Origin of the sequence: Muricomes intestini (assembly GCF_004346165.1) — a bacterium.
Taxonomy (GTDB): domain Bacteria; phylum Bacillota; class Clostridia; order Lachnospirales; family Lachnospiraceae; genus Muricomes; species Muricomes intestini.
The window spans coordinates 1-57,671 of sequence record NZ_SLZZ01000020.1 but is presented as its reverse complement, the minus strand read 5'-3'; the positions used below and the strand labels follow the sequence as shown (position 1 = coordinate 57,671).

The 57,671-nt window shown below is 41.9% G+C and carries 50 protein-coding genes and 1 pseudogene; 44 read left to right on the top strand and 7 right to left on the bottom strand.

The window, feature by feature from the left end:
- Positions 1-54: 54 nt before the first annotated feature.
- Positions 55-212: pseudogene (locus tag EDD59_RS18600) on the bottom strand (helix-turn-helix domain-containing protein); the annotation flags it as partial.
- A gap of 531 nt (positions 213-743) precedes the next feature.
- Between EDD59_RS18600 and EDD59_RS13075 the strand changes: the two are divergent.
- Genes EDD59_RS13075 through EDD59_RS13045 form a run of 7 tightly spaced genes read left to right on the top strand, consistent with a single transcriptional unit; the run spans position 744 to position 9,331 of the window.
- Positions 744-1,739 (top strand): ABC transporter permease, encoded by a 996-nt coding sequence (locus EDD59_RS13075; RefSeq protein WP_132382596.1) that lies wholly within the window; start codon positions 744-746, stop codon positions 1,737-1,739.
- A gap of 35 nt (positions 1,740-1,774) precedes the next feature.
- The gene (locus tag EDD59_RS13070; RefSeq protein WP_165920942.1) at positions 1,775-2,851 is read left to right on the top strand and encodes a sugar ABC transporter substrate-binding protein; all 1,077 of its coding nucleotides are present in this window, start codon (positions 1,775-1,777) and stop codon (positions 2,849-2,851) included.
- 30 nt (positions 2,852-2,881) lie between these two features.
- Positions 2,882-4,405 (top strand): sugar ABC transporter ATP-binding protein, encoded by a 1,524-nt coding sequence (locus EDD59_RS13065; RefSeq protein ID WP_132382592.1) that lies wholly within the window; start codon positions 2,882-2,884, stop codon positions 4,403-4,405.
- Between the two features lie 19 nt (positions 4,406-4,424).
- Positions 4,425-5,192 (top strand): GolD/DthD family dehydrogenase, encoded by a 768-nt coding sequence (locus tag EDD59_RS13060; RefSeq protein WP_132382590.1) that lies wholly within the window; start codon positions 4,425-4,427, stop codon positions 5,190-5,192.
- Positions 5,193-5,227: 35 nt separating this feature from the next.
- A complete protein-coding gene (locus tag EDD59_RS13055; protein ID WP_132382588.1) occupies positions 5,228-7,462 on the top strand; it encodes an extracellular solute-binding protein in 2,235 nt (744 codons plus the stop codon).
- Between the two features lie 40 nt (positions 7,463-7,502).
- Positions 7,503-8,546, top strand: a complete 1,044-nt coding sequence (locus EDD59_RS13050; protein WP_132382586.1) for an aldose 1-epimerase family protein — start codon at positions 7,503-7,505, stop codon at positions 8,544-8,546.
- A gap of 2 nt (positions 8,547-8,548) precedes the next feature.
- Positions 8,549-9,331 (top strand): SDR family NAD(P)-dependent oxidoreductase, encoded by a 783-nt coding sequence (locus EDD59_RS13045; RefSeq protein ID WP_132382584.1) that lies wholly within the window; start codon positions 8,549-8,551, stop codon positions 9,329-9,331.
- Between the two features lie 71 nt (positions 9,332-9,402).
- On the opposite strand, the gene EDD59_RS13040 is transcribed toward EDD59_RS13045, so the two are convergent.
- The 3 genes from EDD59_RS13040 to EDD59_RS13030 are packed head-to-tail and all read right to left on the bottom strand — an operon-like array spanning position 9,403 to position 12,507.
- Positions 9,403-10,386, bottom strand: a complete 984-nt coding sequence (locus tag EDD59_RS13040; protein WP_132382582.1) for a LacI family DNA-binding transcriptional regulator — start codon at positions 10,384-10,386, stop codon at positions 9,403-9,405.
- Positions 10,387-10,419: 33 nt separating this feature from the next.
- Positions 10,420-11,451, bottom strand: a complete 1,032-nt coding sequence (locus EDD59_RS13035; protein WP_132382580.1) for a sugar phosphate isomerase/epimerase family protein — start codon at positions 11,449-11,451, stop codon at positions 10,420-10,422.
- A gap of 12 nt (positions 11,452-11,463) precedes the next feature.
- Positions 11,464-12,507, bottom strand: coding sequence for a Gfo/Idh/MocA family protein (locus tag EDD59_RS13030; RefSeq protein ID WP_132382578.1), 1,044 nt, complete (start codon positions 12,505-12,507; stop codon positions 11,464-11,466).
- A gap of 277 nt (positions 12,508-12,784) precedes the next feature.
- Between EDD59_RS13030 and EDD59_RS13025 the strand changes: the two genes are divergently transcribed.
- The 14 genes from EDD59_RS13025 (at position 12,785) to EDD59_RS12960 (ending at position 30,602) form a co-directional block, all read left to right on the top strand.
- Positions 12,785-14,068: an ABC transporter substrate-binding protein gene (locus tag EDD59_RS13025; RefSeq protein ID WP_132382576.1), complete on the top strand. Its 1,284-nt coding sequence runs from the start codon at positions 12,785-12,787 to the stop codon at positions 14,066-14,068.
- 37 nt (positions 14,069-14,105) lie between these two features.
- On the top strand, positions 14,106-15,011 hold the full coding sequence (locus tag EDD59_RS13020) for a carbohydrate ABC transporter permease (protein WP_132382574.1): 906 nt from the start codon (positions 14,106-14,108) through the stop codon (positions 15,009-15,011).
- Positions 15,008-15,847 (top strand): carbohydrate ABC transporter permease, encoded by an 840-nt coding sequence (locus tag EDD59_RS13015; RefSeq protein ID WP_132382572.1) that lies wholly within the window; start codon positions 15,008-15,010, stop codon positions 15,845-15,847. The genes EDD59_RS13020 and EDD59_RS13015 overlap by 4 nt, the downstream gene beginning before the upstream one ends.
- 9 nt (positions 15,848-15,856) lie before the next feature.
- A complete protein-coding gene (locus tag EDD59_RS13010; RefSeq protein ID WP_132382570.1) occupies positions 15,857-16,930 on the top strand; it encodes an aldo/keto reductase in 1,074 nt (357 codons plus the stop codon).
- A 15-nt stretch (positions 16,931-16,945) separates the two neighbouring features.
- On the top strand, positions 16,946-18,016 hold the full coding sequence (locus tag EDD59_RS13005; RefSeq protein WP_132382568.1) for a Gfo/Idh/MocA family protein: 1,071 nt from the start codon (positions 16,946-16,948) through the stop codon (positions 18,014-18,016).
- 4 nt (positions 18,017-18,020) lie between these two features.
- Positions 18,021-18,752 carry a ThuA domain-containing protein gene (locus EDD59_RS13000; protein WP_132382566.1) on the top strand — a complete coding sequence of 244 codons (732 nt, stop codon included), beginning with the start codon at positions 18,021-18,023 and terminating at the stop codon, positions 18,750-18,752.
- Between the two features lie 54 nt (positions 18,753-18,806).
- Entirely contained in the window at positions 18,807-19,874 is a 1,068-nt protein-coding gene (locus EDD59_RS12995) for a hypothetical protein (protein ID WP_132382564.1), read from the top strand.
- Between the two features lie 476 nt (positions 19,875-20,350).
- The gene (locus EDD59_RS12990) at positions 20,351-22,393 is read left to right on the top strand and encodes a hypothetical protein (RefSeq protein ID WP_132382562.1); all 2,043 of its coding nucleotides are present in this window, start codon (positions 20,351-20,353) and stop codon (positions 22,391-22,393) included.
- A gap of 30 nt (positions 22,394-22,423) precedes the next feature.
- Positions 22,424-23,710 carry an ABC transporter substrate-binding protein gene (locus EDD59_RS12985; RefSeq protein WP_132382560.1) on the top strand — a complete coding sequence of 429 codons (1,287 nt, stop codon included), beginning with the start codon at positions 22,424-22,426 and terminating at the stop codon, positions 23,708-23,710.
- A gap of 20 nt (positions 23,711-23,730) precedes the next feature.
- On the top strand, positions 23,731-24,600 hold the full coding sequence (locus EDD59_RS12980; RefSeq protein ID WP_132382558.1) for a carbohydrate ABC transporter permease: 870 nt from the start codon (positions 23,731-23,733) through the stop codon (positions 24,598-24,600).
- Positions 24,590-25,420 carry a carbohydrate ABC transporter permease gene (locus tag EDD59_RS12975; protein WP_132382556.1) on the top strand — a complete coding sequence of 277 codons (831 nt, stop codon included), beginning with the start codon at positions 24,590-24,592 and terminating at the stop codon, positions 25,418-25,420. Before EDD59_RS12980 ends, EDD59_RS12975 begins: the two co-directional genes overlap by 11 nt.
- Positions 25,421-25,439: 19 nt before the next feature.
- Positions 25,440-26,984, top strand: coding sequence for a response regulator transcription factor (locus tag EDD59_RS12970; protein ID WP_132382554.1), 1,545 nt, complete (start codon positions 25,440-25,442; stop codon positions 26,982-26,984).
- Between the two features lie 44 nt (positions 26,985-27,028).
- Positions 27,029-28,708, top strand: a complete 1,680-nt coding sequence (locus tag EDD59_RS12965; protein ID WP_165920941.1) for a sensor histidine kinase — start codon at positions 27,029-27,031, stop codon at positions 28,706-28,708.
- Positions 28,665-30,602 carry a glycoside hydrolase family 127 protein gene (locus tag EDD59_RS12960; RefSeq protein WP_132382550.1) on the top strand — a complete coding sequence of 646 codons (1,938 nt, stop codon included), beginning with the start codon at positions 28,665-28,667 and terminating at the stop codon, positions 30,600-30,602. Before EDD59_RS12965 ends, EDD59_RS12960 begins: the two co-directional genes overlap by 44 nt.
- 49 nt (positions 30,603-30,651) lie before the next feature.
- Here the strand turns inward: EDD59_RS12960 and EDD59_RS12955 are convergent, their stop codons facing one another.
- Positions 30,652-31,908 carry an APC family permease gene (locus EDD59_RS12955; protein WP_279233363.1) on the bottom strand — a complete coding sequence of 419 codons (1,257 nt, stop codon included), beginning with the start codon at positions 31,906-31,908 and terminating at the stop codon, positions 30,652-30,654.
- Positions 31,909-31,994: 86 nt separating this feature from the next.
- On the opposite strand from EDD59_RS12955, the gene EDD59_RS12950 reads away from it, so the two are divergent.
- The 4 genes from EDD59_RS12950 to EDD59_RS12935 all read left to right on the top strand — a co-directional run bounded on the left by EDD59_RS12950 (position 31,995) and on the right by EDD59_RS12935 (position 38,741).
- Complete coding sequence (locus tag EDD59_RS12950) at positions 31,995-32,999, top strand: hypothetical protein (protein ID WP_132382546.1); 1,005 nt, start codon at positions 31,995-31,997, stop codon at positions 32,997-32,999.
- Between the two features lie 378 nt (positions 33,000-33,377).
- Positions 33,378-35,726 (top strand): ferrous iron transport protein B, encoded by a 2,349-nt coding sequence (gene feoB, locus EDD59_RS12945; protein WP_132382544.1) that lies wholly within the window; start codon positions 33,378-33,380, stop codon positions 35,724-35,726.
- Between the two features lie 85 nt (positions 35,727-35,811).
- The gene (locus EDD59_RS12940; RefSeq protein WP_132382542.1) at positions 35,812-36,843 is read left to right on the top strand and encodes a LacI family DNA-binding transcriptional regulator; all 1,032 of its coding nucleotides are present in this window, start codon (positions 35,812-35,814) and stop codon (positions 36,841-36,843) included.
- Between the two features lie 233 nt (positions 36,844-37,076).
- Entirely contained in the window at positions 37,077-38,741 is a 1,665-nt protein-coding gene (locus EDD59_RS12935; RefSeq protein ID WP_132382540.1) for a glycoside hydrolase family 13 protein, read from the top strand.
- A 15-nt stretch (positions 38,742-38,756) separates the two neighbouring features.
- Here the strand turns inward: EDD59_RS12935 and EDD59_RS12930 are convergent, their stop codons facing one another.
- Both EDD59_RS12930 and EDD59_RS12925 read right to left on the bottom strand, forming a co-directional pair.
- On the bottom strand, positions 38,757-39,383 hold the full coding sequence (locus tag EDD59_RS12930) for a glycerol-3-phosphate acyltransferase (RefSeq protein WP_132382538.1): 627 nt from the start codon (positions 39,381-39,383) through the stop codon (positions 38,757-38,759).
- Positions 39,384-39,527: 144 nt separating this feature from the next.
- A complete protein-coding gene (locus EDD59_RS12925) occupies positions 39,528-39,956 on the bottom strand; it encodes a helix-turn-helix domain-containing protein (RefSeq protein ID WP_132382536.1) in 429 nt (142 codons plus the stop codon).
- Between the two features lie 442 nt (positions 39,957-40,398).
- On the opposite strand from EDD59_RS12925, the gene EDD59_RS18670 reads away from it, so the two are divergent.
- From EDD59_RS18670 to EDD59_RS12830, 19 genes are all read left to right on the top strand, one after another.
- Positions 40,399-40,527, top strand: a complete 129-nt coding sequence (locus EDD59_RS18670; RefSeq protein ID WP_279233362.1) for a DUF4256 domain-containing protein — start codon at positions 40,399-40,401, stop codon at positions 40,525-40,527.
- Between the two features lie 2 nt (positions 40,528-40,529).
- Positions 40,530-41,738: a glycosyltransferase family 4 protein gene (locus EDD59_RS12915; protein WP_132382534.1), complete on the top strand. Its 1,209-nt coding sequence runs from the start codon at positions 40,530-40,532 to the stop codon at positions 41,736-41,738.
- Positions 41,739-41,843: 105 nt separating this feature from the next.
- Entirely contained in the window at positions 41,844-42,488 is a 645-nt protein-coding gene (locus tag EDD59_RS12910) for a PHP domain-containing protein (RefSeq protein WP_132382532.1), read from the top strand.
- 43 nt (positions 42,489-42,531) lie between these two features.
- Complete coding sequence (locus tag EDD59_RS12905) at positions 42,532-43,365, top strand: aldo/keto reductase (protein ID WP_132382530.1); 834 nt, start codon at positions 42,532-42,534, stop codon at positions 43,363-43,365.
- A 274-nt stretch (positions 43,366-43,639) separates the two neighbouring features.
- Complete coding sequence (locus EDD59_RS12900; protein WP_132382528.1) at positions 43,640-45,136, top strand: YjjI family glycine radical enzyme; 1,497 nt, start codon at positions 43,640-43,642, stop codon at positions 45,134-45,136.
- Complete coding sequence (locus EDD59_RS12895; protein ID WP_132382526.1) at positions 45,133-45,987, top strand: YjjW family glycine radical enzyme activase; 855 nt, start codon at positions 45,133-45,135, stop codon at positions 45,985-45,987. The genes EDD59_RS12900 and EDD59_RS12895 overlap by 4 nt, the downstream gene beginning before the upstream one ends.
- Positions 45,988-46,067: 80 nt before the next feature.
- The gene (locus EDD59_RS12890) at positions 46,068-47,129 is read left to right on the top strand and encodes a BMP family ABC transporter substrate-binding protein (protein ID WP_132382524.1); all 1,062 of its coding nucleotides are present in this window, start codon (positions 46,068-46,070) and stop codon (positions 47,127-47,129) included.
- 23 nt (positions 47,130-47,152) lie between these two features.
- Positions 47,153-48,688 (top strand): ABC transporter ATP-binding protein, encoded by a 1,536-nt coding sequence (locus tag EDD59_RS12885; RefSeq protein WP_132382522.1) that lies wholly within the window; start codon positions 47,153-47,155, stop codon positions 48,686-48,688.
- Entirely contained in the window at positions 48,681-49,808 is a 1,128-nt protein-coding gene (locus EDD59_RS12880; protein ID WP_132382520.1) for an ABC transporter permease, read from the top strand. Before EDD59_RS12885 ends, EDD59_RS12880 begins: the two co-directional genes overlap by 8 nt.
- On the top strand, positions 49,798-50,718 hold the full coding sequence (locus tag EDD59_RS12875) for an ABC transporter permease (RefSeq protein ID WP_132382518.1): 921 nt from the start codon (positions 49,798-49,800) through the stop codon (positions 50,716-50,718). Before EDD59_RS12880 ends, EDD59_RS12875 begins: the two co-directional genes overlap by 11 nt.
- A 16-nt stretch (positions 50,719-50,734) precedes the next feature.
- Positions 50,735-51,451 (top strand): Crp/Fnr family transcriptional regulator, encoded by a 717-nt coding sequence (locus EDD59_RS12870; protein ID WP_132382516.1) that lies wholly within the window; start codon positions 50,735-50,737, stop codon positions 51,449-51,451.
- Between the two features lie 18 nt (positions 51,452-51,469).
- A complete protein-coding gene (udp, locus tag EDD59_RS12865) occupies positions 51,470-52,264 on the top strand; it encodes a uridine phosphorylase (protein ID WP_132382514.1) in 795 nt (264 codons plus the stop codon).
- Positions 52,252-52,671: a cytidine deaminase gene (gene cdd / locus EDD59_RS12860; RefSeq protein ID WP_132382512.1), complete on the top strand. Its 420-nt coding sequence runs from the start codon at positions 52,252-52,254 to the stop codon at positions 52,669-52,671. Before udp ends, cdd begins: the two co-directional genes overlap by 13 nt.
- Positions 52,672-52,906: 235 nt before the next feature.
- On the top strand, positions 52,907-53,311 hold the full coding sequence (locus EDD59_RS12855; protein WP_132382510.1) for a Fur family transcriptional regulator: 405 nt from the start codon (positions 52,907-52,909) through the stop codon (positions 53,309-53,311).
- Between the two features lie 217 nt (positions 53,312-53,528).
- Entirely contained in the window at positions 53,529-54,512 is a 984-nt protein-coding gene (locus tag EDD59_RS12850) for a metal ABC transporter substrate-binding protein (RefSeq protein ID WP_132382508.1), read from the top strand.
- Between the two features lie 32 nt (positions 54,513-54,544).
- On the top strand, positions 54,545-55,210 hold the full coding sequence (locus EDD59_RS12845) for a metal ABC transporter ATP-binding protein (RefSeq protein WP_132382506.1): 666 nt from the start codon (positions 54,545-54,547) through the stop codon (positions 55,208-55,210).
- Positions 55,207-56,022: a metal ABC transporter permease gene (locus EDD59_RS12840; RefSeq protein ID WP_132382503.1), complete on the top strand. Its 816-nt coding sequence runs from the start codon at positions 55,207-55,209 to the stop codon at positions 56,020-56,022. Before EDD59_RS12845 ends, EDD59_RS12840 begins: the two co-directional genes overlap by 4 nt.
- A gap of 346 nt (positions 56,023-56,368) precedes the next feature.
- Entirely contained in the window at positions 56,369-56,599 is a 231-nt protein-coding gene (locus tag EDD59_RS12835; protein ID WP_207670407.1) for a VOC family protein, read from the top strand.
- 49 nt (positions 56,600-56,648) lie between these two features.
- Positions 56,649-57,239, top strand: coding sequence for an HD domain-containing protein (locus tag EDD59_RS12830; RefSeq protein ID WP_132382500.1), 591 nt, complete (start codon positions 56,649-56,651; stop codon positions 57,237-57,239).
- The last annotated feature ends 432 nt before the right edge of the window (positions 57,240-57,671 follow it).

Here is a 57,671-nt window from a genome sequence, read left to right as displayed (position 1 = left end):
CAATTAAATTACAACTTCTTAATTATACCAGAACAGGTTTTAAAAATACAGACATTATTTATTCCCGTCGATAAGGTTCTCATATGAAACATTAAATATCTCAGTAAATGCTTTAGCTCCATATCTGTTACATATCGCTTATTTGTTTCAATTCTCGTTATTACCTTCTTATCCATATCATATCCATGGAGCTGCAGCTGGTAAGCTATGAGGTTAGAACAATTTTACAATGAGGCTCCTGACAGGATTAGCCAAAAGTGGATGGAAGCTTACGTAAAAAAACTGAGTAGATACAAAACAGACTGGGATGTCAGCCAATAGATTTCCAGCTTCTTTTTTCTTCTTAGCAGAAAGAAGCTTTTCCCGTTAGCCGTTCTGCCAACTGACGGTATTTTTATGGGGCTTGCAGTCTAAGTTCATGAAAGGCATAGAATGATAAAGACTTTGACAAATAAAAAACAGTAAAACCCTTATTTAAAACATATCCTAATTATATTAAATATCCTATTATTTTAAATTATTGGATATCCAATAATTATTAAACTTATATTGGAACGAGCCAATAAATAAATGTTAAATTATTGTAATATATGCACAAAAAAATTTAAATAAATACGTGATAATAAACAAACATTGTGTTTTATATTGTTATTTCAAAGAATGTATGATAGTATATATTTCAGAAAATGGAACGTTCAAATTTTTAATCTTATGCAAAAGGAAAGGAGATTTTAAGAAGAAAGATGAAGGAAGAGACTACTGAGAACGGTACTCAGAAAGGCGAGGGTACACTGAAAAAGTTTTTCTCCAGACAGGAAAATGTTGTGGCAATTGTTCTGGTGCTTTTGTGCATTATGATGTCAATTGTCCGGACAGAAACATTTTTGACAACAGCAAATGTTTTTAATGTATTAAGACAATCGTCTTTATACATTATTCTGGCAATGGGAATGGCCCTAATTATTATAACGGGTGGAATTGATTTATCGATAGGGTCTATTATTGCTGTCTCAGCCTGTCTGGGAGCATATTTGGCACAAAGGATCAATAATGTACCTGTAATTATTGTGTTGTGTGTTGTTTTATTAACAGGATGCTTGTGTGGCCTGATAAATGGCGGACTGGTCGCGTTGGCGGGAATTCCCCCCTTCATTGTAACGCTGGGTATGCTAAGTGTCGGCAAAGGTGTGGCATTATTGGTTTCAAATGGAGCACCTATCAGGTATGAAAAAACCTGGTTATCGGTATTTGGAGGTAACTATATCGGGCCAGTACCCATCAGTGTGCTTGTAATGGCTGTAATATCTGTAATTATGATTGTTTTTGCAAATTGTACTATTACGGGAAGAAATATCTATGCAATCGGAAATAGTGAAAGGGCTGCGAAGCTGTCAGGAATAGCCGTAGAAAGAACAGTGATACTTGTATATGTGCTTATGGGTCTGTTGGCAAGTATCTGTGGGATTTTACTTATGGGCCAGATGAACAGTGCGGATCCTACATTTGGAAGTGGCTATGAGATGGATACAATAGCGGCGGCTGTTATTGGTGGTGTAAGTATGAGCGGCGGAGAAGGAAGACTTAGTGGAACAATTGTTGGAGCTTTGCTTATGTCATTACTTAGAAATATGTTTGTTTTATTGGCGATATCCGGATATTGGCAAACCATTATTCTTGGATGTGTAATAGTGCTCTCTGTTGCCATAGACTGCATAGGGAAGAAAAGAAAAAGTCGATAACGGTTGAATTCAAAGGAAAGATAAAGGAGAGAACGATGAAGAGAAAAAGTATTTTGGCGATGCTATTAGCAGGTACATTTGCAGTTGGATTACTGGCAGGGTGTGGTTCGGGAGTAGCCAGCAGCTCTGATCAGGGCTCCAAAGAAACAGCGAAAACAAGTAAATCTGGGGAACTGACACCCGGGGCAGAGTTAGTGCCTCCGGCAGGAAAAGAATTAAGAAGACTTCCGATTGATGAGGCTTCAGATAAGGGAATTAAAATAGCAGCACTTATGGTGCAGAATAATCCTTTTGGTAAAGCGGTATTAAACGGACAAGAATATGCAAAAGAGGTTTTGGCAGATAGAAATGTGAAAGTAGATACAATCTCAGTAGATAGCTTTGATGCACAGAGTTGGACCAGTACACTGGAAAACTGTATTGCTTCTCAATATGACGCAATTTGTTTCTATGGTGTATCAGAAGCACTCACAGATGTTGTTAATAAAGCTGTTGACCAGAAAATATTAATGTATGCTTTTAATACAGAACCGGGGTTGGATTCAAAAAGACAAGCCTGGTTTGGGCTTGATGATGAGGCTGCAGGTATTGAAGCTGGCAAACAGATTGTGGAGTTGATAGATGGAAAAGGAGATGTAGGAATTATTACAGGAAGTTTTTCTGTCATAGGCCATGAACTGCGACGTAATGGTGCTAAATCGGTGCTGGAAAAGGAGTCAGGAATTAATATAGTCAGTGAAGTGGAAAATAATGATAAATCAGAAGAAGCATATAATGCAACAACCAATATGATTACAGCAAATCCAGATTTAAAAGCAATATATGTTACTGCAGGAGGACCAAGTGGAGCGGCAAAGGCAATTGAGGATGCAGGAAAAACAGGAGAAATAAAGCTTATTTGCCATGATGTTTTGGAAGAGACGGCACCTTATCTGGAAAGTAAAACCATATCTGTATGTATCGACCAGGATCCTTTTAACCAAGGCTATGAACCGGTTATTGCAGCATTTAATACATTAATGGGTGAACCTGCACCTGAGGATATTAATTATTATGATGCAATTGTTGCTACACCGGATAATGTAAAAGAGCTTTTCCCAGAACTATTTTAAAGTGAACCAAAATAAAGAAGGGATACGGTTATGAGTTCAGAAAGAAAAATAATATGCAAATTTGATCATGTTACAAAAAAATTTCCGGGGGTGACAGCTCTGGATCGGGTAAGCTTTGAAATCGCAATTGGAGAGGTGCATGCGATTGTGGGAGAAAATGGCGCCGGAAAATCAACGTTAATGAATGTTCTGTCGGGGGTGTACCCTCCGACAGAGGGCGATGTTTATTTTCAAGATCAGAAAGTATCTTTCCAGTCCCCACATATGGCCCAGAAAATGGGGATAGCGATGATTCATCAGGAGCTTTCACTTGCCCCGCATATGACTGTGGCAGAAAATGTTTTTATTAACAGAATGCCCAAAAAGACAAGTAGTCTTATAGATAAGGGAAAAATGGCGGAGCAGTGCAAAAAATATTTAAATGATTTAGGAGTCTATCATATTGAACCGAATACAATTGTAAAGAACTTAAGTACTTCCGAGCAACAACTAGTGGAGATTGCAAAGGCTATGTCATTGAATGCGAAGCTGGTAATTATGGATGAGCCTACATCTTCATTAACTCCTACGGAGGTAGAGTTTCTGATACATATTATTGAAAAACTACGAAGTCAGGAAGTCGCTATTCTTTATATCTCACATAAACTAGAAGAAGTTTTGAGGATATCTGACTATATTACAGTGATGCGCGATGGCCGGCATATAAAAACTGCACTGAAGGAAGAGCTTGATGAGCATAAGATGATAAGTCTTATGGTTGGTCGGAATTTTGAAAAGGCGGTTGAACGGGAATTCAAAAGCTATAATAAAAGTGAATTTCCAATCCTGTCAGTTCGTCATATATACGACTATACAGGAAAAGTAAAGGATGTATCCTTTGATTTGTACAAGGGAGAGATACTTGGACTTACCGGCCTGGTAGGCGCTGGACGTACGGAGCTATTGCAATGCATATTTGGTGCAAACAAGATGAAAAGCGGCGAAATATATATAGAAGGCAAAAGAGTGCAAATAAAAGAGTGCCAAGATGCCATAGCAAATGGCATAGCGTTGATTCCTGAAGGACGAAAAACTCAGGGCCTTTTCCTGAAGATGACGGTGGAAGAAAACATGCTTATGGTTTATCAGCAACAGCAGACAGGCAGTCTGGGAATGCTAAAAAAGAAAGCATTACGTGGGGCTGCAGGAGGGCAAAGGGAACGACTGGCAATTAAGACCCCATCGTTGGAGCAGAAGATTATAAACTTATCTGGCGGGAATCAGCAAAAGGTTATTCTTGCCCGCTGGCTGCTTAATAAGCCTAAGATTTTATTTATGGATGAACCCACAAATGGTATTGATGTGGGAGCAAAAAAAGAAATCTATAAAATCATAATTGAACTGGCCGCAAGCGGCGTGTCGGTAATTATGGTATCTTCAGAAATGACAGAAGTACTTTCATTAAGTGACAGAATAATGGTCATGCATGATGGTATGATTAGAGGAAAGATCAGCCATAAAGAGGCTACCCAGGAAAAAATTATGGAGTTTACTTTAGACAAGTTAGAAAAATAACAAGGGGGATGTTGTAAAAATGAATCATAGGGACTTCTCGAGAGATTTCTCATTGGAAAATAAAACTGCTGTTATAACAGGGGCAAGCAGTGGGATCGGTCTAAGTATAGCCAGGATGTATGCAGAAAAGGGGGCAAATATTGTTGTATATGATTTAAATCCCTCAAATGAACTGGAACATTTTGTAACAGGGCTAAATAGAAAGTATCTATTTGTAAAAGGAGATATATCAAATGTAAACGAGCATGCGCAAAGTGTAGAGGGTATTATAAATAGAACAGGAAAAGTTGATATCCTGGTAAATTGTGCGGGGGTTGGACTTATTGATGATGCTGAAAATATTTCAGAAGAGATGTGGGATAAAACCATGAACGTTAATATAAAAGGTCTTTTCTTTTTCACGCAGCAGGTCGGCCGCTCCATGATTAAAAATGGCGGCGGAAAAATAATTTCCATCGCTTCACAGGCAGGAATTGTTGCTTTGGATCAGCATATTGCATATGGAGTGGCAAAGGCAGGAATCATCTACATGACAAAACTGCTTGGATATGAATGGGGGGAATTTAATATTCAAACAAATGCTGTGTCACCAACCATTGTTTTAACGCCATTAGGTGAACGTGTCTGGGATAATGAAAAGGGTGACCGTTTTAAGAAGCAAATACCAACCGGACGTTTTGCTTATCCGGAAGAAGTTGCTGCCTGTGCAGTTTTTCTGGCTTCTGATGGAGCTGCCATGATTAATGGAGAAAACCTTGTAATTGACGGTGGTTATACGATACAATAAAGAATATCTTTACTGGAAAAGAGGAGGATTACATCGTGGTAACCATAAAAGATGTGGCAAAGCTTGCAGGTGTGTCCCATGGAACAGTTTCGAATGTTATTAATGGAACAAAACAGGTAAGCCTGGAAAAAATTAAGAAGGTAGAGGCGGCTATGCAAGAGCTGGGATACAACCCCAACGCAAATGCAAGGGATTTAAAGAAAACCAATTCTATGCAGATTGACTTGATTTTACCCAATATATTGTCTGGTGATTTTTCGAGAATATATGCAACAGTGTTTGATCTAGCATATAACAAAGGTTATATGGTAAATCTTTATGTTACAAACGAAGATGCGGATCTTGAAACCAAGCTTCTTGAGCGCTCTTTAATGTTTAAAAAAGATGGGGTGCTTTTGATTACCTGTCAGCCTAATAATACGGAGCTGTTTCAGAAATTGATAAAAGATGGGCTAAAGATAGTCTTTGTCAAACGCTTGGTGAAAGGCCTGGAAAACTATGGTATTACCATTGATGTCCGAACAGTTGTCCGGGAAGTAATTGAAAGTTACATATTACAGAAAAAGGAACAGAACGCAGTTATTCTTGGTCCCATGGAATATTCATACGAGGAGCAATGTTACAGGGGGTATGTAGATGCGTGCAGCCATACGAAAACTCGTGTTCAGGACAGGTTAATTATATCAACTAATTTTGATAAAGAGAGTGCGTTTAAAGAAGCAGTAAAGGTATTGTCATATAAAGAAAAGGTAGATACCATACTGGTTTCTAATACAATGTTTGAGGAGGCGGTTGCTCAGGCAATGGTTACAATGGATATTCCAGAGGATGAGTGTCCAGAAGTTATTGTGCTGACCTCATTATCCTGGACTGGAAAAAGAAAAAATAATTTTTTATATGTGGGCATGCCTTTTGGGCGGATAGCCCAATGCGCCTTTTTTTCTTTATTCAAGCAGATGAAAAACGAAGAAGACAATGAACCAAGAGTGATTAAAGTAAAAAGTAACTATAAAGAGCAGCTCTGGAAAAACGAGAAAATAAAATGCAATGCTTATGGAGAGAAAAAAACACTGAATGTGTTGTTGACAGCGGACGCCATATCGAACAATCTTAGTAATTTTACTCCTCAATTTGAAAAGGTATGGAATTGCAAGGTGAACATTGTCATTAAAGATTATTTTGATATGTATACGACAATTCAGGAGCAGGGGGCTCAATTTGACATTATCGGCCTGGATATACCATGGCTCCCTGAATTTGCTCAGCAGGGGAAAATAATATGTTTGGATAATATGTTTGAGGGACTTGAAGATATCGGTAAGGGGTATCCCAAAGAAGTATTTGAGAAATTTTGTAAGTGGGATAAGCATATTTATGGACTTCCGCTGACATGCTCATCGCAATTACTGTTCTATAGAAAAGATTTTTTTGATGATATACGGGTCAAAAGACTTTTCTATCAGCAGCATAAACGAGAGCTGACTGTGCCGCGCAATTGGGAAGAGTTCAATGAGGTGGCTAGGTTCTTTACAAGAAGATATAATAAGTCTTCACCGACACAGTATGGGACGACGCTGGGGGCAAAAAAATACTCAGGCGCTGTGTGTGAATATTTGCCACGTTTCTGGGGGGGCGGGGGTGAAATTTTTGAAAATGGTAAATTTGCACTTGCAGGAGAAGCGGCACATAGGGCTATGTACAATTATCTTGAATCGTTTCAGTATGCAAATCCCGATGCGGCAGAGTATTGGTGGGAAGAACAAAGCCGGGAATTTCGCAAGGGACAGTCAGCAATGATGATTATGTTTGGTGACAATGCGGCAACAGTTACAGAAAGAACAAAGTCTGAAATAATAGGTAAAATTGGCTTTGATTTTCTTCCCGGTAGAAAAAGTGTGGCTGGTGGTTGGACGGTATCAATCACTGAATATTCTAATAATAAAAAGCTTGCTTTTGAGTTCTTAAAATGGCTGTCAGATGAAGAGCGGGCGAAAACCAATACTGTCATGGGCGGTTTTGTGCCTCACAACAGTGTATTGGAGGATTTAGAGATAGCACATGTGTACCCATGGTTGCATAAGACTATGTTAGCATCCAGCTATTCGAAGGATAGGAAAATGCCGCAGAAAAAAGATGGCAGCTACTTTAATGAAGGCTTATTTGAAGAGATTGTCGGTGGGGCCGTCCACGACGTTATCATTGGACGACTGTCTGTTGAAGAAGCGTTATCTATTGCCAATGCACAGCTAAATAAAGAACTAAATCTTTAGCATCGGGTGAATTTAGATATTTTAATTAAGGGAGAATGCCATGAGACTGTATGGAGAAGAAATTGAAAAGAAGGAATTTCTTAAAAAAATAGGAGATATGTCTATGCTGGCTGATGCCAGGGAAGGAATCTTAACATCAGGCAAGGGCGATGGAGTCAGAATCATTGACATCAAAACAGGCGGCGGACTGGAATTTACAGTATTACCAACAAGAGGGATGGATATTGCATGGGCAGAGTATAAAGGTATACCTCTCTCCTACATAAGTAAAACAGGAGTGGTACACCCGTCGTACTTTGAAGCTAGAGGAGACGCATTCTTAAGAAACTTCTTTTGTGGATTAGTCACAACTTGTGGTTTGACATCTTTTGGAACACCAGAAAAGGATGGTGCGGAAGAACTAGGTCTCCATGGGAGAATCAGCAATACACCGGCAGAGGATGTATGCGTAGATAAGGAGTGGAACGGAAACGATTACACTATAAAGGCCAGAGGAAAAATAAAAGAAAGTTGCGTCTTTAAAGAAAATCTATGCTTAACAAGAGAGATTACGACCGGGCTGGGTAAAAAGTCATTTGTAATCAAGGATATTGTTGAAAACAAGGGGTATGACGAAAGCCCCTTTATGTTATTATATCATATAAACTTGGGCTACCCGGTAGTCAGTAGAGAAAGTGTGTTATTGACACCGGAAGGCACCAGTGTCTGTGCACGTGACGATGTGGGTGAAGTGGAAAAGTACAATGTCTTTCAGGAGCCAGAGCATGGCTATAAAGAACAGGTATTTTATCTGGATATTCCGGCAGTGAAAGATAACTGCTCATATGCAGCAATATTTAACCGGAAATTAAAATTGGGTGTATATGTAAAATTTGACAGAGAAGCATTTACGAATTTTTCTGAATGGAAAATGATGGGCGAAGGCGAATATGTTGTTGGGATGGAACCAGCAACAGCAAGACCGGAGGGCAGAAAAAAAGCTCGTGAGAATGGTGAATTAATTATGCTGAAGCCAGAAGAAAAAAAGGTGTATACTTTTGAAATAGGTGTTTTTGAAGATGAAAAGAGTCTGGGAGGTATTTAAAGATGAGTAATAGAAAAGTGGCGATTGTTACGGGAGGTACCCGTGGAATGGGACAGGCGGTTTCTGTAACATTGGCCAAAGCAGGGATGGATATCATTGCACTTTACAGATCTAATGAATTAAGCGCCAAAGAAACGAAACGGAAAATGGACGAATATGGTGGCAACCACAAAATAATACGCGCAGATGTTACTATAAAGTCTGATATAGATGTAGTTATGGAGCAGGTAAATAAGGCGTATGGACGGGCCGATGTACTCGTGAGCAATGCAGGAATTTTTGGCTTCAATTTTATTGAGGATATGACAGAAGAATACTTAGATCATATTCTGGCTGTCAATTTTAAAAGCGCTTTTCTAATGACAAAAGCAGTGCTGCCATATATGAAAAAACAAAAAGGCGGAAGAATCGTATATGCTTCTTCTATCTCTTCGCACTATGCTGACTGTGGACTAGTAGGATATGGTGCAAGTAAGGCCTGCATTGACATGCTGACTAAAATAGGGGCAGCAGAGTTAGGTCCCTATAATATTACAGTAAATGCATATGCGCCGGGTATTATAGAAACCGATATGACAGCAGATATGATTCATGAAAGAGGAGAAGACCAGGTGAAGCAAATCTCACTGAATAAATTTGGAAAGGGACAGGATGTGGCAAATTTAGTTCAATTTCTTGTTTCTCCTGAGGGTGGTTATATTACAGGGGAGATAATCGGTGTTGATGGAGGGATGCTTAAGGTGCAGAATCCTTACAGGGCATATGAGAAGGCAAAGGATGAATAACTAAAAGATAATTTGCAGGGGAGCTGTTGCGATGCAGATGAAATAACCTACTGGTGCAACAGCTCCTGGCTTTAAGTTGACTGCCGGATAACTAATTCATGTGGAAGGAATGTTGGCTGCACATCTGTATTCCCGTTTAATCGATCTAATAACATTTGCACTGCGGAAACGCCTAATTGGTTACGGGGCTGACTCACTGTAGACAGTTTTGGATGCACCATTGTCGACAGTTGAATATTGTCAAAACCAATAACAGAAACATCTTTTGGGCAGGATAAACGGGAATGATCAATAGCTGCCAGGCAGCCGGCGGCGACAGTATCGGAAATAGCAACTATTGCGGAAGGAGGTACCTGACTCGATAATAGTTGTTTTGTTTTTTCATATCCGCTGCTAAATGAGTAGTTGCCGCGTAATAAATATCTATCAGGAAGTGAAATGTTATATTGTGATAGTGCCTTATTAAATCCGAGTTCCCGCTGTGTTGTTGAAACAAAATGATTAGTGGAACTAATCATGGCAATTTTTTGGTGTCCCATCCTAATCAAATATTCAGTTGCTTCATAAGTAGCAGTATAATTGTCGATACTTACGTGTGGGAGAGTACTGTTTTCGGTATACTCACAACATTGGATAATAGGATATTTTTGATCAATACCAATGAGTTCCGATTGTGATAAAACAGGAGATAAAAGAATAGCGCCATCGGCCTGTTGCTGCTTGAGCAGTGATAAGGCGCTTCGTTCCTGATCTATGTTACTGTGTGAAGTTGCAATTATTAATTTATAATGGTTGCGCTGAGCTTCCTGATCCATACCTTCAAGAATATCTCCCCAAAAAGGGTTTGAAAATTCAGGAATGACGATAAGGATCATGTTTGATTTTTTAGAACGAAGATTTCTACTGGCCCAGTTAGGACTGTAGTGCAGTGTGTTTATAGCTTCACGCACCTTTTGGATGGACTGCGGAGACACATTGTTAGCATTATTTATAACTCTTGAAACGGTTGCAACAGATACTCCTGCAAGTTCTGCTACATCTTGAATGCTAGCCATTATTTTCACCCCCCTGTCTTAGATGGCATATCCCTATTTATTATAGTATACTTTATCACTAGTACTTTTACAATTTAAATCGTCCTTTAAGGCGGAGTCAAATGCAAATGTGGACGCTTGAAAGTTTATTTTATCCACATAAGAGTATGCTTCTTGGGCGCCGAACATCCTGTCCATCCCACTATCTTCCCATTCAACACACAAAGGACCATCATAATTGCAGGAATTTAACTCACGAATTATAGAGTCAAAATCGACATTCCCATGGCCTAATGATACAAAATTCCATTTGCGCCGTGTATCGCCAAATTCAAGGTGAGAGCCAAGGATGCCGCATCGTCCATCCTGATTAATTTTTACATCTTTCATATGCACATGATAGATTCTATCAGAAAAATCTTTGATGAAAACAGCCGGATCAATGCCTTGCCATAGCAAATGGCTGGGGTCAAAATTAAGACCTAAAGTTGGCCGGTAATCTAACACTTCCAGTAGTTTCTTTGTTGAATAGTAATCAAAAGCAATTTCCGTGGGGTGAACTTCTAGTGCGAGTTTTACTCCACATTTGTCATATTCATCAAAAATCGGTGTCCATAGTTTTCTGATTTCCTCATATCCGCTTTCAATCATAGAAGTTGTTGTTTGCGGAAATGAATACCACCAGGCCCATATTGGAGAGCCGAGGAAGCATGTGACAACCTTAACATTAAGCAATTGTGCTGCTTTTGCAGCTGTTTTCATACCATTGATGGCCCAGGAACGAATTTGTTCTGGTTTTCCCGCAAGACTATTTGGTGCAAAGTTATCCAATCTTGGATCCGGCCGATCTCCAACACATTGCCCCATTAGATGTGCCGATATTGCGGTAATGGACATATGATTGTCTTCAAATAATTTAATAATGCTATTACGATAATTAATATCATTGACAACGGAATAAATATCCAAATGAGATTGGCATGCAATTTCGACACCTTCATAGCCCATTGAGCGCAGTTTGGGCAATAGTTTGGGCAATGGTATATCTCCGAATTGAGCAGAACAAATGGTAATGGAACGTTTCATAGCAGCTCCTCCTTAATTGATTATAACTTTTTTATTAGTTTTACTGGATTCTTCGGCGGCAAAAATCACCTTCATGGATTTTAAAGCTTCTTCACCGGTAATGATACATTTACTTTCTTTTAAGATAGATGAAATAAAATGATCAATTATCCCTGTAGAATCTACAGAATTATCTGTCTGAGTTTTATTGTCGGCAATCTGATCAAGATTGTATTTTTGAACTTCTCCGTCCCGAGGTTCAAAAATGAATGAATAATCGGGATCATCATATAGCCTGAGAATCCCCTTTGACCCGTATATCTGAGTAGAGTTATCTTCGGAATTTCCATAGAATGTCCAACTTACATGCATTAGGCCCATCGCCCCTTTTTTGGTTTTGTAGCAGCAAAAAGCGTTGTCATCAACGGAGATCGGAGAACCGTCGGAATATGTCTTATCTAGTATTCCAAATTGAGAATATACTTCACAAATATCATCACATAATAAAAAACGTATTAAATCAGTCTTGTGTACCCCTAAATCTGCCATTGCTCCGAAATGTGCTTTGGTTTTATCAAAAAACCAGCTATTAGGATTGCTGGTCCATGCCTCGGGACCGGGATGCCCAAATGTTGTATGAAAAGACAGAACCTTACCGATTTTGTTGGAGGCAATGTATTCGCGCGCCTTTATATGGGTAGGAGAGAAACGTTGATTGTGTCCTATCATAAGCAGTTTGTTTGCATTTTGAGAGGCTTTGCACATTGAAAGACATTCGTCATATGTGATCGCCATTGGTTTTTCACATAACACATGTTTGCCGGAGTCTAGTGCCTGTATAGACATATTTGCGTGAGTCGAGTTGGATGTACAAACACTTACGGCATCAACACCACTGCCTAACAGTTCGTCTACGGTTTTAAAAGCTTTTACATTATACTTCTTAGAAATGTAATTTGCATTTTCTTGATTAATATCATAAACTCCAATTATTTTACATTTAGAGTTTGCGTTGTATTCTGGAATATGTCGTACTTGTGCAATTTTGTCACAACCTATAATCCCTATTTTGATCATAAAATACCTCCTAATATAATGAAAATAAATATAGTTACATGAAAACTACCATAAATAAATTGGATAAATCCATGTAAAATCAATATGTAATAGATTACATATGAGATTATAGTATAAAAATAAAAATAAGTCAACAAATAATTATGCAATATATGCATATTATAAATAGAAATAAAGAAAAAATCAATAAAAATAGATAAATATATTGACATAATATGAACAATGGTATAATGTAAATGATATAAAAATATTAAAATTTCAAAAATGGAGGAAAGTTATGAGAAAACGATTACAAAAATTATTGCTTGTAACAACGTTAACGGCAACAATAGTATTATCAGGATGTAGTAATGGTGGTACAAGCACAAAGAAGAGTGATGCTACTAGTGGTACGGATGGAGAAATCAGAGTATCAACATCGGCAAACTCAGGGAGACCCGGATTGGAGGCAGTTGCACCAAAATTTGAAGAGGAGACAGGGATTAAGATTACTACAGAATTTGGGGACTTGGGTACAGACAGCTATACATCTGAACTAATGACGCAATTGCAGGGCGGATCAGCACCTGATATTTTTGCGGCATTTGCAGGAACAGGAACCTCGTCTCCCAATGTGGGAACACTGGCGGAAGCGGGAAGTTTAATGGATCTAAGTAATCTGGATTTTGCTAAAAACGTGAAAGGCACAGCTGTGGAGGATGCTGTTACAATTTCTGATAAAGTGTACGCAGCATGCCTGGGAGTTCAGACATCAGGTATCATTTACAATGAGGATATGTTTTCTGAATATAACCTGGAAATTCCGGAGACATGGGATGATTTACTTAATTTAGTGAAAGAAATTAGACAAGCTGCCCCTGATAAGACCCCGATTGCTTTTGGCGGGGGAAATACGTCAATCGCTATGATAAATGCTTCAATGCTGGTTTTAAACCAACCTGGTTTTACTGGGGAGGAAGGCAGAGAAGAAAAGTTCGCTGATTCAGAGGCATGGAAAGGTGCTTTAAAAATGCTTGAAGAATTGATTGAGGTGAACGCTTTTAATCAAAGCGCATCAACAGATGGATCAAATGAAATTGTTTCTATGATGGCAGGCGGGGATGCTTTTATGTGTATTGATTTATCCAGCCGCTATGCAGCAATTAAAAAAGCTGACGAAGATTGTCCGATCAGATTTTGCAGCCTTCCGGCCAGAAATAAAGAAGACAATAAAATGCTGTTATGGCCGGGTACAATGGCGGCAGTTAATGCAGAAACAAAAGATAAAGATTCATCTGTAAAATTTATGGAATACATCACCAGTGAAGAAGGGAATAATTTATGGATTGAATCTGCCGGGGGCTCTGAACTGAGTGCATCTAACTTTACTGATGCAAGTAAATGGGATGGGTGCTTTAAGGATCTGGTTGATATGGCAGATAAGTCGGCAATGATTCCATGTGTGACGTGGCCTTCAGCAGGTGCTTCTAATGCTTTGGGCGAAGGTGTGGCAGGTATCCTTGCAGGTGTTCAAAGTACAGATGAAGTATTGGCAGCTATGGACGAAAACTGGGATAAATAGATTATAGCTCGATATTGCAAAGATGGAGGTATAACTAATGAAGACGGGTATAAAAACAAGAAGCAGACAAAAAAAAGTGGGGGCAAGAGTGCCATGGATTATAGTAATACCAGGACTTGTCTTTGCACTTATCGGGCATGTGATTGCACCGCTGCAGGGGGCATTTTATGCATTCACTGATTTTAAAGGAATTGGTGAATATAACATGATCGGTTTTGATAATTTCAAAGAAATATTTGCCACCAAGACGGATCTTTATGCTCTTTTAAATACGCTCAAATTAGCAATTCCATTTATTATATTTGTGAATGTATTCGGATTGCTTCTTGCACTGGTACTTTACAACAAATTGAAAACTAAAAATATTTTAAAATCTATCTATTTTGTGCCGGCAATCATGATTCCGCTGGCAGTAACACAAGTATGGAAATACATTTTGGATTATGACGGGCCCCTGAATATCATTTTAAGATCTGTTGGCTTAGAATCATGGTGTAAGAACTGGCTGGGTGATCCCAAAACAGGACTGTTTTGTATATTCTTCGTAATGCTGTGGCAGAACTGTGGCTATGCAATGATTATTTACAATGCGGGATTGGCTTCAATATCAGAAGATTTGTATGAAGCCGCTGCGATTGATGGAGTTACTACATGGACAAAATTCCGCTATATAACATTACCGCTGTTGGCCCCCTCATTAACAGTGGTTATAACATTGATGACTGTTACGGGACTGCGGGTATTTGATCAGGTTCTGGGACTGACAGGCGGAGGCCCGGTAGGTTTGACACAGACATTGGCCAGCGATTTTTACAAGCAGACATGGACGCTGAACAGATATGGATACGGTACTGCTTTAGCACTAATACTGACACTCTTAGTATCTATTGTTGGTGTTTTACAGTCTTCAATCCTTAGCAAAAGGGAGGGAAAAATGTCATGATTAATAAATATACAAAGAAGAGCTTTTTAAAGGAAATTATAATAATCCTTATTACAATTATATTTGCATCTCCCTTTTATCTTTTGATTGTAAATTCGTTCAAAACAACGAAAGAGGCATACGCAAATCCGTTTGGATTGCCCAAAGAGCTGTATTGGCAGTCCTTTGCCGAAGTTTTAAGTGGTGCAGGGGTTAATGCAGACTTTGCGGGTGCGTTGTTTAATAGCCTTATTATTACAGCGGGAAGCCTGCTGATGCTGATAGCATTTGGCTCATTAACCGCATATGGCCTATCCAGACATCCAGGTAAATTAAGCTCTTTTTTGTACATTTTTTTTGTTATTGGAATTATTATTCCATCCCAGTTGGGTCTGGTTCCTATGTATACTGCACTGCGTTCAGTGGGCTTAGTAGGCACTCGGATTGGAATGATATTGGTTTATACATGCAAACAAATGCCGTTGACAGTCTTTTTATACACTGGATTTTTTAAGAGTTTACCGAGGGATTATGAAGAAGCGGCTGTAATTGATGGAGCCGGATTTATCAAAACTTTTACTCGTGTTGTTATGCCGCAGATGAAAACGATAACTGGAACAGCGTTACTATTAAATTCATTGTATATATGGAATGATACTATGGATCAAATGGCTTTTCTAAGCGGCAGTAAAATAAGAACACTGCCAGTTGAGATATACTCACTGACCACTGCTATGACTGCACAGTGGAATCTGGTTTTCGCTGCGGTTATAGTTTCTTTGCTGCCAATGGTAATTTTATATATCTTTACACAGAAAAAAATGATGGATAGTTTAGCAGGTGGATTGAAAGGATAGGTGTACACAATGACTTTTTTTAAAGATAATATGACTTACACACAAATGGGAACTAGCGATATGAAGATTTCTAATGTGGGCCTGGGGTCATTAGCAATATCAGGAAGATTTTGCAATCAGGATGATACCGAATCAATGAAAACGATGAATAAAGCGGTAGAAGCCGGAATTAACTGGATTCATACAGCACCAAGCTATGGTACGGGCTATGGAGAAATTATGGTTGGACGTGCTTTAAAGCAATTGCCGCAAAATGAGCGCCCTTATGTTTTTACAACTTGTACGTGGGTGTTTGATAAAGAGGATGAGGGAAATGATAAGGCAGTGAGGGTCAAGTCATTGGCGCCAGAATCTATCATTAAACAGGTTGACGGGTCATTGAGGCGGCTGGGAATGGAACGGATTGATTTATTGCAATTTCATTGGCCAGATTATAATACGCCAATCGAAGAGTCGTGGGAAACGGCGGCAAAGTTAATCAAAGCAGGAAAAGTCAGAGCAATTGGGTTATCCAATCATCCATTGGATTTAATCAAAAGTTGTGAAAAAGTTGCTCATGTTGACTGCCTGCAACAGCCTCTCTCCCTATTGGATAGATCAATGAATGGGCCTTATTCAGATGAAGGCAGAAATTCCGGAGGATTAGAAGTCCTTGAATGGGCTAAACAAAATAAAACGAGCATTATTACCTTTGCACCACTGCAGCATGGTATTTTAGCCGGAAAATATAACAAGGATTCTGTAGAGCAGTTCAGAAAAGATGGAGATCCTCTTCGCCCGAATTTATATTATTTTCAGGAACCTGTGTATTCACAGGCACTGGATTTTGTTGAATATTTGCGTCCAATCGCAGATAGACATCATGTTTCAGTAGCGGCCATCTCCATTGCCTGGGTTTTGGCATGGAAAGGTGTGACAGGTGCAATCTGTGGAGCAAGAAAATCCAGCCAATTGGATGCATTTCTGGAGGCAAGCCATCTAAAACTTACAGAAAAAGACTTCGCAGATATTGCAGCAGCAATTGAAAAAACAGGGCTTTGCAAGGGAACTTGTGGTGATGGTCCGAATACCCCAATTATGTAAGAAAGGAAGCAAAAAATGAAAAAAATTAGAGTTGCATTTTTAGGATTTTGGCATAGTCATGCGTCGACCAATCCAGATATTCACTTTACTGGATTGGGTGTTTATGGAACTGTAAAACAGCATCCATTAATTGAAGTGGTTATTGGGTGGGATTGGAATGAAGAAAGAGGAAGTAAGGAATGTGAACGATTAGGCATCCCCTTTTCCACTAATCTCGACGAAGTGCTGAAAAAAAATGACATCGATGGGGTTGTTATCATGTGCGAGACAACTCGGCATAAGGAGGTATGTCTAAAAGCAATTAAAAATAAAAAGCACATATATGTAAATAAAGTTTTAGCGCCTACATTAAGAGAAGCAAACGAAATTGTAAAAGAAGCAAAAGAGAATCACATAGTTCTGACAACAATGCTAAGTCGTCTTTATGAAGATTGGTGTATCAAAATTAGAGATTTAGTTCAGAATAATGAGATTGGAAAGATAATTTCGCTGCGTATCTGGCACGCACATGGGATAGTGACTAAATATTATCCTACAGACGGTATGGGATATTTGCCGGATGACCATGGGTTCTTATTCAAAGAAGGTGGTGCAGGTGGCTGCTATGTAGATATGTGCCATCCGCAGTATATGACACCGTTTATACTTGGATGCCTGCCAGATAGTATATATAGCAGGATGTCATCAGTTACAAAAAGAGGAAATGTAGAAGATAATGCTATATCTATTTTGGAATACAAGGATGGCCCATATGTAACACTTGAAGAAGGTTGGGCTTGTGGCCCTGTAACAACTGAAGTTGAGGTCCAGGGAACAGACGGAACTATTATTTATCGGGATGACCGTTCAGATAAAAACTATGACTATTTTGCGATTCGGCACGGCGATGATCCTAAATTCCATGAGATATCTATTACTTCCCCAAAGTCTAGTCCTTTGGATGATTGGATTGAGTGTATTAATAATAGTACTATGCCATTAGAAAATATGGAGAGAGCTGTGGATTTGTCAAGGCTAAATGAAGCGGCGTATATTTCTGCGAGAACGAAGCTGCCGGTGGAAATATCTGAATTAAAGGAGGTGTAATCGTATGATTCGAGTTACAGTCTGGAATGAATATAGGCACGAAAAAGTGAATGAACGTGTAGCCCAGGTTTACCCAAACGGAATACATAATGCAATTGCGGACTTTTTGAAAAAGGATGACAGATTTAAAGTTCGTACTGCTACTTTAGATGAACCTGAAAATGGATTGAGTGACCAAGTGCTTGATGAAACAGACGTGCTGGTTTGGTGGGGACATAAGGCACATGAAGAAGTATTGGACAGCGTTGCTGCAAAAGTACAAAGCCGTGTGCAAGAGGGGATGGGATTTATTGTACTTCATTCCTCTCATATGTCAAAACCTTTTCGGCTTTTGATGGGGACCACATGTACCTTAAAATGGAGAAAAGCAGGAGAAAAAGAGCGGCTGTGGAATATTTCACCGACGCATCCGATTACGAAAGGTATTGGAGACTATTTTGAATTGGAGCATACAGAAATGTATGGAGAATATTTTGATATCCCAAAACCGGATGATAATATTTTTATTTCGTGGTTTTCTGGCGGGGAAGTATTTCGAAGTGGATGTGTGTGGACGAGAGGAAATGGACGAATATTCTATTTCAAGCCAGGGCATGAGACATTTCCAATTTATTATGATCAAACGATCCAAAAAATTATTTGTAATGCGGTCGAGTGGTGTGCTCCGGTCATGTATAGAAAGTTAGATTGTGTTAATGTTAGTCCTATTGAGCCTATTGAGATTATAGAATGTTAGATATATTTCTGTTGGATTATCAGGTCCAACAGCATTGATTAGGGGGTACTTGCAATGAAGATCAGTAAAAGGGCCTTGATGAAAATGGATTCTTGTTATGCAGTAAATGTTATCAGAAGGAACGATAAATGGTTATGCCTGGCCGCACCAGATGATCATGGTGCGGCAAAGGCTATCACAATGGATGATAATATGGAGACATGTACTTCAAATACTACTGATGCTGAAGAAATAATATGGAAAGAACCCAGTGGAACTATGGCATTTATACCACTTGAAAATGCGGGAGAGTTTATTGCAATTCAGAATTTTTTCCCTACATTTGATTCCAAACATACTGTTTTAGTAAAAGGCCAGTATATTAATGAAGTTGGATGGGTGATTCGTCCTTTTCTCCATGTACCCTATATTCACCGTGTGGATGTATTACATAAAGATGGTATAAACTATTTGATTATATGCACATTATGCTCGGGAAAGAAAAGTATTGACGATTGGGCAAATCCTGGAAAAGTACTTGTTGGAATATTACCGGATGATGTGAATGAAGAAATAGAGTTAAAATGTATTCTAGAGCAACAGGTGAAAAATCATGGATATTTTAAATTGAAAAATGAGGGATATGTTCTAGTTGCGAGTGAAGATGGTGTATTTGAGATCAAACCACCTGCGAGTCCTGCAGGAGAATGGAAAGTGAACAGGTTATTGCAGCTTGCGGCAGGTGATATTGCAGCTTGTGATATTGACCGTGATGGCTTTATGGAATACTTTGTAATTACACCATTTCATGGAGCAAATTATTCAATATATAAAAAAATTGAAAACAAAATGGAGCTGATTTGGCAGTATAATACAAACGTAAAATTTGGTCATGTTGCCTGGGCGGGAAAAATCCTTGGAAATCCAGCATTTATTTGCGGATGTAGAGAGGCAGGCGCTGCTTTATTATGCGTCACCTATGATGAGAAATGTGAAGACAAGTTCAAAGTTACATATATAGATGGCGGGCAAGGGCCAGCTAATATTTGCGTATTGAATGAAGATGGAAAAGACATTGTAATTGCAACAAATACAATATCTGGAGAAGTGGTGGCATATGAAATCACGGATGATAACCAATAATCAATTTAAAATGTAAAGCACATCAATACTATCAAAAAGATATTATTCAAAGGAGCTATTGTAAATTATTGACTAAAGTCAATTTGCAACGGCTTCTTTTTGCGTCTCGTTTAGTTAATCTGCTGGGATTGACTTTATGGCAATATGTTAATAAATTGTGCAAAAGTAACAAAGGATTAAGAAGACAATGAAAGAGGGCCTGAAAAGTGTATAGATTTGTGAAGAAAAGTAGATGTTAATTAAAACCTGAATTCTTTAAAATGATACCAAGGTCAAAAGGTCATGCGTTTCATGCTTGCATGAAAAAGCATGACTTTGGGATCCTCAAAACATGAGAAAGCAGCCCGAGTAGGGCAGATTTCGAATGTTTTTAGGATTGCGGGAGCACAAAGCGCGGAGCAATCCGTAGGTATCAGGGGGCAAAATACCTTTTGCCCCCTACATCTTAAAATGTAAGTATAGAACGGAGGGAAGACATGAGAATTGGCTTAATGCAAACTTTTCTGGAGACAGATCAAGGGGAAAGAAAGGAGTTATTTGTTCATCCAAATCTGGACTGGATAGGAAGCAAAAGTCAGGAAACCAAAGCCTGGGAAGTAGACGGATACAGGATATCAATAAGAGATAATTGGATTCGAAATAGTGCCTGTTCCTTTGAGTTAGTGCGCAGGATTGTCGGGGAAAAGTTATATGACAGCTCCCCAGGTGCAATTGCATTTGAAACAAGAATGGAGCTTGAGGAAGATTCCCGGGAGCCTATTCGTTTTGGAATACCTTCTGCCGTATATGATGACACAACAGGAGAAAGAAAAGAAACGAGAACTTTTATGGAAACGAGATTAACAGGATGTATGGTTCTTGCACATAAAAGCGAAGAGGCGGCAATTGTATTAAAAAAATTAAACTGTGCACGGGAACAAGGAATAATGAAGCGTGAAAAAGGGCAGAAAGAATTTTGGCACAATACGGATATTACATCCATCGGTTATAAAAAAGAGAAAAAAAACGCACTGTGCATTCGCTGGCCGTATGAAGAAAAGGATTGCAGCCCCGCGCTGGATTCAAGAAGGACTCCTATAAAAGCTTATTATCCATTAGGAGAGAAGTTTGAGTTGGAATTAAGATATGAGATAAAGGAGATAAAGGAGAAAACATTCACAGATAGCTTTTATGAAGAATTTAAGGAACAGGCCTTAAGCTTGGATACTACTGAAAAGGTTATAAAATTACCATTCTCAAGAGAAGAGGCCATGAGATACCGCAAAATAAGTTTGGAAAAAAGTTATAAAGAGTTTGGAAAAGATGGAGCCGGATTTTTCTTCGACTTTGATCCCCAAAAGGGGTATGGCTCACAGCCTTCGGGCTTTGGGACTGCCAAGAATGAAATTCCCCATGACACCTATACTCACATTTTAGAATATGGTTTTACCGGAAGAGAATTGAATGCAGCTCTTCTGCTTTCGGAGGAAGATGACGAATGGCAGAGGAAGGCTGAAAAGGTAATTGATTTTTTTGTGGATAATTGTGTGACGGATAATGGGTGGGTCTATTCGCTGTATGATTTGGAGCGGGAGAGACCATTTGCTTCCTTTGGAGATAAAGCTGCGCCGAAGCTTCATTATATGAGTTATGACAAATGTGAAGGCAATTATCTTCGAACAATGACGGAGCCCATGTTTGATTTGCTGCGCTGTGTTATCCAATTTAAAAGCCTTGGAAAAGAGAAAAAGCGATGGGCCGAAGCAGTGGATAAATTTGCAGATTTTCTTTTAAATGTACAAAACAAGGACGGCTCCTGGTTTAGAGGATATGATAAAGCTGGAAAGGCAGCCTTTGAAAGCAGTGCAGCAGCGATACCAGTACCGTTTCTATGCTGTTGTGCGAAGCATGCCAATGATGGAGAAAAATACCGCAAAGCTGCGGAAATGGCGGGTCAATACCTGATTTCCAATGATGTAAAAGCTGAAAAATATAAAGGCGGGACGCTGGACAATCCTGACATTATAGACAAGGAAGCTGCCGAATATGTTATGGCGGCGCTGTACCATCTCTATGAGCTGACAGAAAAACAGGAATATCTGGACGGGGCCAAAAAGGCTGCCATGCAGTTTGTTACCTGGAATTATATTTGGAATGCACCTATGGGATTGGACACAATATTGGGAAAGAAGGACTTCCACACGAAAGGAATGGGGGCAATTAACTCTGTATGGTGCGGGGGGGTTGTAGATATTTATTCTATGTTTCATATTAAAGAGCTATTTTTGATTGGTGATGCGTGTGGGGACGAGTTCATGAAAACAATGGCAGAGTGGATTAGTATAGCCACGAATCAGATCATGTCTTATCCGGAAGACAATATGGGATTTACGGACTTGGGGATGCAGCCGGAGGGCTTTGGAGTTTGTCCCCAGGGAATGGACGAGGGCATGATTCGTAACGGAGATATCTGGGGTACGTTGGGTTGGATTTATTCCGCCGGTATTGACGGGATGAAACGATATTTTGACGTATGTTAGGATATACAACAATACAAGGAGGAGAAGAAAATGAAAAAAAGAGTTTTAAGTATTTTAATGACAGCTGCAATGGTTATATCGTTAACTGCAGGATGTGGGCAGAAAGCCGACAAAAAGGAAACCCGGAAGTCTGATTCAGGAGCAATTGTTTTGGACATGTATCACAGCTGGAGCACAGACTCAGAGAGAGGCGCAGCTCTGAATGCGTTGATTGAACAGTTTAATAAGGACAATGAAGGGGAAATTGAGGTGAAGGTAACAGTTAATCCGGACTTCCCGGCTTATCAGGAAAAGGTTAAGACCATGATTTCTACGGACACGACCCCGGACATTTTCCATTACAATTTTAATCCAAATGATCTTTCAAGGCAGGAATCCGGAAAACTCATGGATTTTTCAGATTACATGGATGATGAGTGGAAGGCAAGATTTGGTGAAGGGGATTTGGAAACTCTGACGGTGAATGGAGAAATCACCTCAATTCCTTTCGAAAAAGCCGGGGCAGTGATGTATTATAATAAAGATTTATTCTCGAAGGCCGGGATTTCAGAATTTCCTGCTACATGGGATGAAATGACAGAAGATTGCAAGAAATTGGAAAAAGCGGGAATTACTCCATTTTCTCTGTATACTGCAGACGATGCATGGTATACATGTAATTTATTCACTTATCTGGCGGCAAGCTATGCGGGTGTTGATAAATTAAATGAAGGCGGAGATATTGACACAGACGAAATGAAGGACGCGGCGGCGAAGCTTGCTGAGCTTACAAAATATACAACATCAGATGCGATTGGGGCGAACTATTCTGTTGCAATGAATAATTTTGTCTCAGAAAAAACAGCAATGGTAATCGATGGACCCTGGCTGATCGGCTCCCTTGAGCCTATTAAGGACAAAGTTGGAATCGCACAGATGCCGTCATTCCAGGATGGAAAAGTGGCTGAGAATTATGTCGTGACAGATGCACAGACACCCTGGGCAGCTGCAAAAACAGATGATAAAGAAAAAGAAAAAGCAATTGTAAAGTTTATGAAGTTTATTACATCTGAAGACAGTGTGAAACAGCTTACACTCGAGGGCGCGGTGTTCCTTTCTCCAAAGCTTGATATGGAGGATTCAGATGTAAAAGCAACAACAGGACTTCTGGGTGAATATCTGCAATTAAATTCAAAGGTAGAGCAAAGCACTGTCAACATACAGAGAAACTTGACAACAGCGGCAAATTCAAAATTGCCGTCATTGCTGGAAAGCCTTATGTTAGGCAATGTAACACCAGATGAATTTGTAGATCAGCTGGCAGCAGAAAATAAATAAACCGGGGAGGAGCGGTAATTATGAAAAAGAGACAGACCTTACTTTATATGGTTCCGGCAGTGGTGCTGATTGTGGCATTTTTCTTATTTCCGCTCTGCTACCTTATATATCTTAGCTTTTTTGAGTGGAATGGTCTTGGAGAGAAAATATTTATTGGAATAGATAACTTTAAATATATAGTGAGTGATCCTGTATTTCGTACAGCATTAAAAAATACAATTATCTGGCTGTTGGCAGCATTGTTTATACACATCCCTTTTGGGTTATTGCTGGCATTGATTCTTAACAGAAAACCAAAGGGCTGGAAATTTATGAGAGTCATGTACTTTATTCCAAATGTGATTTCTACAACCGCAGTTGCGTTTTTATGGTACTTTATTTATCATGTGGATGTGGGACTCTTAAATAATATGTTAAAAGCAGTTGGACTTGGCAGGCTGACACATGCCTGGCTAAATGATCCGGGTACGGCACTTGTGTGCAATATCGTGCCATTTGTTTTATATGCGGGACTGACTATGATCATTTTTTTAACACAGCTTTCGACAATACCGAAAGAATTATATGAGGCAGCAGTTGTGGACGGGGCGACATCTATCCAGGTAGATTTAAAAGTATATCTTCCGTTGGTAAAGCCGGCGATCATTACGAATATCATGTTAAATCTGGCATTCTGTTTACGGACATTTGAATATCCGTTCTTGATGACAGGAGGAGGACCGGCCAACAGTACGATGAATTTATCGTTATATATATATAAAGAAATGGTTGGAGCAAACAGATATGGAATCTCTATGGCAGCAGGACTCGTTACGGTATTGCTTGGCATGGTAATCATGGTATTTGTCAATATTCTTCAGAAAGAGAGGAAAAGTCATTATGAAAAATAGAAAAACGACACCCGCCAGGGTAATGCTGTATGTTTTTATGTTCTTGGTATTGATTTTAATGTTAGTGCCATTTTTGTGGCTGGTCCTTTCTTCCTTCAGACCAAATGCAGATTTATTTAATGCTCCTTTTGAGGCTCCTAAACATCTTTCCTTTGATAATTATATTGCAGTGATGAAAAGCCATCCGATGGTACTGTATTTTTTAAATTCTGTGGTGATAGCGGCATTGGCAACTGTTTTATCTATTTGTGCGGCAACCCTTGCATCCTATGCTATGATGCACAAATTCAGAACAAAAAAGGCTCTGACGGTACTGCTTTTTATGTGCCTGTTTATACCGACAAATGCCTTTATGGTGCCATACTATGTTATGATAAATAAAATTGGTCTTTATGACAGTGTACTTGGCATTGCTCTTGTTTACGCGGGAGTAAATCTTCCCATGAGTTTTATGGTTATAAAAGGCTATATGGATACGATTCCTTTAGAGCTGTTGGAATCGGCTAAGATAGACGGCGCTGATTCTGGGCAGGCTTTTCGGAAAATTGTGCTTCCGATTTCTAAGCCGGGGATTGTAACGGCTTGTGTATTTCTTGTAATTAACTCGTGGAATGAATTGCTGTTTGCAAATCTTTTGAATCAAAGTGATTCTTCAAGGACGATTCAGGTGGCAATCCGCTCTTTCTTAACTACATTTGAGGCAAACTATGCGTATGCTTTTGCGGCAATGGTTATTTCTATATTACCTACAATTGTAATCTATGCACTTTTGACAGATAAGATAATCGGCGGTATGACAGCCGGGGCAGTAAAAGGTTAGTAAAATAAGAGGTGATGGCATGAAGATAATGATAGTAGAGGATGAAGTGAGTATCAGGGAAGGGCTGGCACAAATGATTGACTGGGGAGAAGAGAGATTTGAGCAGCCGATATTATTTGAAGGTGCCATAGAGGCACTGCAGTACCTGGAAAAAGAAACCGTTGATATTATCATAACAGATCTTTACATGCCAATTTTAAACGGAATTGAATTTATACAAATGCTTAGAGAGAGTAATCAGATGTGTGACATTATTATTCTCTCGGGGCACGAGAGATTTGATCTTGCACAGGAGGCTATGCGCCTGGGGGTAAAACGATATTTACTAAAGCCTGTTTCTGCGGAAAAACTCAGACAGATTCTTCAGGAAGTAAGGCATGACATTGAGGAGCGGATGAAGCTCAAGGACTGGGTGAGAATAGCAGAGAAAAAATTGGATCAGTATATACCTGTGATGAAAAATCAGTTTTGGAATGATTTGCTGACGAATAGAAATGATAGGTTAGAAAATGTAGCGGCAAGCATGAAGGAATTGGAAATCACAACTGTGGAAGATAAGTTTTGCTGCATTGCTTTGTGGAAAAAGGAAGAGATGCAGCAAAATAAATTGACAGAAGAATTAGCTCTTCAGCAGCTTGCAGCTGAAATTATACCAGATAGATATTTATATGGACTGCCTTATGAAAACATGGAAATTTTCATTATCAATGGGGATGTCAGAAGAGACAAAATAGAGATTTTAAAAGAGTCTATTCGGCAGAACCTAAATATAGAGGTGTATTTCGGCATAGGGACAACAGTGGAAGATATTACAGAAGTTAGGAAAAGCGCGGCGCAGGCAGCAGAAGCGGTGAGATTTATCTGTAATGGGAGTACAATGTTCTATATGTATTACAAAGATATCCGGCGAATCGAAAATACAAATAAAAAATATCCATATGATATGGAGCATAAAATTACTAAAATGCTTCGTTTCCATGATACTCTCGACGAAAGTATGACTAAAAATTTTTTGAGGGAGATTATGTCTCCGAAAGTATCCATAGAAGAATCCCGAAAGGAATTGCTGCAATTTCTGGGAGTACTGGGAAGACTGGCAGATGAATTTGGTGTAGAGATTTTGAAAGAGTTTGAGGACACAGAGCAGGCAATCACCAATTATGACAGAGTGGAAGAAAAGTTTCTGACAATTATGGACATTTTTGCACGTGCACAAAGTAACGCTTCAAAAAGGTATATAGAGATTATGGTGGAGGAAGCAAAACAGAAAATCGAAAAGGAATATTCGGATCCTGGATTAACTGTAGCTTCGTTAGCCGGGCACATTGGAGTTACCCCCAATTATCTTTCACGTATCTTCGGAAGCATAACAGGGCGCACCTGTATGGAGTATATTACAAATACCAGAATGAGAGCAGCACAGGAAATGCTGAAATATACAGGGAAAAGAAGCTATATGATTGCGGAAGAGGCAGGCTACCGCAATCCTAATTATTTTAGTGTACTTTTTAAAAAGTATACGGGCTTATCCCCTAAGGAGTACAGGGAAAGGAATGCTTCATGAGGCGAAGGTTCAAATCCATTAAAAACAGAATTATCTTTTTCTTTATGGGTATCACTATTTTTCAAATTGTAGTGATGGCAATTGTCACGGAGGTATATCTCAGGCCTTCCATGATGGAGCTGTATTCGAATCATCTGGAGCGGTTTACGGAGTCTGCACTATTACAGGCAGTAACTGAAAAGAATAAAATGGAAACGTACATGGTGAATATCATTGGCGACCCTGAAATTCAAAATTTTTTAGAACAGGCAAATCAGACAGAGGGGAAAACGAAGCCCGTTTTCAAGACTGAACTCCGCAACAAAATTTTGTCCTATACGGATTATGATAATATTATTCAGGGGATTTACCTGCTGGATAATCAGGGACGTATTTACAGTAACCTTGGAGAAGGGAAAATGTCTGATTTTCTGAAAAGTAATCCCGAGAACACAATCAGAAAAGATGCATCGGCAGTCTGGTATGGCTCAGATAAAGACAATCAGCTGACGGTGTACAGAATCATAAATAATAATACTACAGATTTAACAAGGAAAATAGGTGTAGTCTGTATGATGATAGATAAAAAGGAATTTATGGGGCGCATGGAGCAGTTTCTGATGGATGAAAACAGTTCTTACAGGTTATATGCGACGAAGGATGAACTGAATCTTACGCAGGGAGAACCAGAAGCCGAAAATAAAATTGCGGTTTCCTGTACGGAGAAAATGGAAGGCTGGGTATTAACTGCTGAGATTGAAAAAGCAGTGGCTTATAAATCTGTATATACAATTCTGAAGGTAATAATGGCAGAACTGGTCTGCCTGCTCCTGATTAGTATTGTACTGATTGTCTATTTATCAGGAAGAATTACGAAACCAATTTCAGATATGAAAAAAGCAATGAAGCAGATCGGTGAGGGCGGCAAAAGGGTAAAAGTACCGATCAGCGGAGATGACGAAATCGGGCAGCTTGGAAAAACCTTAAATGCTATGTCCAGTGAGATTGAAGAATTGCTGGAAAAAGTGATCAGGGATGAAAAGGAAAGAAATTACCTAGAGCTGGAAACCATGCAATACCAGATCAACCCCCACTTTTTATATAATGCTTTGGATTCTATCGCTATGTTTGCAAGAAAAAATAATGATAGACAATGTGCAGAGCTGGCGATTGCTTTATCAGATTTTTTTAGGATCAGTTTAAGCCAGGGAATGGAAATTATCAGACTTAAAGATGAACTTGCCCAGGTAAGTGCGTATTTGGAAATTCAGAGCATCAGATTTCCCGGACAACTGTCATGGAACATAGAGCTGCCCTCTGGATTGGAAAATGTCAGAGTAATGAAATGCATTGTCCAGCCGGCTGTGGAAAATAGTGTATATCATGGATTGAGAGATGCTGGCAGAAAAGGCAGGATTATAATCCGGTGCAAAAAGCAGGAGGAAGACTTAATTATCGAAGTACAGGATAATGGTATAGGTATGCTTCCAAATCAGCTGGATGCATTGAGAGAAAAATTACAGGCAGACAGCGAAAAGCAAGAAGAAAGGCAGCAGGGAGGCTATGGCCTCTGGAATGTTCATCAAAGACTCAGGCTGATGTATGGCTCCAAAAGCGGCATCACGGTAAATAGTGAATGGGAGGAAGGCACTTTTGTTACCCTGTGCTTGGAAGGTGTACTGAAAGAGAAGGAGGACACACATGAAAAAAGCAAAATTAGTTCCGGTCAGGAATATTGTGATTGAAGATAAGTTTTGGGGAAAATTTCAAAAGCTGGTAAAGGAGGAAGTATTGGAGTATCAGTGGAAAGCCATGAATGACCAGATTGAAGGGGCAGAAAAAAGCCATTGTCTGGCCAACTTCCGGATTGCAGCAGGCGAAGAAGAGGGGGATTTTTATGGGGCTGCCTTTCAGGATTCTGATTTGGCAAAGTGGATTGAAGCGGCAGCATATATCTCATCTATTCAGCCAAATGAAGGATTAAAACAAAAAATAGACGAAGCGGTAACATTAATCGAAAAAACGCAGCAGCCAGATGGATATTTCAATACTTATTTCATTTTGAAGGCTCCGGATGAAAAATTCCAGAATCTTTGCGAAGGACATGAACTTTACACTCTGGGGCATATGATTGAAGCTGCTGTTGCATGCTATGAAGTACTTGGAGATAAGCGGCTGCTGAGGGTCGTATGCAAGATGGCGGATTTAGTATACGATACTTTTGGAGACGCAGAAAATAAAAGATATGGTGTGCCCGGGCATCAGGAGATTGAGCTTGCGCTGGTAAAGCTTTATGAAGTCACTGGGAAGAAAGAATATCTTGAGCTGGCGAAGTACTTTATTGACGCGAGAGGGCAAAAAGATTATTTCCGGCAGGAACTTGAAAAAAATGAAGGCAGAAGAATTTTTCCGGAATTTTATGATTACAGGCCGGAGTATTCTCAGTCACATCTCCCGGTCAGGGAACAGAAGACAGCCGAAGGACATGCAGTACGTGCAGTTTATATGTACAGTGCTATGGCGGATCTTGCATATGAATATCAGGATGAGGAGTTATTTCTGGCATGCGGGAGGCTCTGGAACAACATTGTAAAAAAGAGAATGTATATTACGGGAGGTATTGGGTCTTCCGGGATACTTGAAAGGTTTACCACAGACTATGATTTGCCGAATGCATATAATTATGCGGAAACCTGTGCCTCTGTCGGACTTGCATTATTTGGGCGGCGAATGACACAGATTACCAGAAATGCACAATATTATGATGTTGTAGAAAGAGCTCTTTATAATACTGTGTTGGCGGGAATGGCCATGGACGGAAAAAGTTTTTTCTATGTAAATCCACTTGAGGTGTGGCCGCCGTCCTGTATAGAGCGGACATCAAAGGAACATGTAAAAAGTATCCGCCAGAAATGGTTTTCTGTCGCATGCTGCCCCTCTAATATTGCCAGAACCTTGGGCAGCCTAGGGCAATATATATATTGTGCGGAAGGTAGCACAGTATATGTGAATATATATATAGGAAATGAAGCAGAAATACCATTGGATAAAGGACACATATCTGTGCACATGCAGTCGCAGATGCCATGGAGAGGACATGTAGTTCTGGAGGTTCAGGAAAATAGTGGAGCTGAAAGCCTGGCTCTGAGAATCCCGGAATATGCCTTAAATTATCAAATTACAATTAATGATAAAGCCTGCGATTTTAATGAAGAAAATGGGTATGCAATTGTGAAAAATATAGAAAGTGGACAGCAAATAATTATTGATTATGAGATGCTGCCCCAATATGTATATGCGAACCCCAATGTAAGGGAAGATGAAGGCAAGGTTTGTATGATGTATGGCCCTCTTGTATATGCTTTAGAGGAACAGGATAATCAGGAAAATTTACAGTCCTACTATATTAAAACAGATGTAGCACCTGAGAAGATATGGTCAGAAGATCTCTTTGGCGGCTCCTACGTGCTGCAGGCTGAAGCAAAAAGAATCCAAAATGGAAGCTGGAAAGGTGAGGAGCTATACAGCACTTTTAAACCCAAATATGAAGACACAAAGATTACAGCAATCCCCTATGCCTTCTGGTGTAACCGAGTGCCGGGGGAAATGCTTGTGTGGATAAAAGAGTGGATGCAGTAAAAATTAGGGCCACATTTTAGATATACTGCTGATTTTTCAACCGTGCGGTTTACGTACGGGCGGCATAATACTTTTTTGACAGAATATATACCGGAAGACCCAGCAAAGTGATAACAATACTGCCAATAGAAAGCATCCTAGTGAAAGAGCCTGACAGGAAAAGCTGGCTTACAATTACGTACAGGCCGCTTATAATTGCCAAAATGGGAACGACAGGATAAAGGGGCACCTTGTATTTACGGGGAAGGTCAGGCTTTGCTCTGCGCAGTTTCATAACACAAGCGAAAGTCAAGGTATAAAAAATCCAGCAGGAAAATACCGCAAGATCAGTCAGCATATCAAACCGGCCGCTTAAAGAATAAAGGCAAGCCAAAAACCCCACTAAAATGATAGAATTAGCCGGAACCTGATTCTTATTCAAACTGCTCAGCCGGCGGCTTACAGGCAAAGTATTCTGACTTGCCAGCAAATAGGCAACCCGCGAGCCAGACATCAGGAAGCCGTTGGCAGCGCCGAGAACGGAAATAATAATACCAATTTTAATCAGCAGGCCGCCTGTTGGCCCGAAAATCTTCATTGCTACTGCGGAAGCCGGGGACTCTAAATTCATAAGCTGATCCGCCGGTATTACCCATAAATATGCAATGTTGATAATGAGATATACAGCCATGATGATAGAAACACCGCCGACGATTGCCCGGGGAAGATCCCTGCCCGGATTTTTCATCTCACCGGCGATAGCACCTACATTCGTCCAGCCCTCAAAAGCAAAAAGCACTGCCAGCAATGTAGAGCCGAAAGCTGCGGCCACGTTTTTACCCTCTGCCACCACCGGGGTAAAGACAGGGTTGTTTCCGCTGCCGAAAATAAAGCCAAAGATCATTAAGAGTAACAGAGGAATCAATTTACATATGGTAGAGACAACCTGAATGCCCCCGGCTGTTTTAGAGCCCAGTGTGTTCAGGGCAACTAAGGTGATAATCACGATCATTGCTATGGGCAAAGTGTACTGCATGCCTAAATATTCCCCCAGTTCTGTGCCAATCTTCACACCATAGCCGGCCAAAAAGGCGGGATAAAAAATAACAATCTGCATCCAGCCGGCCAGGAAGCCAACTTTTTCGTTGTAAACTTCACCCAGATAGGCCACCATACCCCCGGTTCTGGGAATGAGAACCGCCACCTCCGCAAAGGTAAGGGCAGCTACAATACTTGCAAAACCGCCTGCGATCCATGCCAGCATCCCCATGCCGGGAGCACCTCCCGTGGCCTGATAAATAGCATTGAAATAGCAAATACTATAGATTAGAATGTTTGTATCAACAAATATTGCAAATCTCTCTTCTCCCTATATTCCACTTTTCCGGATAATGTGAGAAAAGGAGGAAGTACGTGGGAAAAAGAGTAATAAAGCTGAATGCTAGGGATGCCGCGGTCTGCAAGGCGTTATCAAATGCCACAACATTCGCAGATCTATTTAACGGCTCCATTTTTCAGGGGGAACAAGTAATAGATCCGAGCAGACTTGTGGCTTGCAGCGAGAGGCAGATTTTACAGGTAAAAACGGAAAACGATAAGATCAGAGACATAAACCGGATTCGGGATATCAAGATGCAGATGAAAAGTTTGGATGATAAAGGGCAGTCGGAGGTTATATTAGCGGTGGAGGCACAGAGGGAGGTGCACTACGGTATGCCCATAAGATGCTTTGCGTACGACAGTGTTGATTATTTAGACCAGATGAAAATAAGGGCCAAACGTAACAGGCACAGTCATAACCTGAAAAATTCTGCTGAATTCCTCTCTGGGTTGACAGAAGATGACAGACTGACACCCGTGCTCACTATTGTGCTTTATTATGGAGATAAGAAAAACTGGACGAAACCTGTCCACTTGCATGACATGCTGAACTTTACAGGTAGCTTTACTCGGTGGAGAGAAAAATTTCCAAATTATGCACTGCATATTGCCAGCAGTGATACTGTCAATAAAGAGAATTTTAAAACAGGACTCCGGGAAGTTTTTGAATTACTTGAAGTCTGTCATGATAAAAAAGGTCTGTATAAGATATTAAAAGAGAATGAGGAACATTACAGTCATTTGTCCAGAGAGCGGTGCGAATTGATTTCAGTATTTTTGGACATACCGGCACTAAGAGAAAAACCAGAATTTTACGAAAACGAATTAGGAGGCGTAAATATGTGTACAGCAATTGAAGAAATGGTCCGTGACGGAGAAAAAAGGGGCGAGAGAAGAGGTGAGAGAAGAGGTGAGAGAAGGTATAACCAATTATTGAAAAAGCTCCTTGAGGAGAACCGTACTAAAGATATTTTCCGTATGACAGAGGATCAGGAATTCCGGAAGAAGCTTCTCAGAGAGGAAAAGCTGGAATTGTGAATCGACAAGTGCGGAGCAATCCGTAGGTATCAGAGGGCAAAATACCTTTTGACCCCTATGCAGTGTTTTTGGATATTCCGGTGTTACGAGAAAAATCAGAATTGTTTGAAGACGACGAAGGAGGTGTCAATATGTGTGCGGCAATTGAAGAAATGGTGCGAGATGGAGAGAAGAGGAAACTATTTTTCGTATGACGGAGGACGAGGAATTCAGAGAACAGCTATTTAGGCAAGAACATTTATCAGAGTAAGGCAATACTAAGGAAGTCTTCCAACTTTTTCTTTTCAAGATCTATTGACAACGGTAAATAGTTAGCGCAAACTATCCTTAATGATAAGTTTTATCAAATATTTGCATTTGTAGAATTGAGGACTAAACATGACATTAGAGAAACTGGAAATAGGGAAATCCGCTTCTATTTTATCCGTTGGAGGTGAAGGTGCTTTAAGGCAGCATTTTCTTGATATGGGATTGATTCCCGGGGCTGTAGTTACGATGGTAAAGCTGGCACCTATGGGTGACCCGTTGGAATTAAGAATACATGGGTATGAATTGACAATCAGGATGGCTGACGCCCAAAAGATAGAAATTGAACAAGGGGATATCCCTGCTGAGGAGAAAGCAAGCATTCCAAACAGGAAGCCGATTCCTCATCCGGGGCTTGGTGAAGGGGGAAAATATCATGTGAAAGCAAGTGAGCACCCGTTAAAGGATGGAGAAAAACTGACATTTGCACTCGCCGGGAATCAAAACTCGGGTAAGACTACCTTCTTTAACCGATTGACGGGAGCAAACCAACATGTGGGAAATTTTCCGGGGGTTACGGTAGACCGGAAAGATGGGGTGATAAAGGGGCATCCGAATACCCTTGTGACGGATTTACCGGGAATTTATTCTATGTCTCCTTACAGCAGTGAGGAGATTGTAACCAGAGAATTTATAATGCATGAAAAGCCGAAGGGCATTATAAATATAGTAGATGCATCAAATATTGAAAGAAATCTATACCTAACTTTACAACTGATGGAGCTGAATGTTCCAATGGTTTTAGCACTTAATATGATGGACGAGGTGCGGGAAAACGGTGGCTCTATATTAATCAACGAAATGGAAGAGATGCTGGGAGTTCCTGTAGTTCCCATTTCTGCAGCAAAAAATGAAGGTATCGATGAGATAATAGAGCATGCGGTTCATGTGGCAAAATATCAGGAGAGACCCGGAAGGGTTGATTTCTGCCTTCCTGATGGGAAAGGGAGTGCTGTACACAGATGCATTCACAGCATTATGCATCTGATTGAGGATCATGCACAAAGAGCGGAAGTTCCGGTGCGTTTTGCAGCCACGAAACTGGCAGAGAGAGATAGACTTGTGTTGGAGAAGCTGAATCTTGATTCCAATGAAGAGGATATACTGGAACATATTATCCTTCAGATGGAAAAAGAGCGGGGCCTGGATCCTGCTGCGGCAATTGCGGATATGAGGTTTGACTTTATCCAAAAGCTGTGTGATGCAACTGTAATTAAGCCGAAAGAGAGTAAAGAGCACGTTAGGAGCAGGAAAATTGATCAGGTTCTGACAGGAAAATATACTGCCATCCCTGCTTTTATTGCTATTATGGGTGTGGTATTTTGGCTGACTTTTAATGTAATCGGTGCTTTTCTGGCTGATTTGCTTGATATGGGAATCACCTGGCTTACCAATATCACCGATATGGGCCTGACTGCATTGGAGGTTAATCCTGCCCTTCATTCACTGATAATTGACGGTATTTTTAACGGCGTGGGAAGTGTGCTGAGTTTTCTTCCTATTATTGTGACACTCTTTTTCTTCCTGTCTATGCTGGAAGACAGCGGATATATGGCGCGGGTAGCCTTTGTTATGGACAAACTTTTAAGAAAGATTGGTCTTTCAGGGCGAAGTATTGTTCCTATGCTGATTGGATTTGGATGTACTGTACCCGGAGTTATGGCAAGCAGAACGCTTTCTTCGGAGAGAGACAGAAAGATGACTATACTGCTGACTCCTTTTATGAGCTGTTCTGCAAAGCTTCCTATTTACGCATTTTTTACAGCGGCATTTTTCCCTAAGCACGGAGCTGTGGTCATGGTTGCATTGTATTTCTTAGGAATTGCAGTGGGAATTCTTGTGGCATTCCTGCTAAAGGGCAGTGTCTTTAAAGGGGAACCTGTTCCTTTTGTAATGGAACTGCCGAATTACCGCATGCCGGGGGCCAAAAATGTAGCTCAGCTGTTGTGGGATAAAGCGAGAGATTTTCTTCAGAGAGCTTTCACCATTATTTTTATAGCAACAATTGTTATTTGGACTTTACAGACATTTGATTTGCATTTTAAAATGGTGGCCGATTCCCAGAACAGTATTCTTGCCTCTGTTGCGGGGATTATTGCTCCTATCTTTAAGCCATTAGGATTTGGAGACTGGAGGATTTCTACTGCGCTGATCACAGGGTTTATGGCAAAAGAAAGTGTCGTGTCGACATTGTCTGTGCTCATACCGTCGAAAACAATGTTATTTAGCATACTGACTCCGTTAACGGCAGCCTCATTATTAGTATTCTGCCTTTTATATACACCGTGCGTTGCTGCCGTTGCATCTATCAAGCGGGAGCTGGGAGGAAAGTGGACAGCAGTCGTTGTTGTGGGGCAGTGTGTAATTGCATGGGCGGCAGCATTTCTTGTACATGGTATAGGGCTGTTAATTGGGCTGTAACAAGTCAAATACCCCGCAGCAAGCATTTGACCCTCGCGGGAATAAAAAATGAAAGTAATGATTTCATAAAGGGAATAACGGGATAATGATAACGATTAAGGATATGGCAGAAATGCTGGAATTAAGTACTACCACGGTCTCAAATGTTATTCACGGTAAGACAAAGGAAGTATCCGGGGCAACTGTGGCCAAGGTACAGAAACTAATAGATGAATATAATTATGTGCCTAACATAAACGCCCGCAATCTTGCGGTTAACAGCTCAAAGATCATCGGCATGGCGATTAAGGGTAGTGAAGAAAAGTATGTCAACCTGATTGCCGACCCTTTTTATGGGGAGCTGATCGGAACGGTTGAACACGAGCTGCGCAAGGCCGGATTTTTTATGATGCTTTATATTTCCGGAAGTATTGAGGAAATCATACGTTACACTTCCACATGGAATGCGGATGGCCTGATATTGGTTGGGATGTCTCAGGATGATTATGTGAAAGTACGGCAGCGTTATAAAAAGCCCACAGTCATCATCGACAGCTACATATCGGAGGAAATAGCAAGGCATCTAAATGTAGGCTTGGAGGATGAAGAGGGAGCTTATCAAATGACGGAATATCTGATAAAATACGGTCACCGGAAGATTGGATTTGTCACCGACAACATGGAGGGTATTGATTATTACCGGTATCTGGGACATAAGCGGGCCATGAAGGAATATATGGTTCCGGCCGAGGAAGATCAGCTGATTAGTATTCTGCCCGGGCATTTGGAAAAAGAGGATACTTTAGCAGAACTTATGCAAAAGGCAAAAGAAGTTACAGCCTTTATGTTTTGCTCAGATTATTATGCTGCTACGGTTATTAACTATTTTCAGGATCAGGGGCTAAAGGTCCCCGGAGATATTTCGATAACGGGTTTTGACGGTAACCGGTACGGCAAAATGGTGAGGCCGGTTTTGACCACCGTGTGTCAGGACGTAACCGAAAAAGGCAGAGCCGCAGTGAAGCAGCTGGTTAAGATGATTGAGAACCAGAAGCAGGAGTACGGGAATATCAGATTGCCGGTGGAACTATTTATAGGAGATAGTGTCAAAAAAGTCAAAGACCCCGCAGCAAGCTGACGGGGCATCAAACTTGCAGCGCAGCAAGCTGCGGGGTCTTTGACCTTCACAACAGTCGTCAAATAGAAATGCAAGCATTCAGTTCAGCCATCAGCTTGATTCTGTTGAACTATTACGCAAAAAACTTATGCGCATAAGTATTGAAAAATATCAGAATTGCTGGTAGTATTAATATAACTTATGCGCATAAGTTATATTATGAAGAGACTTTAGGAAGAACGAGGTATAAGAGAATGAAAAAGAGATGGTGGCTTGATAAGGTTGCATATCAGATTTATCCCAAAAGTTTTAAGGATACCAATGGGGACGGCATTGGCGATCTGCGTGGAATTATTGAAAAACTGGATTATCTGAAGGAACTGGGAATTGATATTATCTGGATATCTCCGGTTTATCAGTCTCCTTTTGTAGATCAAGGATATGATATCTCCGATTATTATAAGATAGCTGAACAGTTTGGGACTATGGAAGACTTTGATGAGCTTCTGGCTGAAGCGAAAAAACGCAATATGGAGATTATCATGGATCTTGTTATTAACCATACATCTGACCAGCATGAATGGTTTCAGAAAGCGCTGGCGGATCCGACGGGAAAGTACGGGGACTATTATTATTTCCGCAAGGGAGTAAATGGAAAGGTGCCATCCAACTACCGCTCTTATTTTGGAGGCAGCACATGGGAGCCGGTACAGGGGAGGGATCTATACTATCTGCACGCCTTTGCAAAGGAGCAGCCGGATCTTAACTGGGAAAATCCAGAAGTGAAAAAAGAGCTTTTTGACATGGTCAACTGGTGGCTTGACAAAGGAATTGCAGGCTTTCGTATTGATGCGATTATTAATATAAAAAAACACCCTGAGTTACCTTCTTATGAGCCGGACGGTGATGATGGGCTGGCAGATTTTACGACTATGATAGCAGATACAGAAGGGGTAGGGGAACTGCTGGAAGAGCTAAAAACGAACACCTTCGATAAATATGGTGCCTTTACAGTAGGGGAAGTCTTTAATATGCAGGAGGATAAACTAAGGGAATTTATCGGAGATGAGGGGCACTTTTCCACCATGTTTGATTTTTCCGGAGAGGTGCTCACAAAAGGCGGGCACGGCTGGTATGACTCTCCAAAGCATGACTTTAAAAAGTGGAGGGACATGGTTTTCAAAACTCAGTTAAAGGCACAGGGAATTGGCTACTATGCCAATATTATTGAAAATCACGATGAGCCAAGAGGTGCTTCCAGATATCTGCCGGAGGGTCTCCGCAATCCAAAAGGGATTAAAATGCTGGCCTGCGTCAATTTATTTCTCCGGGGAATACCTTTTATCTATCAGGGACAGGAAATCGGTATGCAAAACTTTACGGCTGCCGACATATCAGAATTTGATGATATAAATACGAAAGACGAATATCGACGGGCCATAGATGCCGGACTGAATAAAGCGCAGGCCCTGGCAGTCTGTAATGAACGCAGCCGTGACCATGCCCGTACGCCGATGCAGTGGAATAATGCTGATAATGCCGGATTTACTAAGGGTACGCCCTGGCTAAAAGTGAATAAAAATTATCAGGAAATAAATGTGAATAGGGAAGAAAAAGATCCGGAATCTGTCTTGAATTTTTATAAGGAAGCTATCCGGCTGCGGAAAAGCGAAGCGTATAAGGAAGTGTTTGCCACCGGTGAAATTGTTCCCCGCTTTACGGAGTTTGATAAGGTCTTCGCTTATGAAAGAATACTGGAAAATAAGCACATACTGATTGCTGCCAATTTTGGAGCTGAGGAAGTACATTTAGATCAAGAATGGAAAGAAGGTACGCTTCTGCTGTCCAACAGTCATTTTAGCAATAATAGAAAAGAAATTAAGTTGAGTTCCGGGGAGGCAGCAATTATTCTGTTGTAAGAGAAGCTTTCTTCATTAACGCTCTCCGTGTTGTTTCTTATTTTTTATCCATTTCAGTAAATGCATTTTTTTCTCTTCCCCGCGGCGTATTCGCCTCAGTCCTTTGCAATGCCGCAAAAACATTATTACAGTACAAAGTCCTATCAGCACTCCAGATTCCGGCCCGAAATAAATAAAGGCAAGAGGAATGAAAGCAAGGGGAATCAATACTGCACCAAGAGGGAGATAGCCCGTGATCAGTACGGCCAGAAATCCTACGATGTTTGCCGCAAGGCCCCATAGGGGTGAAATAATAAATATTGACACACAGGTAACAGCCACACCCTTTCCTCCCCGAAAGTGCTTCCATATGGGAAAATTGTGACCCAGGACAACGCCCATCATAGCGTAGAACATCGACAAAGCATGTAAAGAGGGGAATAAAGCACGGCAGAGGAACAAAGCAGCTGCTGTTTTTGCACAGTCACCTGCAAGTACAATAATCCCCGGCTTGAAGCCAAGTTCCCTCATGACATTTGCCATGCCGGGATTTTTGCTCCCCATATCATCCGGTCTGACGCCGGCCACATGCCGTGTCACGATCTCTGCGGTCAATATAATACCAAAACAATAGCCTATTAACAGGCATAAAACACGCTGCATGTTTTACATCTCCTTCCTTTACATTTACTTTTTATAGAGCGTTTCAAAGGTTATATCCAGGCTCTTGGTAAATTGCTCAAGGAATTTCCACTCATAGCCCTTGGCCTCTCTCTGGAGCTTAAAAACCCCTCTTTAACTTCTGTTTCATCTGGCCGGGCGGGCAAGGGAATGATTGCTCTTCTGATATTCGGGGATTCTGGATAACAATTCAACTTGCTCTATAGCTTTGAGCTGCCCTTTTTTGTTGAGCATGTCAAAATATATTTTTATCATGTCAATGCCCATACCATCTTTTTCGTCATTCAAGATTCCTTCAAGTTTTTTATCCATTAAGCTTAATTCACCAGATTCGTCAGGAAAATCAGTGGCATCAAATAGTTCATCTTCTAAAAATTCAGCGGGTGTAACGTTTAAAGCGTTAGCAATTTTTTTTAAAGTTTCAATTTTGGGGTTTCTAACTCTGTTTTCATATTGTGCTATTTGCTGCTGCGATATACCGACACGCTTTCCGAGTTGTCCTTGTGATAATTTGGCTTGTTTTCGTGCCTGTTTTATTCTTTCCCCTGTATTCACTTAATCACCCACTTTCTTATTAAACAATAACATGATACCAGGGTCAAAAGGTCATGCTTTTTCATGCTTGCATGAAAAAGCATGACTTTGGGACCCGTAAAACATGAGAAAGTAGCCCGAGCAGGGCGGATTTCGAATGTTTTTAGGATTGCGGGAGCACAAAGTGCGTAGCAATCCGTAGGTATCAGGGGTCAAAATACCTTTTGACCCCTACACCATAACATATTTAAATTAGAAATAAAAGCAAAAGTTTGTATAAATAATTGACACAAGCACATACATGTTATATTATACATTTAACAAGCAAATGATTTTATTCCCGCGAGCAACGAGCCAAGCGGGAATAAAATGTAAAGGGTGCGGAAATGGCACTTTATACATAGTAGAAACAGCGGAAATTCGTTGAAAAAACTACGGAAAACCTATAGAATTACTTGAAACATTGAAAACACGTTTTGTGGCAAACGTGCCCCGTCACGAGGAGCTTATATGGAGTAAAGTGCTGGAGAAGCTCGAAGTAAGACCTGAAAAACTGTGGTCATTGAATGAGATGGAGCCAACTGGAGACTGAAGATGAAAATTTTAAGCATATCCGCGCAGAAGCCTGACAGCACAGGAAGCGGAATCTACCTGCTGGAGTTGGTGAGGGGATTTCATACACTTGGAAGTCCCCAGGCCGTATCCGCCGGAGTGTACAAAGAAGATTCGATCGTATTTCCTGAGGGGGTTCAGTTTTACCCGGTTTACTATTGTACGGGTGACATTCCCTTTGCTATTCCGGGTATGTCGGATGAGATGCCATATAAAAGTACAGTATATGGGAAAATGACAGCGGATATGGTGGATAAATTTCGGGATGGGGCCATGAAGCAGGTGCGAAAGGCTGTGGAAGAATTTGCGCCGGATGTTATTTTATGTCATCATCTTTACCTTCTGACAGCCTGGGTCAGAGAGGCTTTTCCGGACCATAAAGTGGCAGGTATCTGCCATGGCACCGACATAAGGCAGATGTTGAAAACTGAGCTTCAGCGGGGCTATGTAAGAGAACAAATACAAAAGCTTGACATTGTGTTTGCCCTGCAGGGTGAACTGAAAGAGAAGATTGAGAAAGTCTACGGGTATCCCTCCCGGAAGATTCGTGTAGTTGGAATCGGATATAACAGCCGGATATTTTACAGGAAAAAAGATAAAAAAGGACGAAAAAAAGGAGACAGGATACAGCTCATTTTTGCAGGTAAGCTGGCAGGAAAAAAGGGAGTCATGAGTCTGATCAGAAGCCTTGAGTATTTGGAATATGGAGAATCCGAATTGGTGCTCAAGCTGGCGGGAGGCTATGGAAATCAAAGGGAATATGAAGAAATCTGCCGGCTTGCGGAGACATGTAAATACCCGGTACTTATGCTGGGAAAGCTGTCGCAGAAGCAGCTGGCAGCTGAGTTCAGGGACAGTGATATTCTTGTACTGCCGTCCTTTTATGAAGGTCTGCCGTTGGTTCTGATGGAGGCCTTGGCGTGCGGCCTAAAAGTGGTGTCGACAGACTTGCCGGGAATTCGGCAGTGGATGGAGTCCTGCGCTCCAGGAAATGGAATCCTGTTTGTAGAGCCTCCTGAAACAGAAAATGCAGATGATGTGCCTGAAGCAGAGCTTCCCAGATTTGAACGACGTTTGTCAGCTGCCCTTCTAAAAGCAGTGAAAGATAGGGAAACAACCGAAGTCCGGCTGGAGCATCTTTCATGGGAATCAGTCAGCCGGATAATCTGGGAACAGCTTCGCGACATATAGAAAATGGCTATAAATAAAATACATTTATTCAAAAATCCAATTAGCAATGGAAGCCGAATGATGATACGATTTGTGCATAGGAAAAAGGAAACAGGAGGTATTTAAATGTTTATTGATCTTCATATGCACGAGATGACATATTCAAAGGACAGCCTTCTTGCTCTTGAAGAAATTGTGGATATAGCGAGAGTCAGAGGGCTGCAGGGCATTTGTATTACAGACCACGATAGTATGGGACTTAAGGAGTATGCTGCACAGTATTCGGAGAAAACCGGTTTCCCTATTTTCGTCGGAATAGAGTATTTCTCACTTCAGGGGGACATTGTAGCATTTGGAATTGATGAATATCCCAGAGAGCGGATTGATGCCCAGAAGTTCATTTCTTATGTGAAAAAGCAGGGAGGTATCTGTTTCAGTGCCCACCCATTTAGGAATAATAACCGAGGGCTGGGTGAGAGGCTAAACGAGCTGGAAGGACTTGACGGGGTAGAAGTATTAAATGGCAGTACCGATATAGAGGCCAACCAGAAAGCGGCAGATTATGCAAACCGGCTTGGTCTTGTGAGCGTAGGGGCAAGTGACTGTCATGTTCCGGAAAAAGTGGGAATTTATGCAACCTATTTTCCGGAAAAGGTAAGGACGTTGGAAGAATTTATTGCAGTATTTAAACGGGGCGGTTGCCGGCCTGCATATTATAAACATGGAAAATACTATCTATGGGATATGCCAAAGGCTGCTGCGGCCGTGTAACTATTAAAAGGATAACGCAGAGGGTGCAGAAATGAGGTAAAAGATGATTGAAGAAAAAGTATTAAATGACGGATTGAGAATACCGCTTATTGGTTTTGGCACGTATGAGCTTAACGGGGAAAGGGGTGTTACATCTATCAAAGCCGCTGTTGATGCCGGTTACCGGTTAATTGACAGTGCATTCAATTATGAGAATGAGGGAGCGGTTGGAAAGGCTGTAAGGGAATGCTCTGTCCCCAGAGAAAAACTGCTTATTACATCAAAGCTTCCCGGACGTCATCATGCTTACAATGAGGCACTGCAGACAATTGAGGAATCCCTGTACCGGGCAGGTCTGGATTATTATGACTTGTATTTAATACACTGGCCAAATCCTAAAACTGACCGGTATGTAGACGCATGGCAGGCAATGCTTGAGGCAAAAAAACGAGGACTGATAAGATCTGCCGGAGTCTGCAATTTTCTGCCGGAGCATTTAGAGAGGCTGGAGAAAGAGACCGGTGTTCTGCCAAGTGTGAATCAGATTGAGCTCCATCCCTATTTCAATCAGGAGGAGGCGCGTAACTGGAATACAGCGCACGGTATATTGACAGAAGCATGGAGTCCTCTGGGAAGAGGAAATGAAATCCTGATGAATGAGGTAATCCAAGAGATAGCGGCAGCGCACACAAAAACAGTTTCACAGGTAATACTGCGCTGGCATATCCAGATGGGAACACTGCCAATCCCTAAGGCTGCTTCCCTGCAGCATCAAGTGGAAAATATTTCAATCTTTGATTTTGCATTGACGGAGGATGAAATTGCTACGATATGCAGACTGACACGGTCCGACGGGCGCTTAAATAATCAGGATCCAAGCTCATACGAGGAGTTTTAACCGAAATATAGTCAATAATAATACAAGAACACAAGAACACAAGAGGCCGCCTGATGTCTGACTGGGCGGCCCTTTGTGTGATATCTCAAACTGCAACTTTTTCTGGTGTTTTCACTAATTTACTATTATGATAAAGGTATACTTTTCACAAATTGATTCTGACTCCTCTAAAAAGGACAAATGTCCTTTAATTTGTGCTTTTAAAAGTTATAATTGGCTTATGGAACTTGAAAAAGAGATATTAGACCACAAATCAATGGAGAGGTGAAGATTTATGAATACAACATTAGATATTGTGACATCGAAAGGACTTACTTATGAGCAAAAGGTTGTTGCTCTGGCACATGCTGCGGAGGACAGTCTGGAGATTTTAAACATACCGGAGAAAACCCGGCATTATATGGATATAGGTGCCATCTGTGATTTGAGTGAAGGGCATGCACCTTACCGCCCCCGGTATATCATGCCGGACTATGAGAAGGCTATCAGAGAAGGCTGTGAGTTCTTAAGACTTGACCCGCCGAAGGATTTGGATGAGCTGCTTTCTTTTCTGATGATTTTTTACCGACATGTGCCGTCCATCACAACATATCCCGTTTTTCTCGGAAACATAGATAAGATGATTGAGCCATTTTTAGACGGGATATCAGACGAGGAAGCGGCAAAGAAGATAAAGCTGTTTCTGATTTATCTGGACCGGACAATTACGGACGGTTTTTGCCATGCAAATCTGGGACCGGAAGAGACAAGAGCAGGGAGAATTATCCTGCAGCTGGAAAAGGAGCTGCAAAATGCGGTGCCAAATCTGACTTTAAAATATGACCCGGATGTCACACCGGATTCTTACGCTGAGTTGGCATTGTACACGTCCTTATTCTGTGCAAATCCGGCTATCTGCAACCACAAGATGCATAAAGACACATATGAAGACTATGGCGTTTCGAGCTGCTATAATATTCTGCCTATCGGAGGCGGCTCCTATACATTAACCAGAGTTGTACTGCCGAAGCTGGCGGAGGAAGCAACAGACAGGGAGCATTTTCTAAAGGAGCTTCTGCCTGACTGCCTGAAGCATATGGGGGACTATATGAATGAAAGAATACGTTTCCTGGTAGAAGAGTCCAATTTCTTTGAGAGTTCTTTTCTTGCAAGAGAAGGGTTTATAGACAGAAAGAAGTTTCTGGCCATGTACGGAGTAGTGGGACTTGCAGAGTGTACCAATATGCTGATGGATGACAAGAGCAAGACCTATGGGCACAGTCCTGAGGCAGATGATTTGGCTGAAGAGATCATGAACGTAATTTCAGATTACGCGGGGCACTCTGATGCATTATACTCTGAAGTTTTTGACGGACATTTCGCCCTGCATGCGCAGGTTGGCATTGATTCAGACCACGGTATTACTTCTGGGGTCAGGATTCCAGTAGGGGCAGAGCCGGACAGTATGTTTGACCACCTGCGCCACAGTGCAAGATTCCATAAATTCTTTCCCACAGGCTGTGCGGATATCTTTTCCTTTGACCCCACAGGCCGCAATAACCCGGCGGCAGTGCTGGATATTGTAAAGGGGGCATTTGAACTGGGCGATAAATATATCAGCTTTTATGCATCCGATAGTGATCTGGTGCGCATTACCGGATATCTGGTAAAACGAAGTGACATGGAGCACTATTACAAAGGTGAGGCGGTTTTACAGAACACTGTTCACCTGGGTGGGGACAACTACCGCAACGCACACCTGGAGAACCGAAAGGTCAGGGCCATCAGTTGAGAGCGCCGGTCAATAAAATCATACCTTTGAGCGTGGTGGACGGTCCGGGAAACCGCACTTCCATTTTTCTACAGAAATGCAATATCGCCTGTGCATACTGCCACAACCCGGAGACACAGAGAATGTGTATCGGGTGTGGAATTTGTGTGGATAAGTGCCCGGTGCAGGCCCTCACGCTTAAGAAGGGCGCAGGAGAGGGAAGACGCGGTGCAGTAATATGGGACGAGACAAAATGTATCCAATGTGATAACTGTATTCGTGTCTGTCCATATTCTGCTTCCCCAAAAATCCGTTATATGGAAGCGTCGGAGGTTTTTGAGCAGGTGAGTAAAAACATACCCTTTATCCGGGGAATCACTGTTTCCGGCGGTGAGTGCACCTTATACCCGGAATTTTTGACAGAGCTTTTTGAGCTGGTAAAGACCAAGGGACTAACCTGCTATATTGACAGCAATGGCTGTACGGATTTTTCAAGATATCCGGAATTGATGAAGTATTGTGATAAGGTCATGCTGGATGTGAAAGCCTGGGATAAAGAAGTATTTTACAGGCTGACACAGGGCGAAAATGATATTGTAAAGAAGAATCTGGTCTACCTGGCAGAAGAGCACAAGCTTGAAGAAGTCCGCATAGTATGTCTGGAGCCGGAGGTTGATGTGGAAGCCACAATCCGAGGCATCGCTGAAAATGTAGAAAAATACCTGAATCAATTTACCCTGAAGCTTATTGCGTTTAGAAATCATGGAGTTAGTACAAAGCTTAAGGACAGGGAAACGCCATCTTATGAAAAGATGAGAGAATGGGAAAGAATCGCCGGTTTATGCGGCTTTTCTAATATACGTATTGTCTAAGACAGTACAGGAAACCCCAAAAAAGCTCTGCTTTAAAAGCAAGGGCTCAACACAATTCAAGTTGAGGAGGAAACAACATTATGAAATTCAAAAAGGCATTGGCACTTGGGCTGGCAGCAGCTCTGACAATCTCACTGGCGGCATGCGGCGGCTCCAAGGGTGGGGACAAGGAGAAATCAGGCAGTGATTCATCAGAGAAAAAGAGTGACTACTCTGTAGCAATGATTACAGATACCGGCGGAATCAATGACCAGTCTTTTAATCAGTCTGCATGGGAAGGACTGCAGGAGTTAAGCGAAGAGACGGGGGCAGAGGTAAACTATATCGAGTCTAAGCAGGTCTCTGATTTTGTGACAAATCTGGAACGTCTCGGTGACAAAGGTGCAACTCTTCTGTGGGGTGTGGGCTATGCATGTGCGGACGCGATAGAAGAAGCTGCCCAGAGCAACCCGGACCTTCAGTATGCGATTGTGGACAACGCCTATGAGAATACGCCGGATAATGTAACAGGCGTAATGTTCCGCGCTCAGGAGCCTTCCTTTATGGTAGGCTATGTGGCAGGAAAGACTACAGAGACAAACCAGGTCGGTTTTGTCGGCGGAATCGCCTCAGGCCTGATTGACCAGTTCCAGTATGGGTATGAGGCAGGTGTGCAGTATGCTGCAAAAGAGCTGGGGAAGGATATTAAAGTGTCAGTACAGTATGCGGAGAGCTTCAGCGATGCTGCCAAAGGAAAAGCTATTGCGAGCAAAATGTATTCTGAAGGGTGCGATGTCGTATACCATGCGGCAGGCGGAAGCGGAACAGGCGTTATCGAGGCTGCAAAGGAAGCAGACAAGTGGGTGATTGGAGTTGACAGAGATCAGGCTTACCTTGCACCGGACAATGTGTTGACTTCAGCTCTGAAATTAGTTGGAAAAGCTGTAAAAGAAGTTTCCCTTGATGCAATGAACAGCGGGGAGATCGGCGGCCAGACACTGACCTACGGATTGAAGGAAGAGTGTGTGGGCATACCAGAGGAACACGGAAATATGCCGGAAGGCGTATACGAGGAAACTCTGGCAGTCGCAGACAAGATTAAGAGCGGTGAGCTCACAGCCCCATCTACAGAGGATGAATACAATGAATTTGTTGCAAAGTAGAACTCGCGAAAGGAGATAACAATATGGCTGGGGAAAGCAGCGAATACGCGGTGCAGATGCATGGAATCACAAAACGTTTCGGCTCTTTTTGTGCTCTGCAGGATATGAATCTGAATGTGAAAAAAGGCAGTATTCACTCCTTGCTGGGCGAGAACGGAGCAGGAAAAAGTACTCTTATGAACATCCTGTATGGTCTCTATCAGGCTGATGAAGGAGAAATCTTCATAAACGGAGAAAAAGTGGATATTAAAAATCCGAATGTGGCAATTGAACACGGGATCGGAATGGTTCATCAGCATTTTATGCTGGTCGATGACTTTACGGTGACACAAAATATCGTTCTGGGAAATGAAATCACATCCCATATGGGAATTGTAGATGCGAAAAAAGCCAGGAAGAAGATATTGGATATTGTAGAAAAATACGGCCTGGAAGTAGATCCGGATGCAAAAGTCAGTGATATCTCCGTCGGGATGCAGCAGAGAGTGGAGATTCTAAAAGCATTGTATCGGGGTGCTGAGCTGCTCATCCTGGATGAGCCCACAGCGGTGCTGACTCCCCAGGAAATTGATGATCTGATTTCCATTATGAATAATTTGGCAAAGGACGGCAAGGCCATTATTATTATTACGCACAAGCTAAAGGAAATCAAAGCTTCTTCTGACATCTGCACTATTATCCGCAGAGGAAGATATATTGACACACTCCTGGTCAAAGGGGTAACGGAAAATGAACTGGCAACATTGATGGTCGGACACGAGGTGAAGCTTGTCGTGGACAAGACCCCGGCAAATGCGGGGGAGGTTGTTTTTGAAATTAAAGATCTGATTGTGAAAAACGACAGGAAACTGGATGCAGTTAAAGGCTTAAGTCTGCAGGTACGAAAAGGCGAGATTGTGGGAATCGCAGGAATCGACGGCAACGGGCAGAGGGAACTGGTTGAGGCAATCAACGCTCTGACACCGGTTGCATCCGGTCACATCACTATCAATGGGAAGCCACTGGAAAATACTTCTCCAAGACAAGTTATCGACAGCGGTGTAAGTACTATACCTGAGGATCGGCAAAAGCGCGGGTTGGTATTGGATTTTTCGGTAAACGAGAACTGCGTCCTGGAGCAGTACAGAAGGACCCCATTCTCCAAAAAGGGAATTCTGCTCAAAAAAGAGATGGAAGAGTTTACAAAAGAACTGATTCAGGAATATGATGTCCGCCCCGAGGACTGTGGTTCCAGGAGGGCCGGAAGTCTTTCGGGAGGTAATCAGCAGAAAGTCATTATAGGACGGGAAATCGCCATGGATCCGGATATCTTGATTGCGGTACAGCCTACAAGAGGTCTGGACGTGGGGGCTATTGAGACAGTGCACAGGACATTAATCCGGGAACGAGATAAGGGAAAAGCAGTTCTCTTGATTTCTTTTGAGCTGGATGAAGTTATGAATGTTTCCGACACAATTGCGGTCATTTATGATGGAAAAATCCAGGATACTTTCAAACAGGGGACTGTGGACGAGAACACAATTGGTCTGCTGATGGCAGGAGGAAAAAATCATGGATAAAGCGGCAAAAATACTGAAGAAACCATTTACAATGACGTTGATAGCCATTTTCTTCGGCTTTCTCGTGGCGGGCATTATCCTCGCGGCCGCGGGATATCCGACCTTTCACTCTCTGTCCGTGCTGTTACAGGGAGTTTTCTCCGGTCCGAAGCACATTTCAAATGTAATTATTAAAAGTACACCGTTGATTTTGACCGGAATCGGTGTTGCTTTTGCCTTTCAAACAGGGTTGTTTAACATCGGTGCAGAAGGGCAGTTTATCATGGGGTGCGTTGCAGCGACTACAGTTGGAATCGTTTGTGATTTTCCACCTGTAATCCAGATTCCTCTTGTGCTTGCGGCCGGTGTGCTTGCAGGTGCAGTATTCGGGGGAATGGTAGGCTTCCTCAAGGCAAAATTTGGAATACATGAGGTGCTGACCAGTATTATGTTTAACTGGATTGCACTGTATTTTTCCAACTTTATCAGTGACTTGAAGCGGTTTCACAAACCGGACACCATGGGAACGTATGCAATTAATAAGTCTGGATATACAATGATTCTGGGAAGCTGGAAGACTACAAAGGAAGGAAAAGAGGTTCTTGTCAATAATGAGTTCCTTCGGGATACGCTTCTGAAAACGGATGTAAATGCAGGAATCCTTGCTGCGGTTGTGTTGGCCATTCTCGTATCTTTCCTGCTCTACAAGACTACGAAAGGCTTTGAACTCCGGGCTGTGGGCGCAAACCGTTTTGCAGCAGAATCGACCGGAATCGATGTAAATAAAAATATTCTTCACGCTATGATTATATCCGGTGGTATCTGCGGGCTGGCGGCAGCATTTTATATTACAGGGAATTCCCCTCATGGGATAGCAACTCTGGCAGCCTTTGAAAACACAGGCTTTAACGCTCTGGGTGTCTGCCTTATTGCGGCAAGCTCCCCGATAGGGTGTATTTTTGCGGGGCTACTGTTCGGAGGCCTTCTCTATGGAGGCCAGTCCCTGCAGTATGAAGTAGGTGCTCCGTCGGAGATTATTAACATTGTCATCGGAGTTGTTGTTTTCTTCGTTGCACTGACACACATCATTCCGCCGTTGGTGGACAGATTCTCTAAGGGAGGAAAAAATCATGCTAAGTAGTATTACTCTGTTTATCGGCATTACATTGATGTACTCCACTCCGCTGGCATTTGCCGCTCTGGGCGGGGTTGTCTCGGAGCGTTCTGGAGTGACTAACTTAGGAATTGAAGGAATGATGACAATCGGAGCTTTTACGGGGGCTACTGTAGGTTATTTTACAGGAAGTGCCTGGGGCGGGTTTCTGGCAGCAGGCGCGGCCGGCGGAATGATTGCCCTGCTGCATGCATTTGCGTCTATTACCTGCCGGGCCGACCAGACAATTTCCGGAATTGCAATCAACCTGATTGGTCCGGGGGTAGCGTTATTTATCTGCAGGATATTGTTTGATGGGGCAACCATGACGGTTCCGGTAACAAATAAAATCCCTAAGCTGTTCGGCAGTGCGGGCGGCAGTGGTGCCCTGAAAAATCTGAATGTGGACGTAACGGTCGTGGTTGCACTTGCCCTGGCTGTCCTGCTGTGGGTGTTTCTCTATAAAACGAAATGGGGGTTTCACATCCGTGCAGTGGGGGAGCACCCGGCAGCGGCAGATACGATGGGTATCCATGTGTATAGAATCCGCTATCTTTGTGTGATAGTTTCCGGGATCCTTGCCGGTTTCGGGGGGGCCTCCATGACACTTGCTATTATTCCTCAGTTTACACCGACGGCTATTAGCGGACAGGGGTTCATTGCCCTGGCGGCGGTGATTTTCGGAAAGTGGACACCTCACGGGGCTTACGGTGCCTGCCTGTTGTTCGGTGCTGCACAGGCACTTACGGTCATCCTTGGCGGCGGTTCCTTCCAGGTCCCTTCCGAGATACTGGCAATGCTGCCATATGTCATTACGATTATCATTCTCATTCTTTTTGTAGGGCGCTCTGCAGCTCCGAAAGCAAGCGGGCAGCCCTATGAAAAAGGAGAAAGATAAAAAGAGGGGGAGGCGGATGAGCGAAGTTACTGAACTGATTAATGGGCTGCATACAAAGGAAAGAGATTACCTGAATAATTACCTGGCAAATGCACCAAAGTGGCTTATGGAGTCATTTCAGATTGTCCGCATGAAGAAGAATACAGCATTTATTCATGAAAATGCTCATGTGGATACGGTGTTTATCCTGGTGGAGGGCCTTGTAAAGGCAACAGATTACCGTGTCTATGAAATCGTTTATGATTATGCCAGGTTTTATCCGGTAGAAGCCTTCGGCGCTATGGAGTTTCTGATGGGCTACGAGAAGTATAAGACAACTCTGGTTACGGAGACGGATTGCTGTTTTCTGCGCGTCTCCAAGGACCAGTTTGCAAAATGGATGCTGACAGATATCCATGCGGTTCTTGAGCAGGTAAAAGCAATGGGCCGGCATCTGCTGGAACAGGTAAGAAAAGAGCGCCTGTTTCTCCTTCTGCAGGGAACAGACCGTATTTTTCTCCTGTTTCAGCAGTTTTATCAGGATATGGCATATCATAAGGTCTGCAAAATCCGTCTGTCAGGTAAAGAACTTTCCAATAGTACAGGACTTAGCCTTAAGACTGTCAACCGCTGTGTTAAGAAGATGGCGGAGAAGGGCTACATCTCAAAGGAGGGCAGAACCATTGTGATAGACTGGGAGCAGTACCTTAAGATTAAGGCGGTCATCGCGGAGAAAATTGATGAGGTAGAATAGCGGGAGGAAAAGTATAGTATGATCAATTATTCAGAAAAAGAAGGAAAGCAATATCACCTCCAGATAGGTTCAGGTGATGTAGGAAAATACGTGATTATGCCGGGAGATCCCAAACGGTGTGAGAAGATTGCCAAATATCTGGACAACCCGGTGCTTATAGCTGACAGCAGGGAGTATGTGACTTATACAGGTCTGCTGGATGGCGTGAAGGTTAGCGTGACTTCAACCGGAATCGGCGGTCCGTCCGCAGCGATAGCTATGGAAGAGCTGGTGATGTCGGGGGCAGATACATTTATTCGCATCGGGACAAGCGGAGGAATGGATGTTAATGTAAAGAGTGGGGATCTGGTGATTGCTAACGGGGCAATCCGCATGGAGGGAACAAGTAAGGAGTACGCTCCGATTGAGTATCCTGCTGTCCCGGACTTTGATGTGACAAATGCGCTCGTAAAGGCCGCAAAAAAGTTAGAAAAACCTTATCACGTGGGTGTGGTACAGTGCAAGGATTCCTTCTACGGACAGCACTCACCGGAGACGAAACCGGTAGGCTATGAGCTGATGAGTAAGTGGGACGCATGGGTGAAACTTGGCTGTAAGGCATCAGAGATGGAATCCGCGGCGCTGTTTATCGTTGCCAGTTATCTGAAGGTGCGAGCCGGCTCGGTATTCCTCGTCTTGGCAAACCAGGAGAGGGCAAAGGCCGGCCTGGATAATCCTGTTGTCCATGATACCGATGCGGCAATCCGTGTGGCAGTGGAGGCTGTAAGAGAACTGATAAATGAAGAAAGGGGGGGCATAAGATGTTGCCGGTAAAAGAATTAATTGAACAGGCATTTGATGCAATGAGCTATGCATACACACCGTACTCGCGTTTTAAAGTAGGGGCAGCTCTCCTGGCAAAGAACGGTGAGATTTACCAGGGCTGTAATATTGAAAATGCGGCATATACCCCCAGCAACTGCGCAGAGCGCACTGCATTCTTTAAAGCGGTGAGTGCGGGAGTGAAAGAATTTGAGGGAATCTGTATCGTCGGAGGACAGGGCGGAACCGTGACCGAGCTCACGGCACCCTGCGGCGTATGCAGGCAGGTGATGATGGAATTCTGCAATCCAAAAGAATTTCAGATTATCCTAGCCACAGATATAGAGAATTATAAGATATTCAAATTGGAAGAGCTGCTCCCTATGGGGTTTGGCCCTGAAAACCTTGCCCTTCATTAGTCGGTTCGGCCATCTCAAGCCTTGCTTTTTTCTCTTTTTCTGTTCTTTTTTTCTCTCTTTTTAGCAGTTCCGATGTTCAATTCAGTAATCAATCCATTATAAAAACCAGATTTATAGAGGCTGAGGTGCCCGGCCTTTTAGAAAGAAATGTATAAAATAAAGATGAAACCTTGACGATAACAAGGAATGTGATATAATATGAAAATAGTTTTCAAATTCATTTTGTGGGTGAAGTATGACTGAAAAAGGTAAATATAATACAAAGCAGCAGACAATAATATTGCGTTGTCTAAAACGAAATAAAGAAATGTTCTGTACAGTAGATCAGTTTATGGAATCTTTTCGCATAGAAGGAGTCCATATCGGCAGGACCACTGTATACCGTGCTTTAGAGCGTCTACATAAAGACGGCATCGTTTTGAAAATTCCCTCTGTGGAAGGAGCACCTGCACAATATCGTTTTATAGAGGAATATAAAAGAAAGAATTATGGTAAGCTTGTTTGTTTGAAGTGTGGCCGTTCAATACCGCTGCAGTGTGGCTGCATTGATACCTTTTTTGACCATATCTTAGAAGCGCATAAGTTTGAACTGGATCAGGGACATACGATCCTGTATGGATACTGTGAAGAATGCAGATAAAATAGTTTATAAGGCTAATTATTATATTGAATGGAGCGAAAAAGAGAAGGGGAGTACGGCTTTTATATAGTGCAGGCTGTTCTGCCCGTTATCTATTCTCTTATTCAAAGAGAAACGCTCATATCTAACCAGGTAGGCTGAATGATTGAATCAGCAGACGCCAGGATCTGTTCTGTAACAGAAACGTTCACTCAAACTACATAAGGAGGATTTTAACATGAAAAAATCAGTGCATATTCTATTGACAGCGTTGATTGTTTCTTGTGTTTGTGCTGCGTGCGGAACACAGAAAACGGCAGCGGTTGAGAAAGGGAAAAATGCTGTGGAGGAAAAGCAGTCCGTGTCGGACAGCAGCAAGCTGAAGGTCATGGCCAGCTTTTATCCAATGTATGATTTCGCCCAAAAGGTTGGCGGGGACAAAGTAGAAGTAACTAATATGGTGCCGGCAGGAACGGAACCACACGATTGGGAGCCTGCGGCTGCGGATATTAAAGACCTGGAGGAGGCAGACGTCTTTGTTTACAACGGTGCAGGGCTGGAGCACTGGGTGGAAGATGTGCTGGATTCTCTGGATAATAAGGATTTGACAGTGGCAGAAGCGTCGAAAGACCTTGAACTTATGGAAGGGCATCATCACGAGGAAGAAGAGGAAGCAGAACATGAGGAAGAGGGTACGGGTTATGATCCTCATGTATGGCTCAGTCCGATAAATGCTAAAGTTGAAATGGAAAACATAAAAAATGCTTTGGCAGAGGCTGACCCGGAAAATGAAGGTTATTATACTGAAAATTATGAAAAATACGCTGCTGAATTTGACAAACTTGACACATCTTATAAAGAAGGGCTTGCAGACGCAAAGAGCAAGGATATTATCGCTGCACACGAGGCCTTTGGGTATCTTTGCAGTGCATATGATTTAAACCAGATTGGAATTGAAGGTCTTTCTCCTGATTCCGAACCTGACCCTGCGAGAATGAAGGAAATTATACAGTTTGCGGAAGAGAATGAAGTAAAGACCATTTTCTTTGAGGAACTGGTCAGCCCTAAGGTCGCGGAAACTATTGCGGATGAAATTGGGGCCAAGACGGAGGTGCTGAACCCGCTGGAGGGCTTAAGTGATGAAGAACTGAAGGCCGGGGAGGACTACTTTTCTGTTATGGAGACAAATTTAGAGACCTTAAAAGAGGCTTTGAATCAGTAAATTATGAAACGAAACTTGCAGGAGGATGACCTTTGAAAATCGTAAGCATCAAGGATCTGACATTCCGGTACGTGGATGTACCGGTTTTAAAGAAAGTAAATTTGGACATAAGACAGGGAGACTATGCCATTCTCACGGGGGAGAATGGAAGTGGGAAAAGTACATTGTTAAAGGTTTTGCTGGGGGAGTTAAGTCCCCAGCAGGGAACCGCAGAAGTTTTTGGAAAAGATCCTGTCCGGGGATTTGCGAGGATAAAGATAGGATATGTGCCTCAGAACAGTATTTACAGAAATCAGAGTTTCCCGGCCACAGTGGAAGAAATTATGATGACAGGATTGTATCAGCCTATCTGGAGAAGAAAATTTTCGGGAAAAATGTGCCGGAAACAGATTATGCATGCGCTGACAGAATTGGAAATGGAAGAGTTCTCTAAACATCGGATCGGAGAATTATCGGGTGGGCAGCAGCAGAGGGTTATGCTGGCCAGAGCGTTGGAAGGAAACCCGGAACTTTTGATATTGGATGAGCCGACAGCAGGTATGGATACGGTTTCGCTTAAATCTCTGTGCCAGGTGCTGGATAGACGGAACCGTGAACAGAAACTTACGATTATTATAGTCACTCATGGAAATACCGGGGACTTTGTGGGAGCAGGAAGGTTTCTGAAGGCAGAGGAAGGGAGGATTCTGGAATTATGAAGATCTTACAGTATGGTTTTATGCAGCGGGCTTTTCTGGTAGGAATACTTCTGGCGGTAATCACTCCCTGTATCGGTATCACGATTGTACTGAAGCGGACATCCATGATCGGCGATGCTCTTTCTCATGCCTCACTGGCAGGTGTGGCACTGGGGCTGCTTTTGGGAATCAACCCTGTGCTTGGGGCGGGAATAATCTGCATTATTGCAGCTCTTGGTATTGAGGGAATCCGTAAAAAAATACCCAGATATGCAGAGATGGCAATTGCGATTGTGATGTCCGCGGGAATTGGCCTTGCGGGGGTTCTGTCGGGGTTTGTGAAGAACGGGGCGAATTTTAACAGTTTTTTATTTGGAAGCATTGTATCTATCAGCCAAGGGGAGCTTCTCCTAGTTTGTATCGTTAGTGTATTCGTTCTTGTAATGCTTATGCTATTTTACAGAGAACTGTTTTATGTAGGGTTTGATGAAAACGCTGCACGGATTTCCGGTGTGCCGGTGCGCCGCATCAATTTTCTGTTTACGATCCTGACTGCTCTGACAGTTTCCATTGCATCCCGCACTGTGGGGGCGCTGATCGTATCCTCTATGTTGGTGGTGCCGGTTGCCTGTGGAATGCAGCTGGGAAAAAGTTATCGGAATACATTGCTCTCTGCAATTGCGGTGGCTTTGTCCACCACGGTTGCCGGTCTTTTTCTGTCCTATTATACCGGCCTGAAGCCGGGCGGGACCATTGTGCTATTGGAGGTGGCATGCTTTTTAATTCTTGCGGCGGTAAAGACTGTAAGAAACAGATTTGATGGCAGAAAATGAATTTGCTGTAACCAGGCTGCTTATTAGCAGTTCCTGCTGCATCACTATGTATTGCACAGTTCATCCGGCCTAAAGAAAGAATATTCTTAACAGAAAAAACAAAACAAAAGTTAATAATTTACTGCGTCTTCATAAGCCCTCTTGGTGCTTTCTTCCATTTGGCTAAGACGCTGCTTAATTTGATTATTTTCATCCCGCAGGTTTTGGGTTCCATACTAAATATATATATGCATAAGTTGTCTGTTATATGATTCGGAATTATGTACCTGCTTTACATTTGATGTGAGGAGATATTATAATAAGAATAAGAACGTAATCAGCTATGCAGCTGCTATGGAATCTGCAGTTGCAAAAAAACTATGTCCAGCAGAGGAGGTTGTGGTATGACAGAAACAATCCAAAAAAGGTAAGCTATCCAGAGGCATGTGGGCAGAGGCATCTTGCTTTTTATGTAGAGGATATGGATGCAGCAATAAAAGAGTTAAATAAAAAAGGTATCCAGACGGAGCTAGCAAGGAATGATGAGTTTACAGGTAAAAGGATAACTTTTCCAGTGACCCGGATAGACTCCCGTTAGAGCTGCATGGATAGATAACAGGCTAACAAAAGAAAGGCGGGCAATAATTATGGAAAGTAAAGTTACAAGAGAAGAAGCGTTTGAACTGCTTAAGAAATATAATAAAGAGGCATTTCACATTCAACATGCCCTTACAGTAGAAGGGGTTATGCGCTGGTATGCCAATGAACTGGGATACGGGGATGAGGCTGAATATTGGGCAATCACCGGGTTGCTGCATGATATTGATTTTGAACTTTACCCGGAGGAGCATTGCAAAAAGGCACCTGAGCTTTTGAGAGAAGGCCATGTGGGCGAAGATATGATTCATTCTGTCTGCTCTCACGGCTTTGGCATCTGCAGTGATGTTGAGCCGGTGCACGAGATGGAAAAGGTATTGTTTGCGGCAGATGAACTGACAGGACTGATTGGTGCTGCAGCTTTGATGCGCCCTTCAAAAAGTGTGATGGACATGGAAGTTCCCAGCGTCAAAAAGAAGTTCAAGGACAAAAAGTTTGCAGCCGGATGCTCCAGAGATGTTATCCGGCAGGGAGCCGAAAATCTAGGTTGGGAATTAAATGAATTGTTTGAAAAAACGATATTGGCCATGCGCTCTTGCGAAGAAAGCATTAGGTGCGAGATGGAAAAGTATAACTCATAAATCGCTCAAATACAATGTTACTGTTCACAGGCTATCTTGTAATAAAAGAACCAATGGTGTAAACTTATCTCAAAGTTAACCATCGGTTCTTTATCCTTCGAATATTTGCGATACGTTTTCGAAATAATCATATTCTGACCTTTCACGTATCATAAGTAACACGCTCATGCATTCGCAGAGAGCTTTGATTGATTCGAAACTCCGGAATGACACAGCCTGTACCTGCTTTCGTTTGTACTTTCTTAGAAGTCGTTCAGATAAATTGTTTGTTGTTGGAATCCGATGATCATGAAGGAATAGAAGGTGATTCTTCATATAGTTATCCATTCGAATGGATAGAGGGCGTAAATTTTTCTGTGTCTGGCAAGTCAAGAACTGCCTGATTTGAATTAAATATGTATTGGTTTTGATGTCGATTTAACTCGAAATTCC

Excerpts from the sequence above, each read along its gene's own strand:
- EDD59_RS12935 (WP_132382540.1), top strand. The coding sequence starts at position 37,077 with ATGAAAAAGAGATGGTGGCTTGATAAGGTTGCATATCAGATTTATCCC.
- EDD59_RS13050 (WP_132382586.1), top strand. The coding sequence starts at position 7,503 with ATGAGACTGTATGGAGAAGAAATTGAAAAGAAGGAATTTCTTAAAAAA.
- EDD59_RS12930 (WP_132382538.1), bottom strand. The coding sequence starts at position 39,383 with ATGCAGCGTGTTTTATGCCTGTTAATAGGCTATTGTTTTGGTATTATA.
- EDD59_RS13000 (WP_132382566.1), top strand. The coding sequence starts at position 18,021 with ATGATTCGAGTTACAGTCTGGAATGAATATAGGCACGAAAAAGTGAAT.
- EDD59_RS13045 (WP_132382584.1), top strand. The coding sequence starts at position 8,549 with ATGAGTAATAGAAAAGTGGCGATTGTTACGGGAGGTACCCGTGGAATG.
- EDD59_RS13030 (WP_132382578.1), bottom strand. The coding sequence starts at position 12,507 with ATGATCAAAATAGGGATTATAGGTTGTGACAAAATTGCACAAGTACGA.
- EDD59_RS12970 (WP_132382554.1), top strand. The coding sequence starts at position 25,440 with ATGAAGATAATGATAGTAGAGGATGAAGTGAGTATCAGGGAAGGGCTG.
- EDD59_RS13040 (WP_132382582.1), bottom strand. The coding sequence starts at position 10,386 with ATGGCTAGCATTCAAGATGTAGCAGAACTTGCAGGAGTATCTGTTGCA.
- EDD59_RS12965 (WP_165920941.1), top strand. The coding sequence starts at position 27,029 with ATGGGTATCACTATTTTTCAAATTGTAGTGATGGCAATTGTCACGGAG.
- EDD59_RS12910 (WP_132382532.1), top strand. The coding sequence starts at position 41,844 with ATGTTTATTGATCTTCATATGCACGAGATGACATATTCAAAGGACAGC.
- EDD59_RS13010 (WP_132382570.1), top strand. The coding sequence starts at position 15,857 with ATGACTTTTTTTAAAGATAATATGACTTACACACAAATGGGAACTAGC.
- EDD59_RS13005 (WP_132382568.1), top strand. The coding sequence starts at position 16,946 with ATGAAAAAAATTAGAGTTGCATTTTTAGGATTTTGGCATAGTCATGCG.
- EDD59_RS12890 (WP_132382524.1), top strand. The coding sequence starts at position 46,068 with ATGAAATTCAAAAAGGCATTGGCACTTGGGCTGGCAGCAGCTCTGACA.
- EDD59_RS12905 (WP_132382530.1), top strand. The coding sequence starts at position 42,532 with ATGATTGAAGAAAAAGTATTAAATGACGGATTGAGAATACCGCTTATT.
- EDD59_RS12975 (WP_132382556.1), top strand. The coding sequence starts at position 24,590 with ATGAAAAATAGAAAAACGACACCCGCCAGGGTAATGCTGTATGTTTTT.
- udp (WP_132382514.1), top strand. The coding sequence starts at position 51,470 with ATGATCAATTATTCAGAAAAAGAAGGAAAGCAATATCACCTCCAGATA.
- EDD59_RS12855 (WP_132382510.1), top strand. The coding sequence starts at position 52,907 with ATGACTGAAAAAGGTAAATATAATACAAAGCAGCAGACAATAATATTG.
- EDD59_RS12900 (WP_132382528.1), top strand. The coding sequence starts at position 43,640 with ATGAATACAACATTAGATATTGTGACATCGAAAGGACTTACTTATGAG.
- EDD59_RS13060 (WP_132382590.1), top strand. The coding sequence starts at position 4,425 with ATGAATCATAGGGACTTCTCGAGAGATTTCTCATTGGAAAATAAAACT.
- EDD59_RS13070 (WP_165920942.1), top strand. The coding sequence starts at position 1,775 with ATGAAGAGAAAAAGTATTTTGGCGATGCTATTAGCAGGTACATTTGCA.
- EDD59_RS12885 (WP_132382522.1), top strand. The coding sequence starts at position 47,153 with ATGGCTGGGGAAAGCAGCGAATACGCGGTGCAGATGCATGGAATCACA.
- EDD59_RS13020 (WP_132382574.1), top strand. The coding sequence starts at position 14,106 with ATGAAGACGGGTATAAAAACAAGAAGCAGACAAAAAAAAGTGGGGGCA.
- EDD59_RS13015 (WP_132382572.1), top strand. The coding sequence starts at position 15,008 with ATGATTAATAAATATACAAAGAAGAGCTTTTTAAAGGAAATTATAATA.
- EDD59_RS12915 (WP_132382534.1), top strand. The coding sequence starts at position 40,530 with ATGAAAATTTTAAGCATATCCGCGCAGAAGCCTGACAGCACAGGAAGC.
- EDD59_RS12995 (WP_132382564.1), top strand. The coding sequence starts at position 18,807 with ATGAAGATCAGTAAAAGGGCCTTGATGAAAATGGATTCTTGTTATGCA.
- EDD59_RS12985 (WP_132382560.1), top strand. The coding sequence starts at position 22,424 with ATGAAAAAAAGAGTTTTAAGTATTTTAATGACAGCTGCAATGGTTATA.
- EDD59_RS12990 (WP_132382562.1), top strand. The coding sequence starts at position 20,351 with ATGAGAATTGGCTTAATGCAAACTTTTCTGGAGACAGATCAAGGGGAA.
- feoB (WP_132382544.1), top strand. The coding sequence starts at position 33,378 with ATGACATTAGAGAAACTGGAAATAGGGAAATCCGCTTCTATTTTATCC.
- EDD59_RS13035 (WP_132382580.1), bottom strand. The coding sequence starts at position 11,451 with ATGAAACGTTCCATTACCATTTGTTCTGCTCAATTCGGAGATATACCA.
- EDD59_RS13025 (WP_132382576.1), top strand. The coding sequence starts at position 12,785 with ATGAGAAAACGATTACAAAAATTATTGCTTGTAACAACGTTAACGGCA.
- EDD59_RS12980 (WP_132382558.1), top strand. The coding sequence starts at position 23,731 with ATGAAAAAGAGACAGACCTTACTTTATATGGTTCCGGCAGTGGTGCTG.
- cdd (WP_132382512.1), top strand. The coding sequence starts at position 52,252 with ATGTTGCCGGTAAAAGAATTAATTGAACAGGCATTTGATGCAATGAGC.
- EDD59_RS12870 (WP_132382516.1), top strand. The coding sequence starts at position 50,735 with ATGAGCGAAGTTACTGAACTGATTAATGGGCTGCATACAAAGGAAAGA.
- EDD59_RS13065 (WP_132382592.1), top strand. The coding sequence starts at position 2,882 with ATGAGTTCAGAAAGAAAAATAATATGCAAATTTGATCATGTTACAAAA.
- EDD59_RS12850 (WP_132382508.1), top strand. The coding sequence starts at position 53,529 with ATGAAAAAATCAGTGCATATTCTATTGACAGCGTTGATTGTTTCTTGT.
- EDD59_RS12875 (WP_132382518.1), top strand. The coding sequence starts at position 49,798 with ATGCTAAGTAGTATTACTCTGTTTATCGGCATTACATTGATGTACTCC.
- EDD59_RS13075 (WP_132382596.1), top strand. The coding sequence starts at position 744 with ATGAAGGAAGAGACTACTGAGAACGGTACTCAGAAAGGCGAGGGTACA.
- EDD59_RS12830 (WP_132382500.1), top strand. The coding sequence starts at position 56,649 with ATGGAAAGTAAAGTTACAAGAGAAGAAGCGTTTGAACTGCTTAAGAAA.
- EDD59_RS12960 (WP_132382550.1), top strand. The coding sequence starts at position 28,665 with ATGAAAAAAGCAAAATTAGTTCCGGTCAGGAATATTGTGATTGAAGAT.
- EDD59_RS12840 (WP_132382503.1), top strand. The coding sequence starts at position 55,207 with ATGAAGATCTTACAGTATGGTTTTATGCAGCGGGCTTTTCTGGTAGGA.
- EDD59_RS12880 (WP_132382520.1), top strand. The coding sequence starts at position 48,681 with ATGGATAAAGCGGCAAAAATACTGAAGAAACCATTTACAATGACGTTG.
- EDD59_RS12940 (WP_132382542.1), top strand. The coding sequence starts at position 35,812 with ATGATAACGATTAAGGATATGGCAGAAATGCTGGAATTAAGTACTACC.